Below are 56,415 nucleotides of genomic sequence, written 5' to 3'. Positions count from 1 at the left end.
ATCGTAACGAACGGCGGCAAGGCGTTTGCAGTTCAGGGCGACTTGAACAAGCCCGAAGACGTTGACGCGCTTGTTGCCCAAACGGTCGAAACTTATGGCAGTCTGGACATTCTGGTAAACAATGCCGGGGGTTTAATTGCGCGTAAGAAAATCGCGGAAATGTCGCTTGAGCATTGGCAGGCAGTCATGGATCTCAACCTGACCAGCACTTTTCTTATGGTCAAAGCGGCGCTGCTGCATATGAAATCCGGGGCGATTGTAAACATCGCCAGTCAGGCGGGTCGCGACGGCGGCGGCCCGGGTGCGTCGGCTTACGCAACATCAAAAGGTGCTGTGATGACATTTACCCGCAGTCTCGCAAAGGAACTGGGCCCTGACATTCGTGTCAATGCAATCTGCCCGGGTATGATCGACACGGATTTCCATAACATCCACACGCCCGACGCAGGCCGTCGCGGGTTAGAAGCAGCTGCGCCGCTCAAGCGGCAAGGCCGGTCTCAGGATGTTGCGAACCTCGTGGCGTTTCTAGCAAGCGAGGACGCGGCTTATCTGACCGGAACCAATGTCGATATCAATGGTGGGATGCTGTTCTCGTGACCACGGCAGAACAGGTCACCTAATTGTCGAACGCTACCGTTTGTTAAACCTCGAAGTACTGGAAACCGGAATATGCGTATTCTCGCGATAGGTGAATGCATGGCCGAAATGGCCCCAACTGACGCGCCAAGCACGTATCAAATGGGGTTTGCCGGAGACACGTTCAATACGGCTTGGTATCTGGCCCAACTCACACCCGAAACGCTCTTGTCCTATTATACAGCCGTCGGAGATGACGCCATCTCATCACGGATGCTGAGTGTCATGCGCGAAAGTGGGGTCAACACCCAGCACGTGAGGATCGTGCCAAACCGTTCAGTGGGGTTGTATCTTATCACGTTGGACAACGGGGAACGTAGTTTTACCTATTGGCGCGGCCAGTCGGCTGCACGCCTGTTGGCCCAAGATAAGCAAGCACTTGCCCACGCCATGAAGCAATCAGATCTAATCTATTTCTCCGGCATTACTCTGGCAATCTTGAACCCAGAAGGGCGCACCGCCTTGCTCGACGTTTCTCGGTCAGCGCGGCGCGCCGGAAAACGGATTGCCTTCGACCCCAATCTGCGCCCGCATCTTTGGGACAGCCCGTCTGAGATGACCGAGAATATCATGCAGGCGGCCGCCGTTTGCGATATCGCCCTGCCATCTTTCGAGGACGAGGCACGTTGGTTCAGCGATATGAACCCCGCGGCCACTTTGCAGCGCTATGCAAGGGCGGGTGCGGAAACGATCGTTGTCAAGAATGGCGCAGAAACGGTCCTTTATCGTACCCGCGGCGCAGAGGGCTCTGTCCATGTTCCGCCTCTGGCCTCGGTTGTGGATACGACTGCTGCCGGCGACAGTTTCAACGCTGGCATCCTGGCCGGGTTGGCAACAGATACACCCTTACCTGACAGCATAGCGCTGGCCTGCAAACTGGCAGGGCATGTCGTGCAAGGCAAAGGTGCACTTGTTCCCATCAACCAAAGCCTGCTCGACAGTTGCCCGCAGCCTTAGCAGAAGGATCCAGCCCATGCCGAACCCTCAGCCTGCCGAAACGATCAAACTGTATCCGGATACGCTTGATCGCCTGTCAAAGGTCAGCACGGCAACCGTGGCCACGCTGCTTTACAAACGCGGTTATCAAAACGCCTATGTTCAAGGCGTTGCCCCATTGGGCAAGGGCAAGCCCTCCCTTGTGGGCCCGGCTTTTACACTGCGCTACATTCCTGCTCGGCCTGACACCGACCCGATCGAGGCGTTTCTTGAGCCAGATCACCCGCAGCGCGTGGCCGTGGAAACTTGTCCTGAACGCGCGGTATTGGTCATGGATTGCCGGCAGGACGCCACGGCGGCCTCGGCAGGTTCGATCCTTTTGACGCGACTGGAAATGCGCGGAGCAGCGGGCGTTGTCACGGACGGTGGCATTCGCGACGCCGACGGTGCCGCAGCACTTGAGATGCCAGTCTTTGCTGCCAAACCGTCTGCCCCAACCAACCTGACGAAACATCATGCGGTCGATATAGGTTTGCCAATCGGGTGTGGCGGCGTAGCGGTCTATCCCGGCGACATCGTTCTCGGTGACAGCGATGGTGTCATGATTATCCCACGTCACCTCGCCGATGACATTGCGATCGAGGCAGGCCCAATGGAGTTGTTCGAACGCTTCGTTCTGGAAGAGGTGCGCAAAAACACCTCCGTAATCGGACTCTATCCTGCAACCGACCCAGACGTTCTTGAACGATTTGAGGTCTGGCGCGCACGGCTCTCTGACTGATGTCTGAACCGCTGCCATGTATTGTCCAATACGGGGACGAACTCATTTCCCTTCAGGGCTCACTCATTAAGAGGACCATCGCCTTGGGTTCAAAGAACAGCAGAAAACTGGGGCAGAAACGGATCGACAGAAAAATCAAACCGCCGCGCATGACAGCTTTGGGAGACTTTAGAGTTATGGAATCCGGCTTGCTTGACAACCCGGCGACCGCCTCCAAATTTTTAGCTGTCTCGTCTGGCTTAGAAAACGCGCTGTGCAACTCGGTCTGCTTCACAGTCGGATCGGTTACACGATGCACCCACCAAAAGGATATTCTGTCCAGATGACTATTTCTCCAACGGCAGCGAGTTTACGGGCCCGAGAAATCTGTGCACTCGCTCCAATTGTGCCGGTTTTGGTGGTTGATGATGTCACAACAGCCCGGCCATTGGCCGAGGCGCTTATCGCAGGCGGATTGCCCTCGCTGGAGGTCACGTTGCGCACCCCTGCCGCTCTCGAGGTCATTCGGATCATGAGTGGCGTCCCGGGTGGACATGTGGGGGCTGGCACACTGATAACCCCCGAAGATGTTCGGGCTGCCAAAGCGGCGGGCGCTACCTTCGGTGTCTCTCCGGGTGCAACCGATGAACTTCTTGCGGCTTGTGAAGCCGAAGGATTGCCGCTCCTGCCCGGGGCCGCGACTGCGTCTGAGGCGATGCGTCTTTTGGCGCGCGGCTATGATATGCTCAAGTTCTTTCCAGCCGAGGCCTCGGGCGGGGTATCGGCACTCAAGGCTATTGGCGGACCTTTGCCGCAGGTTTCCTTCTGTCCTACGGGAGGGGTCAGCGCGGCAAATGCAGGCTCATATTTGGCGCAGCAGAACGTGATTTGTGCTGGAGGCAGTTGGGTGGCGCCCAAAGATCTTATCGCCGTGGGCGATTGGGCGGGTATCGAAACTCTGGCTCGGGAAGCGGCCCAGTTGGAGGTGTGTAAATGAAGATTTCCAAGGTTCATGTACATCTTCTTGACTACAAGCTTGATACCGCCTTCGAGAGCGCAGCAACTCGTTTCACGCGGCGCCAACATGTTTTGGTCGAGATTATCTGCGACGACGGAACAACGGGTTGGGGAGAATGCTTGGGGCCAGCTCAGCCAAACGCTGCGATCGTAAAGGCCTATACGCCCTATTTGATTGGCCGCAATCCGCTGGATACGGAAGTTCTCTGGCAAGGCCTGTATAATCTCCTACGAGACCAAGGGCAGCGCGGTCTCGCAATGACCGCACTTTCAGGAATTGATGTCGCTTTGTGGGATATCAAGGGTCACCACTTTGGCGTTCCGGTTTCGGTGCTTCTCGGGGGACGTGTTCGGGACACAGTAAAGGCATATGCGACCGGGTCATTTCGGCGCGACGGCTGCGATCGTATTTCGGACAATGCCGAGGAATGCGCAGCCCATGTCGCTGCAGGGTTCCACGCAGTCAAAATCAAGATTGGCTTTGGGGTGGAAGAAGATCTTGCAGTCATCAAGGCGGTGCGTGAAGCGATCGGAACGCATACTCGTCTGATGATCGACGCAAATCACGGGTACTCGACCCAAGAAGCGATCACTCTGGGCAACCGTGCGGCAGAGTTCGATATCGATTGGTTCGAGGAACCAGTCATTCCGGAACAACTTGACGCGTACCGTCGCGTACGCGCCGGTCAACCTATTCCGGTTGCTGGTGGCGAGACTTGGCATGGCAGGTTCGCATTCCGCGAGCCCCTGGAAACAGGATGTATCGATATCGCCCAGCCAGACTTGTGTGGCACTGGCGGTTTTTCGGAGATGCGCCGGATCGTTGATATGGCGGCTCTTCACGGCGTACGTGTTGTTCCGCATGTTTGGGGAACAGCAGTGCAAATCGCTGCGAGCCTTCAGTTTGTTTCGGCCCTGCTACCAGACCCACCACGGCGCGATCCAATCGAACCGATTTTCGAGTTTGATCGGACGCATAACCCATTCAGGCAGGCGATAATCACCCACCCGATCGAACATGAAAACGGTGTGATCGCAATTCCGAACAAACCGGGTCTGGGTATTGAGATCAATCGTGATGCATTGGCAGAGTTCGCCATGGGAGAACCCGAATGATCGAACGCAGCTTCTCTGGCCGTGCCCCTGAGATCAAGCTGCCTGCAGGCGCCATTGATACACACCTTCACGTCTATCTTTCCGGGTTTCCAGCACTGCCAGGAGGTCCTGGCCTGCCAGAGGGCCAGCCTGGGTTATCAGAGTACCGACAAGTCATGGGCTGGCTTGGCATCGACAGGTTTGTCATCACGCAAGGAAATGCACATCAGACAAACAATGCGAATTTGCTGGCAGCGCTCAAAGAAACCAGGGGGGAGGCACGCGGGGTCGCCGCCATAGACGGTGAAACCTCTGATGCAGAACTGGAAACCCTCAAGGATGGAGGGGTCGTTGGGACGCGTATCGTGAATCTGCCAAGGGGAGCGGTTGGGTTCAGTCAGCTTGAAGAGGTTGACGCCCGTGCATTTGCCGCGGGTTGGATGATTGCTATTCAGTTCGATGGCTCAGACATTTCGGACTATGTTGATAGGCTCTCAAAACTGCGATCCAAATGGGTGCTTGACCACCATGGCAAATTTTTGAGGGGCGCCGCGCCAGATGGCGATGAAGTAGCAATGCTCAAACGCCTTGTCGACGGCGGCAGATGCTGGTTCAAGTTTGCCGGTTGCTATGAGTCATCCTTTGAAGGTGGACCTGATTATTCAGACGTAGCCGAGGTTTCGAAGATCATGGCAACCCATGCCCCCGAGCGCATTGTATGGGGGACAAACTTTCCTCACAATACAGCGACAAGAACCACTGACTACCCTAACGACGCTGCGTTGCTCCATACTGTTTTAAACTGGCTTCCAGACGATCGCGCGCGTCACCTCGCTCTCGTAGAAAACGCCGAAAAACTCTACGGCTTCCAATCTGTAGCGAAGTAAACGATGCCTGCTAAAAAGTGAGATATACAAAGTGCTAAACAAACTTTTGATAACGGGTGCTGATGGAAACCTCGGGTCGGTTTGTCGATCTCGCTTGCAGGGCCTCGCCACAACCATTCGCCTTGGCGCGCGGGAAGATGTGGGCCCTGCCGGTGAAAATGAAGAAATTGTGTATTGTGACTTGGGCGACAAAGATGCGGTTGAGGCCATGGTTGAAGGGTGCGATGGGATTGTTCACATGGGGGGGCAATCGATCGAAGCACCCTGGGAAACTATAAAACAATCCAATATCGACGGTGTATTCAATCTCTATGAAGCGGCCCGAAAATCGTCGGTAACGCCGAGGATATTTTTTGCCAGTTCAAATCACGCGATTGGCTTTCATGAACAGACAACGCGGCTTGATGCCAATGCACAAGTAAGGCCCGATAGTCTTTATGGCGTGTCAAAAGTCTTCGGAGAAGCTCTCGCACGGCTTTACTTCGAGAAATTCAATATAGAGTCAGCAATTGTCCGCATTGGTTCATCGTTTCCGGAACCAAAGAACCATCGCATGCTTGCAACGTGGTTGAGTTACGATGATCTGAAGTCACTTATCGAGAGTGTTTTCACTATTCCGCGTTTGGGATGTCCGATTATCTACGGTGCCTCGAACAACGACGCATCCTGGTGGGACAATCGAGAGGCAGGCTTTCTGGGATGGAAGCCAAAAGACAACTCTGAGGCGTTTCGCGCCCGTATCGATGCCGAATGCATCCAACCTGCAATCGACGACGTATCCGTAGTTTATCAGGGCGGGGATTTTTGTGGTCAGGGCATTCTAGAGGAATAGAACCACTACGATCAGGCCATATGTGTGGATACTCTGAAAAGGTAAACCGATGCGACAAAACAAAATTAGAGAGCATTGGGCCGCTGGGCGGCCTGTAGTCAACGGATGGTTGTCGATCCCAAGCGGTTTCTCAGCCGAAACCATGGCGCATCAAGGATGGGACACACTTACTGTTGATATCCAACATGGCGTAATCGACTACCAGAAGGCGGTCGAGATGTTCACTGCGATTTCGACAACCGATACCGTCCCAGTAACGCGCGTGCCGTGGCTCGAGCCCGGTATATTGATGAAAGTGCTAGATGCCGGGGCTTACGGTGTTATTTGTCCAATGATTAATAGCCGCGAAGATGCTAAGAACCTTGTGGCCTGGACACACTACCCTCCCAATGGAACAAGGAGCTTTGGGCCGATCCGGGGCCTCTTGTACGGTGGTTCAGACTACCCAGAGCATGCCAATGACACGATCGTCGTCTTCGCAATGATCGAGACGCTGCAAGGTCTAGATAACCTTGAAGACATACTGTCGGTTCCGGGTCTTGACGCCGTTTACATTGGACCTTCCGATCTTTCCCTGGCACTGGGTTGTCGACCGGCATTCGATGACGTCGAACCTCCTGTGGCCGAGGCCATTGAAATGATAGCCGCCAAGGCAAAAGAATATGGGAAATTCGCAGGTTGCCATAACGGGACACCGCAATACGCCTTGAAACGCATTGAAATGGGATTCCAGTTTGTCACAATCGCATCGGATGCCCGCTTGATGGCAGCTGCCTCAAAAGACGGATTGGCCCAGGTGCGCGATGGCCTGCCGTAATTTTTTGGTGGTGGATTTTTGGGAGGCGCGTTTTCAATACGTCAAGCCAGACAAGCTTCGGATGGCAAGCTGTTTTAATACGAGAATTCGTTTTTCGCGCTGTTTGGTATGATCACGGGTCGAAAGTTCCAGTCGGCACAAGACCAAGACTTAGGAGGCACGTATGTCACGTATGAAGCCCGAAAACCTCAGATCGCGCCATTGGTTCGCAAATCCGGATGATCCGGAAATGACTGCGCTCTATTTGGAGCGTTATCTCAACTACGGGCTCACGCGCGAAGAACTGCAATCCGGTAAACCTATCGTCGCAATTGCACAGACGGGCAGCGATCTAAGTCCCTGTAACCGCCACCACCTGGAACTTGCCAAAAGGGTGCGCGACGGCATAATCGCAGCGGGTGGTACGGCCATCGAATTGCCGGTTCATCCGATTCAGGAAACCGGGAAACGCCCCACCGCCATGCTCGACCGCAATCTGGCGTATCTCAGTTTGGTTGAATCGCTTTATGGCTACCCGATAGATGGCGTGGTGTTGATGATTGGCTGCGACAAGACCACACCTGCGCTTTTGATGGCAGCTTCTACAGTCAACATACCTGCCATCGCTCTTTCTGTTGGGCCTATGCTGAATGGTTGGCACGAGGGGAAGCGTGCAGGGTCTGGCACTGTTATTTGGAAAGCCCGTGAACGTCTTGCTGCCGGAGAAATCTCCGCTGATGAATTCATGGAAGTTGCCGCAGCCTCTGCTCCTTCGGTGGGTTACTGCAACACCATGGGAACCGCCACCACCATGAACAGCTTGGCCGAAGCACTCGGCATGCAGCTACCAGGCGCGGCGGCCATTCCGGCCCCGTACCGCGAACGCGGTCAGATCAGCTATGAGACCGGACAACGCATCATTGAAATGGTGTGGGAGGATCTGCGCCCGTCTGACATCATGACGCGCGCGGCTTTTGAGAATGCTATTGTGGTTAACTCCGCCATCGGTGGATCCACCAACGCGCCTATTCACCTAAATGCGATTGCGCGCCATCTGGGTGTGCCGCTCAACAATGATGACTGGCAGGCTTTGGGGCACAATGTACCACTTTTGGTCAATCTACAGCCCGCAGGCGAATATCTCGGCGAAGATTACCACCGCGCCGGCGGTGTTCCTGCCGTGATCGCAGAGCTGATTGCAGCTGGTCGCCTACCTCATGAAGAGGCCAAAACTGTCAACGGGCACAGCATAGCCAACAACTGCACGCGCCGGCGCAGCACAAATTCCAACGTCATTAAATCCGTTGATGCCCCTCTGAAAGACAAGGCAGGGTTCATCAACCTAAAGGGCAATCTATTTGACAGCGCGTTGATGAAAACCAGTGTCATCGGGTCAGAATTTGCAAAAGCCTATCTTTCCAATCCCGATGATCCCAACGCGTTTGAGGGTCGCGCTGTTGTCTTTGATGGACCCGAAGATTTTCACAAGCGCATTGATGACCCATCTCAGGATATCGACACCAGTTGTATTCTCGTAATGCGAGGAACCGGCCCCAAAGGGTATCCCGGCGGTGCAGAAGTCGTGAATATGCGTGCGCCATCCTATCTCTTGAAGCAAGGCGTTCAGGAATTACCCTGCATAGGTGATGGTCGCCAATCTGGCACTTCTGGCTCGCCCTCAATCCTGAACGCTGCACCCGAGGCCGCCGACAATGGTGGCCTAGCAGTTCTGCAGACAGGGGATCGGATCCGCGTTGATCTTAACACCTGCACAGTCAACATTCTGATTTCCGACGCGGAACTTGAACGGCGCAAAGACCAGTTAATCCAAAACGGTGGATATCCCGTGCCCGAAAGCCAATCTCCTTGGCAACAGTATTTCCGTGATCTGGTGCAACCTTTTGACAAGGGTATGAACCTACGCAATGCTGACGCCTATCGCGACATCGCGCGCAAATCACTGCCTCGAGACAACCACTGAATTCAACAAATTGTGGACACGCAGCGGGATCGTTTGCGGCGACACTTACACATTCCGGTTTCACATCTTCATCTCGGTGGTGACGATAATCACGACCATTATGATGTCTCTCCTACCTCTCATTTTTCGCGGCTCCTGCTTGGCAGGTTGGTTTGGGCCAGCATTTTCGGGAGGAGGTGAAAATGCTGGCCCTTTGCGTTGGCGCTCCCTGTTGGCTTTTTCGCCGCCGCTTTTGCTGGCTTACTCTGGGAGGAGCGAGGACCAGCAAATTTCGTGCAATCTTTTATCCTGAGGGTCTACTTCTCTATTCGTCAGCCATCAATTTCGCGGCATATTCCGGGATATCGGATCGCGAAATTCCGATCTGAGCGAGCTGATAGTCGTTCATATTCGAAAGTGTGGAGAGCATCCGGGCCATTTGAAGCGCCTTCAAGGCAGCATTTGCCGTGGCTCCGATCCACACCAAGAGGCTGATTGATAGGGCGATGGCGTGACCACGATCTGTACCAGCCGTTTCGGTGTTAGCAGCCATACGCAGCCTCCATAGCAAGTCTTTTGATGCTACTGCGCGGAATACCCAGATCTGTTAAGTCGCGGTCAGATAGCACCGAGAGCTCATAATACGTTGCGCGATAAACCCTGCGCTTGGCCTGTGCCTTTCGCATCTCATCCAGCTTTTGATGAAAGAACGTGCGGCCAGCTTCGAAAACGACATCCAGCCCGCTGTTTGATCGAGTAATTGCCATGATATTACCTCGTCCGTTGCTGCAATGCAGTATTTATGCTGCAATGCAGAGATACGCGTGTTCGGTAGCGCTCGCAATTTGGCAATTTGGCATAGGCCCCATGCCAGATTGGAACAGCAAGGGTCATGACATGGATATTTCTGCGCAAATGTTAATTTTTGCGACAGTGGTCGAGCAAGGAAGCATATCTGCGGCTGCGCGATCAATGGGGCAAACCCCATCGGCTGTGAGCAAGCAGATCGGATTGCTTGAAGATCAGGTTCACTACCGCCTTCTGAATCGTACCAGAACGGGTATCTCCCCAACACTGGAAGGCCAAGCGTTCTACGAAAAGTGCAAAGCGATGGCTGACAAATTCAAAGAGGCCGAGGCGATGATCCATAACTTTGATGGTATCCCCCGCGGAGTGCTCAGAGTCGCATCTACGGTTGCCTTTGGTAAGTCACAGCTGATCCCTGTTCTGCCTAAATTCATGGAAGAGAATCCTGAAGTTAATGTGTCCTTGGACTTAACCGACCGAGAGATTGATCTTCGGAGTGAAGGGTTCGACGCTGCGATCTGCTTTGCTGAACAACGCAAGAACCCAGATACAGTCGTCAGGCGCATTATGCAGAGTCGCAGAGTGCTATGTGCTTCACCTAAATACCTTGAACGATCTGGAACACCTTCTAATTTTACCGAATTGGCCCGACACAATTGCCTCAGGATTACAGGAGGAAGCCGACGGAACGGTTGGGACAACATCGAACCGAAGGCAGGCCATAAATTTGAAGCAACGGGAAGTTTTGAAGGGAACAGCACTGATGTCGTTTTTCGAGCAGCACTGGCTGGCATAGGTATCGCGCGACTACCTAGCTACATGGCAAACCGGAAGTTCAAATCCGGGGAACTCGTCCATGTCATGCCGGAATACGCACCACCCAGTACGGATATTGTCGTAATGTTTGCCGAAAGGCGCAATTTGGCGCCGAAAACTCGAGCCTTCGTAGATTATCTGGTGCGACGGTTTCGCAACGTCGAAGACGACCAAGTGACTCAATAATAGCCGTTGGAAGCAATCGGTAGTTTCCAGAGTAGTTTGCATCAAGCGCCTGAAAAACTTGGAAACACTATTCCGGGCATATCAATCGAAAAAATTGGCACTGGTTTGAAAGCGTAGCGTTAGATAATCATTGCTTTCATTGTTCTTATCGGCATCGTCCGTCGATGGCTACCGTTATTGCTGGGTCAGAATTGAATGACGTGATTGACCGATTTATTGAGGTTTTGGCTGCCGATAGAGTCAAAGATCAGTGATGTTCCACATAACCTGTATAAGGCGACACATAGTTCTGCCACCAGCGACAGAACCTTGCCATTTTCGCCTCACCCCCTTCGTCCAGCACCCAGACCGATTTCATTGATCCTGACTTCCTTATGGAAAAATCAGGGCTGATTTGCAGATCAGACGCCGAGGGTGCCTGTTCCTGCTAATCTGCCACGTGGCGAACGCGGATAGGGGTGAGGCAATACTATTCGACAATGGTGGTGCGGCCCGCACCCCCTGTGAAGCCGGATTTATTCGTGCGTGCCCGAAAGAGACACGAGATGTGGTTCGGGAACTGACGATGGCGGGGGGTAAAACGTCAATCCAAACCGACTGTCTCGACGACTGTTTGAACTAGGAAAAGCAGGCGGTGGAGCTAAGCTGATGCTCCGCCGCTCATCCTCACCAATAGTAGTGGTGGGGTTTACGCCCATCCGGCCAGACTATGTCGTCAGGATCAGCGCCTTTTAGGATGTCGAAGGCAAACTCTCTGGACTTGCGTCTTGTCGTTCGCGTGCGAAAAACGATGTCGTGACAGCGCGGCCAATTGCCGAGCCACCGGACATCATCCGGCTATTTTCCAAGACGACGGCTCAGACCCAGGCGTGAGTATCCGTTTCCAGGCACGATACGGGGACGTTTGCGTTTGTAGTGGGCCATATCTTTGGTCTTTCATGCAGTTTCAGAACTACATGGCACCCTCCATCGGCTGGTTCGTCGATTGTAGGCTGGGTTCGGTTTTGACACCGAAAACGCAGCCGGACCGGACATTGGATTGGGGACTCAAAATCAATGGGACTGGAAAGAGACGGACTTTCAGCAGTCGTTCGCGGTACAACGCATCAATGGCCGCTGCGCGGACAAAATCTGCCGTTAAAACGCAGCATAGCAAAGTCCGCTTTCGAGCCTGGAGTTCGAATACGGGTATGTTGAGTCAAGAAATTGGTTTTAAACTGCCTGCCAATCCGAAATGAAGGTTTACAACTACATTCGCTGCCGTTTCGTATCTTTAGCGACTTGAACCACTCAAGTAAGGGCGCAGGACACAATCACCTGCCTCACACACCTTGAGCTGTGATCAGTTGGAAATGTAGAACCTGTTCATTTCATCAGGTTCTACTTTCCATAAACTGGCTAACGGTTAGGCAAGCTCACGCGCAATGTGACGTGCCTGGGCCTGAGCTGAGGCGACCGAAGCTTTGTGACGCTCATCGGCGAATTCCTGATACTCGGCCGCAGCTTCGAACATGCGTTCTGCGCCCAGGTACTTGCGCAATGTGCTGATATGCGCAGAAAGGTGACCCGAGTCATTGCGAATTCCACCCTCATCAAAGCCGAATTCGCCAGCCGATGTCAGCAGCACCAATGTTTTGCCGGACATGATCGGTTCCAGAGGGAAGTCGCCGCGCGCCAAATCAAACGTAAATGTCTTGTTGATCCGGATGATCTGATCAAACCAAGCCTTCAGGGCTGCGGGCATGCCGTAGTTGTACATGGGCGTCGAAATCAGAAGGATGTCGGAGCGGTCGAGCTCGTCAATCAGCGTATCAGACAAGCTGACCAAAGCACTCTGTTCAGGCGTGCGTTCCTCTTCTGCTGTAAAGACGGACGCGATCCAATCGTTGGAAATGAAATCCGGCGGGGTCATTCCGACGTCACGCACAATAATTTCGACGTCCGGATCAACCGCTTTCCATTCTTCCACGAAACTGTCCGCCAAAGCGCGGGAAATGGAGTTATAGGCCGCAACAGGGCTGTCGGTGCGGCGCACGCTGGCGTCAATTCTCAGGATTGTGGTCATCTTGTCACCTAGTCAGTTTGCAATGAACCATTCAAAGGTGAAGCCAGAGACGCGCAGGTACAAATGAAGAGAATTCTGAATAGAGTGAACTGACCTCACCCATCTCTAATCGCTGAAAAAATCTTCTCCAGATGAGACGCCGTCGCAAGTACATCCGCGTCCCTGTTTGCGCCGCCGCTCAAGGATAGGCTGTTCCCCGGTTTCCGTTCTCCAAATGGAATGGAAATTGTTGGCGCATTGAGGAAAGCGGCTTTCATCGATACCGACAGGATATGGGCGTTTTCCCGTGCAAAGACCCCTTTATCGCGGGTCACGGCCTGAACAGACGGCGGGTACGACGGCAATGTCGGGTAAAGCAGCATCTTCCCTGCCAATTCCCTACCAAAGTCCGGGATTAGGGCCCGCCGGATTTCCAGCAATGCCTGCAGATCTGTGCCAAGGATTGAAGCCGCCTGAGCAAGGCGATCCTGCACATTTGGGTCCAGTCTGGCCTGCTGGTCTCCGACCAGATTTGGTAGAAGACGAAAGGCTTCGGCACTCACCAGCGTTCCATAGGTTTGGAAGATCTCCGTGACACGAGTGAAACTTCGGATATCACCCCTTTCCAATTCGATGCCATGATCGGACAAATGCTGCAGGACCTGTTCGTACATTGTCTTGATTCCCGGGGCAAATCCCACCAGGGCATCTTCCCTCAGGCACAGAAATTGACGGCAGGCGTGCCCGGTTTCTTTGCAATCCGACAAAACGCGATCCACAGCGCAAATTTGACTGACGTATAAAGCGAGTGAGCCTGGCGTATCCAGAGAAGGCGCCAGAGGTAAAATCCCGGCGCTTTCATAGCGGTCCATAGTTGGGCGAAACCCCACCAGGCCCTGACAGGCGGCCGGAATGCGCACGGAGCCGGAGGTATCTGTCCCCAAGGCGATGTCGGCCAAGCCCAAGGCAACGGCTGACGCCGATCCGCTCGAGGACCCTCCAGGCACCATTGTGCTATCCAACGCATTCAGAGGGGTGCCGAAATGCGGATTAACTCCGAGCCCGGAGAAGGCGAACTCCGACATGTTCACATGGCCCAGAATGATCGCGCCCGCAGAACGGAGCCTGGCCACGATCGGGGCGTCATTGTCTGCAGGTGGAGGATTGATGGCCAAAGATCCCGCATGGCTTCGGAGCGCTTGCACGTCGATATTGGCCTTCACCGCAAGAAACTGGCCGTCCAACGGGCCAAGCAGCCTCCCTGCGGCCTGCCGCGCGGCGGCGGATCGGGCATCCTGCAACAGTCTATCTGGCGCAACGCCAAGGAATACCTCGCGCTGCGCGTCGAGCGAAGCCAGGAAGTCGCGCGCCCGTTGAAGGATATTCATGTCGTCAGGACCGGAGCCTTATAATAGGGCAGTTCTTCAACCCGTACGCTTTGCCGGTTTGCCTCATATTGCGTGCGCACGTGCTGCGCGATCTCTCCGAGAGTGGCGAACCAGACGTCACCCCTTTTCAAAATAGTTTCCATCCAGTCCTCCACCTGCCGCCACCGCGCCAAACGCCCGGTCAGGAAGGGATGCCAGATGCCAATCCAGAAGCCACCTTCTTCGTATTGGGCTTCGAATTCCTCCCAGAATGGGGTCAGCCCGGCGCGTGGCCCGGCGACGGGCATCATGTAGCCAATCTCCTCAAAATGGGCGAATTGCGGCCAGTCGTCGGTCCCCCAATGCGATGGAAGTTCGACCAAAGTCCGCCCGCCGGATCGCATGAGATATGGCACATCATCCGCCATCAGCGAACTGTCATAGTCGAATTCATGCTTGTTCAGCAGGTCGATGACGGCTTGCGTCACATTGTAAACCGGTGCGCGATAGCCTTTTGGCACATTGCCCAGAACCCGCTTTTGCGACTCCAGCGCGCGTTCAAACCAATAGGCTTGTTCAGACGCGCTGTGGTTTGTCGGGTCTTCGTGCAAATAGCCATGATGGCCGATTTCATGACCATCTTTCAGGATGGCTTGCATAGCATCTGGATAATGCTCCACGACCCATCCGGGGGCGAAGAAGGACTGTTTCAGCCCGAGACGTTTGTAGGTTTCCAGAATCCGAGGGATGGCAACCGTCGGCCCGTAGCGCCCCATGGAGATCGGATAGAGGCGATCATGCCCGTCGACCGGCTTTGCGATATGGATAAGGCTGTCCGCATCGATATCAAAGGTGATCGCACAGGCGCATCGCGCGCCGTTTGGCCAGGTTATTTTCTTCTGCATGGTCTTGATCCTCTGTCACAATTGCGGGGCGTTGTTCGTCAGCCAATCGTCATACCAGCGCTGCAATGCGGATTTGACGGCGGCATATTCACTGGCGCTCAGCCTTTGATCCGCGGCGCGCTGCATGCCGTCGGTGATGTTTTGAAGAATTTTCTTTTCGTCGCACTTTTTGGCTTCGCCGTGCGAAACGGCCAGTTGTCCGCCGGTGAAGACGCTATGGATATCCGTGGATTTTGCCGAGCTGACCAACAGCTCAACCGGATCAATGCCGGGGTCCAACCAGGGCCCTTCAAGACGGTCCAGGCGCAGGATCACAAAGTCGGCGCGTTTGCCGACGGACAGGCTTCCGATGCTGTGATCCATACCCATCAAACGCGCGCCACCCAAAGTGGCCATGTCGAAAGCATCCTTCGCGGTCAGGCTAGGGTTCGCCCGATCACTTGACCAATAAAGGCTTTGCGCCAAACGCATTTCGGCGAACATATCGTCATCACCGGCCAGGCTGGTCCCGTCCATCCCCAGTGCGAGGTTGATGCCCATCCGCTTCATCAATGGCGCGGGTGCAATGCCGGACCGCAGCCGCAAATTGGAGCTGGGATTGCACACGATATGCGCGCGCGCCTCGGCCACTCGCGCCAGATCTTTTTCATCCGCCCAGACCATATGCGCCAAAGACAAGCCGTCGGTGAGCAGGCCAGATTTGCCCAATTCTGCGATGGCACCCTGAAAACTCCAGGCTGTAGCCGACAGGTGCTGCAGCCGAGACTCCTCGGCATGGGTGTGAATGCGCTGGCCGCTTTCGCGAACCTCCCTGGCGATGTCGCGCAGGGTCTCTCGGCCCGTCCAATGCGGTGCCGTGGGGCCAAACCACACATCAGCGCATTCAGAAGCCGCGAATTCGCCATGCATCCGGGACAGAAGCCGAACTAAGCTTCGCGGTTCAATACGTGCGCGCGCAACGTGCTGGCGTTGCAGTTTGCATCGCAGAACCTCGGGCAAGGTGGTCAGAAACGACTGGCTTTGCCCATATGGATGCACAAGCTGGTTGTGCCATCTCTCGCCCGGCGCGATGGCACAGGACAGGCCAAGCCCATTATATACGGCGATTTTGTTCCTTATCTTCGCTTCGGCATGGGCCGCTGTCTGACCCGCAGTGCAGGCATCCACAACAGCCGTTACCCCATTCTTCAGCAAGCGCATTGCCGCGTATTCGGTGGCGAGGCGCGGCGCAACGTCGGCTGCGCCAGTGGAGGCGAAAATCCAAGGCTCTAACAGGTCATCCCGTATCCCTTGGTTGATCAGGTTCACCCCATAGCAATGGTGATGCGCATTCACAAACCCGGGCAGGATCGCCGTGTTTGTGTCCGAGTGCACCCTTGCGCTGGGATAACGTGACCTTAATACGGCCAGAGGCGCCAAGCCACTTATTCTGCCGTCTAGAACAAAAAGCGCGAAGTCGTTGTAACTGTGAAAGGCATCTTCGATGATCCAGCGGGCAGAAAATATTTTGCCGCCATCATCGGTCATGAACAACAAATTCCAGCGCGCTCGGCTTGCCTTCGTCCCCGTTGACCGGAGTGATATCTTGCGGGCAGGCCGACATCACGGCGTAAACTGGCATCTCAGCTTTGAAGGTCATGCTATCCCCCGGCTTTGACACTGGCGCAGCCCAGGAAAGGCTGCCATCAGGGTGAACTGGGACGTTCATCCACAGATTGAAGGGCGCTGGCACATGCGGTGCTTTTTTCCCGATAGCAAGCAAGGCCTGCCTCAAGTTGTCGGCGCAATTGTCGTGGTAATCAGTGACGCCCAATTGCGTGTACCGGTTGGCATCGCAAGCGGCGATCGTTGTGTCATGAACACCCGGCGATGTGTCTTGGGTCAGCGTCAGAAGAGGATTGCGCAGATTGCTGACCAACCTGTCACCGACCTTTGGGAAAACAGACAGAAGATCCGTATGCACATGCGGCATAGACAAATATTCATGCAGCTCTGCCGCATTGAACGCCCAGAAATCGCAGACTTGCCAGCCGGTCGGATTGGTGATGGTCAAAGTCTGCCCGGCTGTCAAACGCACCGCGACACCGCAACGTGCTGGTACTGTATACCGTTCTGCAATGACCGGGACGCCTTCGGCAGAGACCGTGCTGTCCAGAGTTTGATTGAAACCATCGGGTTGGGAAGGGTCAAAACTTTGCATGCGCAAGAACTCCTGATTAGGGGTTCAGAAACGCATGCTTCTCGGCAATTTAGAAATGACAAAATTTCAAGCGACGGATTAGATCGTTGCGGACGCGCTATTCTTCAAAAAACCTTTGACCGACGGCGCTGTCGCGAAACTCATCTGCTTGGTCCAATAGCCATTCCCGGAACACACGAACGCGTGCACGATTGGCGTAAGTTTCCGGGCAGACGAGAAAATAGCTCTTGTTCTTCAATGCCGTGTCAAAGGGGGCGACCAGCATATTACGTTCCAGAAAACGCGCGGCGGCCAAAAGGCTGACCAGGGCCACACCATGACCATCGCTTGCCGTTAGCAAGCAGATGTGTTCCTCGGAATAGGTGACATAGGGCTCGACATCAGCAGTCTGCAAGCCAGCCGCGTCCATCCAGCGCTCCCAACTCGGATCCGCATCAGAAAACCCGCTCCATTGGTATTCGATCAAACGAGACTTCAGAAGATCTTCGGGGGAGCTCAGTGACTTCGCCTTTTCAACGCTGCAGACAGGGGCCACCCAGTCATTCAAGACCCAAGCCACATTGCTGTCAGGATAATCGCCATAGCCATACCGAATGGCCACATCCACATCGCTTGATTTGAAATCCACCAGTTGATCGCTAGACAAAACCCTTACCGAGATCTCCGGGTATTTCTCGTAAAAGCCTCGCAGCCGCGGGCTAAGCCAATTGGCGGCAAAAGACCCGGTTGTTGAGATTGTCAATGTGCCCGCAAGGTCGTCTTCCTCCAGCGCGAGAGAGGCGGCTTCGATGTTCTTGAAGGCCTCAATGATGTGGGGCGCGTAGTTGGCCCCATCCTCCGTCAGTTTCAAGGCGCGGGTCAGCCGGTGAAACAGGGGCACCCCAAGTTGATCCTCCAGCGATTTGATCTGATGGGAAATGGCAGTCGGAGTGACGCACAATTCATCGGCGGCATCCTTGAAACTCAGATGCCGGCAGGCCGCTTCGAAGGCCTGAATGCTTTTCAACGACGGTATCTTCGCCATGACGCGCGGCTTTGCTCTCCTGATGTGATGCTATTTCGCCGCTCTACTCTAACCCGATTGCCAGTTCACATGTGGGCGAAATTCTCAGCTGTGAGGTGAAAACATCTAATTTGAGAAGATAGGGCATTCTCTCTTGAATTTGCGTGAAAGTTGGGAGGTTGTCTTGGATCCATTTTTGAAAGTCACCGGCATCGACAAGTCGTTTGGCGCCGTTCGTGCATTGCACAACGTCAATCTGCTGGCCTCGAAGGGCGAGTGCATTGCGATTTTGGGCGAGAACGGAGCGGGGAAAACCACGTTCGCGAGTGTTCTGATCGGTCTGTATCAGCCCGATAGCGGTGAAATCAAATTGGGCGGAACACCTGTTTCGGTGACCAGCCCAGCAAAAGCTATTGAGCATGGGATCGGCATGATCCACCAGCATTTCAGCCTGGTCGGCGCAATGACCGCCGAAGAGAACATTCTGATCGGCTTGCCCAGCACAAAGCGGGGTGCCGAAGCGCGGGCGCGCATTCGGCAGCTTTGCAGCGACTTTGACTTTAACGTCGATTTCGACATCCGCGTTACGGAAATGCCTGTGGGCATGAAGCAAAGGGTGGAAATCCTTAAGGCGCTGTTTCGCGATGTATCGATCCTGATCCTGGATGAACCCACCAGCGTTCTTGCCCCGACCGAAGTCGCGCCGTTTCTCAAAGGGGTGCGCAAGCTGGTCGCCAACGGCTGCCTCGTCTTTTTCATCAGCCACAAGCTCGATGAAATCCGCGAAATTGCCGATCGCGTCATGATAATGCGCCATGGGCGTGTCGAGGGAGTTCTTCCGGTTGCGACCACGCCCATGGCCCAGATGTCAGCGCTTATGATGGGAGACAAGCCGACCGGCGAAACGGTCGAGACGCTCAAGGCCAAAAAGGCGCGCAATGACACCAGCTCAGCACCGAACGCTCTGGTTGTCTCTGATGTCTGCCTGATCGATCCAGGCGGGGCGGAAATCCTGCAGGATCTGACCCTCTCCGTGAAGGCTGGCGAAATCCTTGGAATCGCCGGGATCGACGGCAATGGCCAGACGGAGTTGAGCGAGGTGATCACCGGCCTCAAAAGGCAAACCAGCGGCGCCATCCACCTTAATGGCACGGAGATATCAAGCGCCTCCATCGCTTCGCGCATTGCAGATGGCATAGGCTTCGTGCCCGAGGACCGCCATGCCGAAGGCTTGGTCCTGTCGCTCAGTGTCGAAGAAAATATGGCCTTTCGATCCATTGGCGAAGACAGGTTCATGTCTGGCGGTCTGATTTCTCGGCGCGCGATGCACGAGATCGCAAGCAACGTGGTCGCGGCCTTTGACATTAGGCCCCCTGACCCAAAATTGAACGCTTCGGCTCTATCCGGTGGCAATCAACAAAAAATCGTTTTGGCCCGTGAAGTGGCCCGGGCGCGCAATCTTTTGGTCGTCGTACAGCCGACTAAAGGGCTTGATGTCGGCGCAACGGAATTTGTTCAGAACCAGATCCGCGCCGTCGCCCAAAGCGGCGTGGGGGTTCTCTATATCTCCACTGAACTTGAACATGTGCTCGACATCTCTGACCGCGTCGCCGTGATGGCCTTTGGTCGGATCACGGGTGTTGTCGATCCGGAAAACACAACTCTTCAAGACATCGGGCTCTTGATGACCGCAGCGCCGGAGGAGGTACAATGAACAGATTTACCATGCAACGCCGGATTGCGATTGCTTTGCTCTTAGCTCTGAGCTTTGGCGGCGTGCTGATCCTGCTCGACGGGCACAACCCGTTTGAGGCCTATAAGGTTCTGTTTCTGGAATCTTTCCTGAATTACTGGGGTTTCTCCAATACTTTGGTCAAAGCCTCGCCGATGCTTCTGGCGGGGCTGGCCGTGATCATTCCGATGCGCGCCGGTGTGTTCAACATCGGTGGCGAGGGGCAGATCTATATTGGTGGGTTGTTCGGCGCCGTCTTTGCTTTGGCGATCCCCGATCTGCCCGGTCTATTGGGTGTGCCGCTGATATTTATCGCCGCCGCCGGCGGCGGGGCGTTCTGGGCGGCAATTCCTGCGTATCTCAAAGCCTATCGGGGCACGAATGAGGTCATTGTCACGCTGCTGATGAACTTCATTGCGATCCACATCGTCAGCTACGCCGTGGCCGGGCCGCTATTGGCCGAAGGCGCACCATATCCTTATTCCGAGGAAGTCTCAGAAGCCTATCGCCTGCCTATTCTGATGCCGCGATCTGATACCCATGTGGGCTTTGTATTCGGGCTGGCCATGACGGCAATCTTGTATTTCTGGCTGCGCTTCACGCCATCGGGCTTCCAACTGGACCTTGTGGGGTGCAATGCCCGCGCTGCGGCCTATGCCGGTGTGGACCAGAAAAAAACCGTCATCCGCGCCATGTTGATTGGTGGCAGCCTTGCAGGCATGGCCGGCGCAATCGAGGTGATCGGGTTGAAGTACCGCCTGTTTCACCTGTTTAGCGATGGCTACGGCTATGACGGAATTGTCGTCGCCTTCCTTGCGGCTCTTAACCCAATTGTCGCGCCTTTGACCGCGCTGTTCCTTGCCGGGCTTTCTGCCGGCGCGGGAACGATGCAACGTGCCGTCGGGGTCGACAGTTCCGTCATCGAAGTGGTCGAGGGGCTCGTTGTGGTTCTGGTCGCCGCCGCCCTCGTGACACCGCGAACCAGGTCAAAATCCATTCTGAAACTCCTGGCAAAAAACCTGCGGCTGCGCCGCCAAACACAACGCCAAAAGAAAGAGGCATAGGCTATGATTGATCTTGTTTTGCTGGGCGACGTCCTTGCCGGCACCGCCCGATTGGGTACGCCAATTGCTTTTGCTGCCCTTGGCGGGGTGATCGCGGAACGTGGCGGGCTGTACAACATCGGCCTCGAAGGTCAGATCCTCGCCGGAGCGCTTGGCGCTGCTGCTGGTTCTTTCGTAACAGGCTCCGCCATGATCGGGCTCGGATGCGGGGTCATTTGCGGCCTGATCTCAGGCCTGCTGCTTGGGTATATGTCGATCCGGTTGCGCATCAACCAGTTGGTTGGCGGTATCGCGCTCAACCTGCTGCTGGCCGGGCTCACAGCTTTTCTGTCCCGTCAGATATTCGGGGCTCAGGCCGGAGGGGCGCGGGTAAACGGGTTCTCGCAGATCGATATTCCCTTCTTGTCAGATCTTCCCGTCGTTGGCCCATCCCTGTTTTCCCAGGATCCGCTGTTCTACCTTTTGAACGGATTGGCAATAGCCGCATGGTTCTGGCTGATGAAATCCCACAAAGGTCTGGACCTTCGCGCTGTTGGCGAAAACCCGAAGGCCGCGGACTTGGCAGGGGTTTCTGTCTTTCGCATGCAATATCTCGCAATTGCAGTCAGCGGTGCCCTCGCGGCGCTGGCTGGGGTGCATCTGGTCTTGTCGCAAGTCTATGTGTTTGCGGAAGGCATGAGCGCGGGCAAAGGCTTTATTGCGCTTGCGGCAATCATTTTGGGACGTTGGTCGCCCATCGGTGCGATCTGCGCGGCGCTTTTCTTCGGCTTCTGTGATGCGGTGCAATTCAAACTGCAATTCACCTCGCCAGAGATTCCCTATCAGCTCTTCCTGATCATGCCTTACCTCGCATCGCTCATCGCACTCGTGGTCCTCGGAACCAAGGCCAGCGCACCTGCAAGCGTCGGACTGCCCTACGACCGAGAGCATCGATAAATCTCAGCCGTGGCGTGAGAAACCATCGTTTTTCACCTCGCGATCCTCCCGTCACCCTGACAACACATATCCAATATGGGAGAATAACAATGCAATTGAAGTCCAAACTATTGGCGGGGCTTGCAGCACTGATGTTGGCCGGGCCTGCGGCCGCTGACGGGATCGAACGCGCCGCGATCGTTATGCCCGGATCGATTTCCGATAATGGTTGGAACCAAGCCGGATTCGAAGGTCTCACCAAGGCAGGTGAAGCGCTCGGCTTTGAAGCCGCCTTTTCCGAAAGCGTGCATCAGCCGGAACAAATCGAAGTCCTGAGCGATTACGCACGCCGGGGGTATGACCTTGTGATCGGTCACGGCGGAGAATTCCAGGACGCAGTGGAACGTGTCGCAGCACGCTTCCCGGAAACCATGTTCATGGTGAACAACGGACTGGGCACAAAAGACAACATTGCCAACGCGGATTTCTATTTCAGCCAAATCGCTTATCTGATGGGCTACGTCGCGGGCTCCATGTCAGACACAGGCACCATCGGCATCATCGCGGCGCAACAGTTCAAATTCACGACCGACACGGTTGCTGGCTATGAAGCGGGGGCCAAAGCGGCCAATCCGGACGTCAGAGTTCTGGTCACCTGGACCGGCGACTGGGATGACATCGCCAAGGGCAAAGAAGCTGCCTTGAACCAAATTTCCCAAGGCGCCGATGTCGTCTGGCCGACAATGGACAGTGCGACGCTGGGCTCCATGCAGGCCGTTCAGGAAAAAGGCGTCTATGGCATCGGCATCTATCGTGATGCGATCAACGAATGGCCGGAAATCCTGCAGTCCGCTATTCTGGATGTTCGAGGCAACATGCGGTCCTACCTGGAACTGGCAGCTGCTGGAAAACTGGAAGGTGCACTCTACCGGGCGGATATGGGCAATGAACTGGCCATGCGGATCGGGTCGTTCCACCCAGATATCCCGGTGGACGTTGTGGATGAAGTCAACAAACTGATCGATGCCATGAAGTCAGGCACTTTGGTTGTAAATCCACAATAATGCATCCCTAATAATCGCCCCTCTTCTAACTCTCGCCCCCAAGTCTGGGGGCTTTCTCTTAGTTAGAGAAATCAATGATTGAAGCCTTTCGCTTGTACCGCGTGGGACTGCGTTACCCCCGGTTTCGCCGGAGTCGCTATGCTTTCTATTGCTGGTTTTCAGTTCGGCAACACCCGCCAATGAACAAATCCAGGACTGCCTAAGATCCAACCATGCAAACCCTCAATCAATACTATCATTGCAAAAATTGTGACCAGACACCCATGCACATTTCAGCATCGGTCAACCTGGGCTCGAGACGACCGTTCTCTGCAATTGGGATCAATGTCTGCAGCCAGAAAGATGTAAGTGATGGTGCGCGAGCTTTGCAGTGGAACTGACCACTCAACCACAGATCGCTTCACATAAAATCGCTTCAGCGACGTTCATGGTTTGTTATGATATGGCAATCAGCCAATGGTTGTGAAGCCTGCCGCTCCAGACGTCGGGCGACGACAACAGCAATGCGAACAACGCTGACCTTCTTAACGCTTACCTCAAGGCTAGGATTCGGAAACTGATTGCCCAACGCAACAACAATGTCTGGGCCTGGTGCTTTACCAATCCGGAAAACGTGTGGTGAAGTAATTGGGGAGCCGGACTGAAAACAGGCGCTTCAGCGCAGACCTAAAGGCAATGCTTGCGGTAACTTTTACCGGGCTCCCATCTTGCGGAGAATAGCCGATCACTTGCTGTGTTTCGGTGATATCCCAACGCATACCCGGGTTATCCGACATTAGATTCAGTGCTGCAAAGGAAACGTTTTTAGCATCAATTGCGGCGCGCATGCCACTTAGAAAGTCCCGATCGCTCAGCCACATTTCCTGGCCCCATCGGCCCATCGCCATATGCGTGCCGGGTTGGTTGTCATGAGTCCATTGCGTCCAGCCAATGCGCAGGCAAATGACAGACAGTCGGTGATGCTCGGCGAAGTAAGCCCCTGTCCGCTCACAGAACAGTTTTGACATTCCATAGGCGTTCATCGGACCAGGTGGTGTCTTGCTGTTGAGCGCCTCATGCGTGAATCTCTTGTCGCCGTGAACCCAGTTGGAGCTGGCAAGAACTACTCGGCTGACGCCGATGGCTGCCGCATGGTGATAGAGCGTAAGCGTTGCATCCATGTTGTGCTTGATCGCTGAGCGCCAGGTTGCGGCGGGCTCTCTGTCACCAGCAAGATGCACGATAACATCCACACCCTTGAGCAAGCCGACCCAACTGCTGTCTCCGGAAAGATCCGCAGTATGAATATCGGGATGATCTACGGGTCGGATGTCGATGCCAGAAACAGTGTAACCGGGGTCGCTTTCTAGCGTGTCGAAAAGTTTGCGGCCGAGATGCCCACCAGCGCCTGTGATCAGGACATGCATGACATGAATTCCTTGTTGCTTGTGAGACTCGCTGGCATTTGCCGTGCATCGTCTGTCAATAAGCGGAACATCTGCCGAAAACTCATTGTTTCATTTGGTTCGAGGTTGTGCACGGGTGAGTGCCATTCTGCTTCGCAGTAGGCGTAATCGCCCGAATTGAAGACCTCGAACGGACAGTGATGCGCAAATCGATCACCCGGTTGCGATTCCGGTACCGAGCACATCAACAAGGGTCCATCCGTTCCGCACTTTACCAGTGTCCGGCTGTTGGGGTTCGGTAGCCCGATCTTGAATTCCTGCAGTCCTCTACAATCTGCGACAGTGCCACCGCCGCGCGTTTCAACCATCCCTTCTGAAGAGCCGAAAACAGGGTAAAACGCAGGATGATCCATTTCGACTCCGATCTTGGCTGGAGTGTTAAGCATCATGACTGACCAAATGCCGGTCAGGCGAGAGGAAGTGCCGCGATTGGCAACGATATGTTCAGTGTCCCAGCTTTTTTCAGAAGTCAGTGTGACGCGACGCGAAACAGATAAGTGAGATATGGGACAGACGGCGCTGGTCATGTCGATGCGAGTGCTGGTTCTAGAAGTGATCTGATAGGAGCCGCTGTCCAACACGGGAAACGGAGCGCCGTTTTCCCAGGACGCGTCCGGGGCGATCCATGTCTTCTCGCCACCCCAAAGTGGAAAGCCAAGCTGTGGAGAGCGTGTAGGCAAATCGGCGAGCCAGGCGTCGTCGACCTCCAATCCGTAAATATCTGGATTTTGAAAGAGGAGTGAGCGCCCTTGGAAACTAACATCCCAGAGGCGTCCCCCGATTCCAGGCAGAACCGTCAGTCGCAGATCGCCCTGCTGAAGCTGAAGAACGTTCCATCTGTCTGGCATGATTGCTCCCTGACGGTGTTCCGGCGCGACAGGGACGCGCCGGGATGACAATTCAGACGTGCTTAAACTGTGCGACATTCTGGGACGTGATCGGCATCACTCCAGTTTCGACGCGCTCCGGCAGTGGGTTTATCCCGGCGACCTTCCAATCCGGCAAGACCTTCAACGCGTCTGTATTCTGCCAATGCATCATGTGGAAGGCGAGGAATATCTCCAAATAGGACTTCTGAGCCACAGCGCCGTGTATTGTACCGTCTTCGATGTAGGGCAGCATGTCATCATTACGGTCCATCGCGACGATTTTGATGTCCTTGCGACCCGCCTCGTTGACCGCAATCGCAGCGCCTTTGCCGCTGTCGCCATCTGTGCCGCCAATACCAACAATATCCGGGTTCGCCTGAATGGCCTGAAGATAGGCTGTCGGCGCATAGGACGGATCGGCCTTGTCGTTCACAACATCGACCACTTCGATATCCGGGTATTTCTCTGCGAAGACTTGCTTGTATCCCTCGACCCGCTCCAGCGTGGATGGAGCAGGGAACGTGCCGAGGATAACCTTCCCCTTGCCGCCAATCGCTTGTGCCAGCATCTCGCCGCCGACACGTCCCGCCTGAACACCGTTGATGCCAAGGAAAGTTGACCGGGGGCTGTCGGGGATGTCACCGATACAGCACGTGACTGGAATCCCGGCCTCGACCGCGCGTTCCACGCCGGGGGCCAAAGTAGCCGGATCACCGGGGAAAATGAGGATACCTGCGGGGCGTCTGGCGATAAGTTCGTCCAATTGGCGCGCCTGTGCTGCAGTGTCGAAATCCAGAGGACCAGTGAAGGTCGCCTTGATGCCCATCAACTCTTCAAGATCTTCCATCGCGTTGCGGTAATCTACCCAGAACGGCACTTGCGTGACGATGGACAGGAAGACGTATTCCTTGCCAGCGGCTTCCGCCATGGCTGCCTTTGACAGCATGGGCAGTCCGAAAGCGGCGGCCAGTCCCGCAGTCGTGCCCGCTGTCAGCAGCTTGCGTCGGTTTACTTTCAATTCGGTCATCGTAGTCTCCCTGTTTTGGATCTTTGGTTGTTGTTGAGTTTTGGAGAGCTTCGGGCCTAGCCCCGTTTGCTTCGGATCAGCATGTCCAAGGCGACCGCTGTAACGAGTACACCGCCGATGACTATCATCTGCCAGTAGATCGATACGGCCAGCATCGTCATAGTGTTGTTGATCAACGCGACGAAAACGACGCCGAGGAATGCTCCAAGAATAGTACCTTCGCCGCCGCGTAGGGATGCGCCACCGATGACAGCTGCCGCCAAAACCTGAAGTTCGATACCGTTGCCTGCCGTGGGCGTACCGCTCATCAGGCGGGAGGCCAGCAAGACACCCGCCAGAGCAGCCAGAACACCGGTCAGTGCGTACAGAATGATGCGCACGCGTGTGACGTGGATGCCCGAGAGCATCGCGGCTTTTTCATTGGCACCAATGAAATAGACCTGACGGAAGAAACGCGTGTGGCGGACGGCCAGATCAAACAGGATCACCAGCAGAATGGTGAACAAGACAATCACTGGAAAGCCGCCGATGTCAGCCTTGCCGATCCAAGCGAAGGACGCCGGCAGGCTGGATACTGAAAACCCCTCGGTCAAAACGAGGGCAATACCGCGTGCGATCGACATCGTGCCGAGCGTTGCAATCAACGGATTTATCCCGAGGCCGGTCACCAGCACACCGTTCACCACGCCCACGGTGCCGCCAAGAATTAGCCCGCATGCGACGGCTAGCGGGATTGCCATACCGGTCAAAAGCAGCATGGCGACGACGGTGGAAGACAGGGCCATTACCGAACCAACCGACAGATCGAAACCACCGGATGCAAGCAGGATCGCCATACCTATAACGATGATCGCGGTCGGTGCCATGCCCACGGCCACCGCACGAAAGTTCGAGAAGCTGAGGAAGTAGGGGTTGACGTTGGACATCACGATGATGATGGCGGCGATCAGGACGATCAGCGTCAGTTCACGAATATCAACAAAGGCTTGTAGGACACTGCGCAACAGTGGTGGTTTCATGGGCAAGTTGGCTTGAGCTGTCATGGTCACGTCGCGACTCCTGATTGATTGCGTTGGGTTGCTTCCACCGATGGAACGGAGTTTCCGGCGGCCAATTGAAGGAGTGTGGTCTCGGTTGCCTCAGCCGCCGGGACATCGCCCATCAGGCGACCGTCGTGGACCACAAGGATGCGCGTAGAGAGCGAGACGAGTTCAGGGAAATCGGATGACACCACGAGGATGGCCATACCTGCGGCGGCACGACGCAAAAGCTCTGTGTGAATCTGGAATTTGGCCCCGACATCGACACCTTTTGTGGGCTCCTCGATGATCAGAAGAGTTGGAGCACGTTTGAGCCATTTTGCCAGCATGATCTTTTGCTGGTTGCCCCCTGACAGGTCGCCAACAAGTTCGGTAATCCCGCTGGTTTTGACGCTAAACGCGTCAATGGCGGCCTGGCTGGCCGCTTTGATTGTGCTAGCACGCATGAAACCGACAGACGTGTGTTCGGAAAGACTGGCTGCAATCAGGTTATCGCTGAGCGATTGTTCCAGAAAGAGACCTTCGGTCTTGCGTTCCTCGGGGACAAACCCGACACCAGCGCGCATCGCTTGCCGCAAGGACGCAAAGCTGACTGGCTTGCCATGCAATCTGATTTCGCCTGTCGCGCCATGCATCAATCCGGCGATGGATCGGACAATCTCGCTGCGGCGGGCGCCCATCAGACCGGCCATACCAACGATCTCTCCGGCTTTTATGGAAAACGAAATGTCTTCAAACTCGCCGGGACGCGTCAGGTTCTTTACATTCAAAACCTCGTTGCCGCCGCCATGATCCGAACGGGTGACATCACCGGGATGCGCGCCGCCGATCATCTCGGCAACGACCTTTTCCAGTGAGGTTTCTGACACGGGCAATGTGCTGATGCGGCGCCCGTCGCGCAGAACAGTGATGCGGTCTGAAATCTGGAAGATCTCGGCCATGTGGTGGCTGACGTATACTATGCCAATCCCCTTCTTTGTAAGGGACTTCAAAACGTCGAATAGTGCGCCCACTTCATCGGGTGCCAATGCCGAAGTCGGCTCATCCAAAAGCAGGACGCGGGAGTTCAGTGACAACGCCTTAGCAATTTCTACGATTTGGCGGGAACTAATCGGCAGGCTGTCAACTGGTAATGAAACATCAATTTCCAGACCGAACTCTGCCAGCAGCGCTTCCGCCCGACGACGTAATTCTGGCCAATCGACGACACCCAACCGGGTGGGCGCGCGGCCGGCGTAGATGTTTTCCGCTACGGAGAGGGCGCCGGCGAGGCTGAGTTCCTGAAAGACGCAGCCAATACCGAGTGATTGCGCATGTGACGGGCTTTCAATCCGCTGCTCGTCGCCATCGCACAGGATTCGCCCGGCTGTAGGCTGGTGAAGTCCATAAAGAAGACCGAGGCAGGTGGATTTCCCAGCACCGTTTTCACCACAAAGCGCGTGAACTTCACCGGGTCTCAACTCGAAGTCGACACCGTCCAAAACAATGTTCGTTCCGAAGCTTTTGCCAACCGCTTCCAGTTGAATCAGTGGCTGTGCCCTCAGTGCGTCATGATCCATTGCTGGTGTCATACAAAGCTCCTCCCGCTTTTTGATTGACATCTGATATCTCAGATGTCAATCAAAAAGAGATAGCGGTGAAGCGGATCAAGAAAGGGGCGGTGCCGATATGGCCCGCCCCCTTCAATAACTCAGCTGTTCTGTGCGTCAGGGCGCAGCGGCTCCTTCGAGAACAATTGCAGCGCTTTTGTATGCCTGCCGCGTGCGATCAATATGTGCCGTTAGAAGAGACTTGATTTTGACCATGTCCCCTTCACGCACTGCAATCGCAATCTTCGCATGTTCATCAAAAGAGAGTTCGGTGTGTTTCGGTAGCTTCGCCAGGTGGGTTCGCAATGCTGCAATCTTACCGATGTATCGGGTATAGCTAGCCGTCAAATAGTCGTTCCCGGCATGTTCGAAGATCAACTGATGAAACGTGGTATCTAGTGAAAGGTAGCCTTTCTCGTTGCCGCGCCTGCGTTGTCGCTCCATTTCCGTCACGACGCGTTGCATTTCACTCGCCAGTCCTTCAGGGTCACGCGACAATGCCAGTTCGAAGGCGGCTGTTTCAATCGCTTGTCTGAAGTCGCAGATTTGGGTGACTTCCGGTTCGGACAAGGAAAATACGCGTGCGCCTTTTTGCGGTTCGATACTAACCAACCCTTCGTCACGCAATTGAGCGAGCGCCTCGCGGACCGGTGACTTCGACACGCCCAGCTCTTCGGAGATTTTTCGCTCCGACAAAACCTGACCCATCTTCAGGGAGCCATCGATAATGCTGTTTCGCAAATGCTCCAGAGCGAGTTCACGCAATGATTTGGGTCTCTCAAGGGCCATCTGGCGATATCTCCAAAAAAGGTGTTGCCAGATGCAAGATATCTGATACACCAGATTAGGCAAGCTGGTATATCAGATATCAGGATGTAGTGGTGGAGGTCAAAAAATTGCGCGCAGAACTGGTGGTTGACTGTCAGAATCAGCACGGGGAGGGGGTTTTCTGGAACCCCACCGATGGGCTTGTCTGGTGGACCGACATCGAAGGTTGCGCGCTTTGGTCATTTGATCCGGTAGCTTTGAAAAGCAAGTCTCATAAGATGCCGGAACGCGTGTGTTGCTTTGCTCCGCGAGCCTCCGGAGGCTTGATAGTTGCCTGTGCAGATCGTGTCGTTTTGCTCGATCCGACCATGTGCGAAGAAACCCTTGTGACTCGATTCGAGCCGAACAATCCGGAAACGCGGTTGAATGACGGACGAACTGATCGTCAGGGGCGGTTGATTGTCGGGGGGATGAACGAAGTCTCGGGTAACGCCGATTCCTCGGTCATTTGCGTCGACAAAGACCTAAGCGTGCGCACGATAATCGAAGGTGTGTCCTGCGCCAATTCGACGTGCTTCGCGGCAGATGGAGCCACAATGTTCTTTGCCGATACCCCTGATCGGGAAATCGTAGCCTTCGACTATGACACCGACAGTGGATCTGTTTCGAACCGTCGGCGGCACGCTTCTTTCGAAGATGAACCGGGCCTGCCCGATGGGTCCTGCGCCGATGCCGAAGGCGGTGTTTGGAACGCTGAATGGGAAGGCCATCGCGTTGTTCGCGTCTCACCCGACGGCACGATAGATCGCGTGATTGAGGTACCGGTCTGGAAGCCCACATGTTGCGCTTTTGGGGGGCCGGACCTCGACACGCTTTTCATCACGACATCGCGGCTGATGAGTGACGAAGCCGCTTTATCAAAAGAACCGGAATCCGGCGGCCTCTTCGCTGTGAAACCCGGCATTCGCGGCGTGATCGACACGCCGTTCAACGGATAACCAACGAATTTCTGGAGGATAAAAAAATGTTGAAAACGCTTGTGAACACAACGATTGCCGCGGGCCTCGCCACGTTGGCAACCGTCGCAATGGCCGAGAACTATCCGGCGCCGGTGCCACTCCAGGACGGGGCACAGGCTGCGATTGATGCGATTGAACCCAAGAATGACACGTTCCGGGTCGCGTATATGCCACCAGCGACCGAGTTCAACTACTACATCGCTATCGGTGAGGGCATCAAAGCGGTGGCTGCTGAGGCAGGGGTAGAAGTCTTCATGCTCGCACCCCAATCGGGCGCGGATATCAACGGTCAGATGGGTATGATCCAAGATGTGCTAACTCAGGATGTGGATGCGATCATCTTTGGAACGCATGATGAATTTGCCGCTGCGCCGCTACTTAAGCAAGCCGTCGACAAGGGTATGGCCGTTTTGATGATCAATTCAGACATCCCGAACTTCCCAACTCCGATCCATGGTGTGGTCGGGTATTCCCAGCGCAATGGTACCCATGCCATCGCTGATTGGGCGATTGAGACCTATGGTGATCAACCGTTGAAGGTCGGCATCATCGAAGGGCAGCCAGGCTATCACTCGACCGAGCGTGTAGGCGGCTTCCTCGACGGTATCGAAGGCAACGAAAACTTCGAAGTTGTGGTGTCCATCGATGGCAAATGGAACGTTGAAGGCGGCAATACTGCCGGGATGGATATCCTGCAGTCTAATCCCGATCTCGACATGATCTTTGCGGCGAATGACTACATGATCATTGGGGCTTCTTTTGCTGCAAAAGCACTTGGCCGTAGTGACATCGTTCTTTTGGGTAACGATGGCGATACCTCTGGTCTCGAAGAAATTGCGGCGGGTAACATAACGGCAACGGTCAATACCTCACCTTTCCTGATGGGTAAGGCGGCCATGCACGCGACCATTGACGCGCTCAACGGGTCCTATCCCGGCGGCTGGATCGAAACGCCCACATCAATTGAAGACAAAGACGGTGCGATCAGCGTGCTGCAAGAGCCAGAAAAGCTCTTCCCGCAGCCGTCCAAAGAGTATTGAGCTGTCTCCCCGCTTCCCGGTGGCGCATGGGCGTGCTGCCGGGTTGCAAACCAACCGAGTTTCACTTGTGACGAGGCAATCGCGATGACACCCAGAACGCCCCTTTGGGAGTTTGTCGATATCACCAAGGCCTATCCTGGTGTCTTGGCGAACGACAAGGTCTGTATTCGGCTCATGCCCGGTTCGATCCACGGTCTGCTGGGTGAAAACGGCTGTGGCAAGTCCACAATGATCAAGACACTGTCCGGCGTACAGCAACCCGACAGCGGTCAAATCCTGTACAACGGCAAGCCGGTCACGATCAGCGACCCACAGGCGGCGCGTGATCTAGGTATTGCGACGGTGTTTCAGGAATTCTCGATCGTGCCCACCTTATCGGTTGGCGAAAATATCTTTCTTGGCAATATGCCTCGGTCCCGCTTTAGTGTGATCGACTGGGCCAAAGTTCATGACGAAGCTGCCAGCGTGTTGGCGGAAATGGATGTCGATGTTTCACCCGACACCATCACAGGTACGCTTTCGGTAGGTGAACAACAGTTGGTTGAGATCGCCAAGGCCATCGTGATGGACGCTAGTATGATCATCCTTGATGAGCCAACGGCTGCTTTGGGCGAGGATGAAATTGAGCGCTTGCATCAGCTTTTGCGTAACATGCGCGAACGCGGCACCGCCATCCTCTATGTTTCTCACAGGCTTGATGAGGTTGAACGGATCGTCGATGAAGTGACGATCTTGCGTAACGGCTGTGTTGTGCGTGCAAGTGGCGAGACCGAGATCAACGTCTCTGAGATTGTCAGCGCCATGGTTGGTGAGGACATTGGTGAGCATTATCCCAAAGAGCAGAACGCGAACAAGAGTATTGTGCTGGAGGCGGCGGGTCTGTCTACCAATTCGGGTGTGAAAGACGTGTCGTTCTCGTTGCACCGGGGCGAGGTTCTGGGCTTGGGCGGCGTTCTGGGTAGTGGCCGTACAGAGATTGCGCGGGCCCTGTTCGGGACAGACGAGTTGACCGACGGGCAGATAACACTGAACGGCAAACCGGTTCGTTTCCGCCGAGAAATCGATGCGATCCGTGCTGGGTTGGCCCTCGTTCCGGAAAACCGCAAGTTTGACGGGTTGTTCTTCAATTTTCGCGCAAGCGGGAACGTCACTGCAGCGTCTTTAGGCGAGCTAAGCCGGTTCGGAGTCTTGAACCTTAGGGTGGAAGAGCAAGCTACCCATGATCTGATCCGCGATCTGGAAATCTCGACCCAGGCCGAGGAAAAAACGGTCAATTTCCTGTCTGGTGGCAATCAGCAGAAGATCGTGATCGCACGCTGGCTGTTCTCTGCCTCGGACATCCTGATCCTCGATGAGCCGACACAGGGGATCGATATTGGCGCCAAGATCGCCGTCTACAAGCTGATCAACAGGCTCACCCGTGCGGGAAAATCGATCATTCTGATCAGTTCAGACCATGATGAGTTGCTTGCGATGAGCGATCGGATTGCCGTCGTTCAGCACGGAACGATAGTGCGCACGGTCGATGCATCCGACCTTACTCATGACGACCTTGTGCGCGCGTCCGCCGACACTCCTCAATCCAAGCCTAAGGAGGCTTTCGCATGAAGCGGATCTTTGACACCCAGTTGATCGGACCATTTGCAGCAATGGTGATCGTCGCATTGATCGTGGCACTTACGACCGAACGCTTCCTGAACCCGGGTAACCTTTCAAACCTGTCCCTACAGGTAAGCATCGTGGCCTTGATCGCAATCGGGTCTACTATCGTGATCTTCGCTGCGGGCATCGATCTGAGTTCCGGGTCTATGGTGGCTTTGCTGACCATGATCCTTGCGCAAATGTTGAAATTTGTCGGCATTCCACTGGTTCTGGCGTTGCCATTCATTCTCCTCATGGGCGGATTGCTTGGTCTATTCATTGGGCTGATAACAGCCTATGGGCGTATCCCGTCTTTCATCACAACATTGGCGGCGTTGATTGCCTTCAGGGGCCTTGCCCTGACCTTCAACAATGGGTCGCCGATCTTTTCGCTGGATCCAGCGTTGGAGCCGATCTTTTACGGTAAGCTGTTCGGCGTTCCGTTGCCGTTTTTCTACCTCGTGTTCTTCTATGGCCTAGCCGCTTTCACGATGAACTTCACAAAACTCGGCCGCGAGATCTATGCTGTGGGTGGCAACCCAGCCGCTGCCGTACTGACGGGCATCAACGTCCGTAAGGTTCAGACCACGACATTTGTAATCGCGGGTTTCATGACGGCTGTCGGGGCCATCCTGATGTCAGCACGCCTCAACTCGGGTTCGCCCAACTATGGCCAGACGCTGGAATTGCAGGCCATTGCTGCTGCTGTAGTTGGGGGCGCCAGTCTTGCAGGCGGGCGTGGCAACATTCTCGCCACACTGATGGGAGCGATGACGATCGTTATTGTCCAGAATGGCCTTAACCTGAACGCGGCGCCGTCGTCCGTTCAGAACATCGTGCTGGGCCTGATCATCCTGTTGGCCGTTGGCATAGACATGTGGCGCGCGGAAATCTCGGCCCTCATGGGGCGCATATTTGGCCGCTCGTCGTCACAGCAATCATCAAGCGTTAAGAAGGAAGCCTGAGATGGATCTGGGACTAAAGGATAAGCTGGTTCTGGTGACCGGTTCAGGTTCGGGCATCGGCAAAGCCACTGCCAGGGTCTATCTGGAAGAAGGCGCGCGGGTCATCGTGCATGGTCTGACCGAGGCGGAAGTGTCTGCCTGTGTCGACGACCTGTCATCCCTGGGTGAGGTTGAAGGCATTGCGGCCGACCTGACAAAAACCACTGATGCGGAATATCTGGCGGAGTTCGCGCAAGCGCGCGGTGTAGTTGATGTTTTGGTCAACAATGTCGGCATCTTTTCGGTCAAACCGTTCGAGGATCTGACCGATGACGACTGGATGCATTACTTCAACATCAACGTTCTGTCTGCCGTTCGCATGAGCCGGATTTTCCTACCCGAAATGCTTGGCCGGGGCCAGGGATCCGTCATCAACATGGCCAGCGAGGCGGCGGTCAAACCGCTGCCCCAGATGGTGCACTATTCTGTCACCAAAACTGCCATGTTAGGTCTCACACGTGGCATGGCAGAGTTGACAAAAGGGACGAAAGTCCGGGTCAACTCCATCCTGCCTGGTCCAACCTGGACCGAAGGTGTCGAGACCTATTTCGACGGCCTCGCCGATCAAAAAGGTGAGCCGCTCGACACGATCGTGGACAATTACTTCAAATCCGATGAGCCAACTTCGCTCATCCAGCGCTTCGTTCAACCAGACGAGGTCGCCCGCATGATTGTCACGATTTCGGCCAGTACAGCCTCCAATGGTTCTGCACACCGGATCGAAGGCGGCATCGTTCGCAACATTCTTTAACAGCTAACAGAAGGAGCCTCCCATGGCTGCTCTTACTTTCTCACATATCGGCATCACGGTTCCGGACCTGGAAAAAGCCGTAGAGTTCTATTCCAAGGCATTCGGTCTTTACGTGCTGATGGAACCGACTGAGATCCTGCATGACGAAAGCGCCATTGGTCAGATGTGCGACGATGTGTTTGGGGAAGGTTGGGGAAGTTTCCGCATCGCGCATTTGTCGATGGGCGACGGTGTCGGCATCGAATTGTTCGAATTCCCGAAAACTGTCGAAGAGGAACGCCCGTTTGAATATTGGCGGCGTGGGTTGTTCCATTTCTGCGTGCAAGACGAGGATCTGGAAGGCCGAATCAAGGTCATCGAAGACCTAGGTGGGCGCCAGCGCATGCAGCAGGTGCGCAAGTACTACCCCGGCGAAAAGCCTTATCGCATGGTCTATATGGAGGACCCGTTTGGCAACATCTTCGAGCTCTACAGCCACTCGTACGAATTGACCTATTCGGCGGGTGCCTATGACTGATCGCGGCAGCTTTCCCCCCAGAACGGACAGGCCCAAGGTCGTGATAACCGACTACGACTTTGGTGATGTCGCCGTCGAAACGGAAATCCTAGAAGCCGCTGGTGCCGACGTGATCGCGCTTCAGGCCAAGCATCAGGAAGACCTGTTCGATGTTGCGCCGCATTGCGCTGCGATGATGAATCAATATGCCCGGATCGGGAAGGAAACGATCACGCGCATGCAAAAGTGCGAGGTCATCGCGCGTTATGGCGTAGGCGTGGATATCGTTGATGTTGGCACGGCGACGGAAAAAGGCATCCTCGTCACCAACGTGCAAAACTATTGCACCGAGGAGGTAGCCGATCACGCGATTGCCCTTTGGCTCACCCTGGCACGCAAGTTGCCTGATTATGATCGGGCTACTCACGCAGGGGTCTGGAAGTGGCAAAGCGGGCAGCCGGTCTACCGGTTACGCGGGCGGACGATGGGTGTCGTCTCGCTGGGTAAAATCGGGCAAGCCATCGTTGCGCGGGCGCAATCTTTCGGAGTTACGGTCATCGCCTACGATCCGTATTTGCCAAGAGAAGTCGCCGCGAAGATTGGGGTCGAGCTGGTGAGCAAGCCTGAATTGCTGGCAAGGTCCGACTATATCCTGATGCAGGCGCCGATGACGCCGAACACGCATCACTTTCTGTCGGATGCCGAATTCTCGGTCATGAAACCCGGTGCGATACTCGTGAACACGGGACGCGGACCAACGGTCGACAACAAGGCCCTGTTCCGGGCGCTGACCGAAGGCCATCTGGCTGCTGCAGGGCTCGACGACCCCGAAGAAGAGCCGGCCAAGCGCGCCAACTGGACGCCTGATGACAATCCGTTGTTCACACTGCCCAACGTCCTCGTAACGCCGCACGCGGCCTACTATTCCGAGGAATCCATACACGCAGCGCGGGTCACCGCGGCCACTCAGGTGGCCAAGGTCCTGACAGGACAAAAACCCGACTACACAGTCAATGCCGACGCGTTGGCCGTATCTACCGCATAACAGGAGACAAGAATGCCAGACGTCAGCACGGACCTGAGGGTTTTCAATGAATTTGAAAGAAATCCGGAACTTCTCAAAAAATTCGACAAGGTGTTGGAGGCGTACTCTGCTGCTGCCATTTTTGCGGATGTGCAGTACCGAACAGGCGTGATGGACAGCGCCATCAAGCCCGCTTTCCGCGCCAAGGTGACAGGCCAGGCCGTGACAGTTCAGCTTTCAAAAGGCGATCTGGTCGATCCTTTGAGAGCGCTTGAAATGGGCCAACCAGGGGACGTTATCGTCGTGGACGCGGGTGGTGATCGTCAAACGTCAGTTTGCGGCGGTTTGATGGGTGGCCTGGCCAAAAACCGTGGCATTCGCGGTATGATCGTAGATGGCACCGGGCGCGATACAGATGAGTTGGAAGACATCAACTGGCCAATCTGGACGCGCGCTATCACACCACGTGGAACGCACACGATGTTCTCGGAACGTAAGGAAGAACTTTCGATCAATGTGCCAATCGCCTGTGGGGGCGTCGTCGTAAACCCCGGAGATTTCATTGTAGCTGATCTCATGGGCGTCGTTGTGGTTCCACAGGAAATTGCGGAAGAAACCGTGCGCCTTGCTCAAGAGCAAGCTGACCGTGAGGAGGAAACCCGTAAATGGGTGGCCCAAGGCAAAACCGTTGAGGATCTGTTGAATGAATTCGGTCGCATCTGAGCCAGCGCTGATTGGCGTAGATTGGGGCACTTCATCGTTCCGTGCATTTCTCATTGGTGCAGAAGGCGAAGTGATCGATGGGGTCTCGTCGCCTGAAGGTATCATGCAGGTTGCAGGACAAACGTTTGAGTCGGTTCTTGATCGTCTCATCGGCCCTTGGGTCACTAAAGAAAACCTGCCGATCCTGGCATCCGGCATGATCACCAGTCGCAATGGCTGGGTAGAAACGCAGTATGCCGAAATGCCGCTGGGTGCCGGCGGTCTTGCCCGGGCGTTGGTTCTCCACGAAGTGGCCAACGGAGCGCGTATTCATTTTGTGACAGGCGCTTCGACAGAACATGCTGGAGGACCGGACGTAATGCGCGGCGAGGAGACCCAGATCATCGGGGCATCTTCACTAGGCTTGAGCGAAGGTATGTTCGTGATGCCGGGAACGCACAGCAAATGGGTTCAGGTTGACGACGGGAAGATCGTGGATTTCTCGACCTACATGACAGGAGAGATCTTTTTGGCGCTGAAAGAACACACGATCCTTGGCACTTTGATGAAGGAGGACGCCTTCAGCGAAGACGCATTCTTGATGGGCGTCAAGGCGGGCCTCAGTGGTGAGTCGAACCTGCTGCACAGCCTGTTTCATGTTCGGACGCTTCCTCTTATGGGCAAAATCCCAAAGGTTGCTACGGCAGACTACTTGTCGGGCTTGTTGATTGGGACCGAGGTCGCCGCCGCGACCGGCGATTTGAAAGACGTCGGCACGATCACTGTTGTTGGACGGAGCGATTTGTCCGACCGCTACGAAATAGCACTTCGAACTGCCGGTTTTGACAGCCGTCGCGCGCCAGATGATATCGTTGCGAAAGGGCATTTTTTGATTGCTCGCGCTGCCGGGTTGGTCGGATGATTGACCTCACTGCAGCTCTTGCTGAGAACCGGCTGATTGCGATTTTGCGGGGGCTGGCACCAGAAAATGCACACCCGGTGTCTGACCTACTGTTCGATGCCGGGTTTCGGATGATCGAAGTGCCGCTCAACTCGCCGGACCCGCTGGACTCGATTTCCCAGATCGTTGCGAAACATGGCGCACAGGCCATAGTCGGTGCAGGCACAGTACTGACGGTGGATCAGGTCGCGGCGGTCGCAGATGCAGGCGGGCGGATTATCGTGTCGCCTAATATGAACTCGGACGTCGGGCGTGCGGCTGTCGCACGGGGTCTGTATTGGTGTCCGGGCGTCATGACCCCCTCCGAGGCCTTTACGGCACTGGATATCGGAGCTTCGGTGCTCAAATTCTTTCCGGCGGAAATGGTGCCCCCCGCTGCCATAGCGGCTATGCGCGCCGTATTGCCTGCAGACGCAATCGTCGCTGCGGTTGGGGGCATCACGCCGGATACGATGGCCCCGTACCATGCCGCGGGTACGGATGGATATGGGCTGGGCTCCGCACTGTTCAAACCGAACTATACATTGGATGATATCGACAGGCGCGCGCGCGCCTTCACCAGTGTATTGGAGGAACTTGGATGAAACGGGCCCTTGTTACGGGCGGTACGCGAGGGATCGGTGCGGGTGTCGCGCGATCGCTGGCCAAGGCAGGCTGGTCCGTCATCGCCGCATCCGCCTCCCAATCCGAATTGGAAGCGTTCGAGCCCCAAGAAGGGATCAAGGTGCAGGTTCTTGATGTCACCGATCAGGCGTCCATAAATGCAGTGTTTGGCGCCCTGACGCGTCTTGATGCTCTGGTGAACTGCGCAGGTATTCTTCTGCGTGGCGAGGAATACGACATCGACGTATTTGCAAAGGTGCTTGATGTGAACCTGACCGGTACGATGCGCTGCTGCCTCGCCGCACATCCTTTGCTGGCGGAAACAGGTGGGGCCATCGTTAATACCGCCTCAATGCTCAGCACGTTTGGTGGGCCTTTGGTTCCAGCCTATTCCGCTTCCAAGGGCGGCGTCGCACAATTAACCAAGGCGCTTGCAGGTCGCTGGGCCGAAGACGGCATCCGGGTCAATGCCATCGCGCCGGGGTGGATCGAAACAGAGATGACCCAAGGCCTTCGAGAAGACCCGGCGCGAACGGCTGGGATTATGGCGCGCACGCCGATGAAACGCTGGGGAAAACCCGAAGAGGTCGGCGCGCTTGTACAATGGCTTTTGAGTGAAAACGCCAGCTATGTGACCGGATCGATCTATCCGGTCGATGGCGGCTATCTCGCTATGTGAGGACAATCAATGAATGACGATGACACCGCCCGAATGCCTTATCAATTGCCGTTCCCCAAGGATGCGCAAGAAGAGATCGTGATCCCGAATGCCATGAGTGAGGACGACAGGCTATGGGTTCCGCAGGCAGAGAACGTCTGGTTCCGACCGCTCTGCCTGAACCGCTCGCAAGGTTATTGGATGAACCTTCTCAAAGTACGCAGAGCTGGTGTTCTTTCGCGGCACCGCCACCCCCAACCCGTCCACGGCTTCGTTCTGAAAGGGCGCTGGCACTATCTGGAGCATGATTGGGTTGCGGAAGAAGGAGGATATGTCTTTGAGCCGCCGGGTGAGACTCATACTTTGGTCGTCCCCGACGATGTCGAAGAGATGGTCACCTATTTCCAGGTCAATGGCGTGATGTGCTATGTTGATCCGTGGGGCAAGGTCACTGGCTACGAAGATGTCTTTACCAAGATTGATCTGTGCCGAAAACACTTTGCGGAAGTAGGGCTTGGAGAAGATTACGTTGAACAATTCATCCGGTGACGCGCCGCGTTTCGCGCTCGTGGCTCATGATGCGCGAAAGGACGAAATCGTTGAATGGGTGGGTCTACAACAGTCTCGCCTGTCCGGCGTGCAAATCTTTTCGACAGGGACGACTGGTAGCCGAATAAAAGAGGCCTTTCCAGAACTGAATGTGACCTGCCTAAAAAGTGGACCACTCGGAGGCGACCAACAGATCGGCGCCATGATCTGTGAAGAGAAAATGGATGCGCTGATTTTCTTTGTCGACCCTCTGTCGCCCATGCCACACGACGTCGACGTTAAAGCTCTGACCCGTCTTGCCACGGTTTATGATCTGCCAATGGCATGTTCGCGCTCAACTGCGGATCTGATCGTGAAGGGGCTGATTGACGGGGATAACAACACGCCTGTCTGATACGCGGCACGCCGTAATTGCCGATCAGCTGGTTCTCAGAAGATGCTCTGCCAGACTGCCTAGGTTTTCGCTGCCAAGCTGGCTCATGTTGGCCTCAATGTCAGCTTTCAGGATGTGAACGAGATGGTCGATCCCTCGCGCTCCAAACGCTGCAACGGCATATTGAAACGCGCGTCCGACCATGACGAAATCTGCACCTTTCGCCAGGGCACGCATGATGTCCAATCCCCAGGCAACGCCAGAGTCGTAGATCAATGGCATGTCTGTACCGACCGCTTCGCGAATATCCGGCAATTGATCAATCACGGCGGGCCCGGCTTCGAATTGTCGCCCGGAGTGGTTGGATACCCAAATGCAGTCCACGCCCTCGGTTACCAATTTTTGAGCATCTTCAGGCCGCAGGACACCCTTGACGATCAAGTTGCCTTCCCACTCCTGCCGTAACTCGCGCAGGTACTCCCAATCCGGAATCCCACGGATCAAGGCGCCCGCGTGGGTAAAGCTTTCGCGCCCGCGTGTGGGGACATAATCGTCAAAGAACCGCATGCGTGGCATGATACCTTCGCGCAGATGCGCGAGGCACCAGGCGGGACGTGACGCCATTTCTAAAAGAGTGCGCAGGTCAGCTTTTGGAGGCACGGTCAGGTTGGCACGGCGCTGTCGTTCGCGCCGGCTTTCTTCTGGTACGTCCACTGTGATGATCAGCGTGTGAAACCCTGCTGCCTTGATCCTCGGCAGCATTGCGCGGCGCAACTCGCCAGAGTTCACCGGGTAATGCTGAAACCATCCGTTGTTGCCAATATAGGGCGCCACATCTTCCGGCGATGCTACTGCCACGCTGGACAACGAAAACGGAATGTTGTGAGCGACCGCGGCCCTTGCAAGCATCCGCTCTGCACCCGCCCACATCAGGCCGGACATGCCCACAGGTGCTATCCCGAAAGGCAGATCATATTTTTGGCCCATCAGTGTAGTCTGCAGGTCGGCCATTGTTCGGCCGCATAGAACACGCGGCATGAATCCGATGGCATCGAGTGCGTCACGGTTTACCTTCAACCCCAGTTCCCGGCCGGTTGCGCTGTCGAGGTATTCGAAGGCAAACTTCGGAATGCGCTTTTGTGCGCTTTTCCGAAGGTCTTCTATCGACGGGTGGGATAGGTCCAGATCCATCCGGGTCCTCTGGTGTTGTTGTCTTACGTTAGAAGGGCTTCAGCCGGTCACCAAAGAGACGGCAGGGCCAGGGAAATTGCGGGCACATAAGTGATGAACATCAACAAGATCAGCATGCCAGCAAAGAATGGCAGGATTGCCCGGCTGAGGCTTTCGATGGAAACCTTCGAAATGCTGCTGGCCACGAACAGGTTTACGCCCAAAGGTGGCGTGCAGAATCCGATGGCCAGATTGACCGTCAGAATGACACCAAAGACGATCGGATCGACACCTAGTGCGGTTGCAACAGGCAGCAGGATGGGCGTCATGATGATGATCGAAGAAATCGTCTCCATGAACATGCCGATCACCAACAGCAGCAAATTGATCAACAACAAAATGATGATCGGATTGTCGGACAGGCTGGTGATTGTTGTGGCGAGTTCAGTCGGGATTCTTGCAAGCGTGATCAGCCTGCCAAAGGCGGTCGCCATGATCACCAATATCAGAATGGTCCCACTGGTCTTTGCACTGCCCGCCAGCACTTCAGGCAGCTCCTTGAGGGTGATGTCTCCATAGACGAATATGCCGATGAAGGCGGCATAAACCACGGCCACCGCGCCGGCTTCGGTCGGGGTGAAGATACCGCTGTAGATGCCGCCGAGGATGATTACAGGCACCAAAAGCGCCCAGATCGAAGATCGGAAACTCTGCCAGACGCCCGGGCCTGAGAACGTAGTCGTCGATTGCTGAACAACCGCGTCCTTTCGCAACAGAACGCGGGCGACCAACATGAACATGAGGGCAAAAAGGATGCCAGGAACAACACCTGCAAGGAACAGCTTGCCGATCGAAACCTCGGCAGTAACACCATATATGATGAAGGGAATACTTGGCGGTATCATAACGCCGATCATTCCCGAGGATGCCGTCAATGCGCCGCTGAATTTGCGCGTATAGCCGACCTTTTCCATCTCGGGGATCATGTTCGATCCGATGGCGGCTACGGTCGCGGGAGACGAGCCGGATATGGCGGCAAAGAACACGCAGGCGAGCACGTTCACATAAGCCAGCCCACCCCGGATATGACCGATCAGTGCATTGGCGAACCCAACCAGTCGGCGAGACATTCCGCCGTGCTGCATTAGGTCTCCTGCGAGGATGAACAAGGGAACAGCGATTAGCGGAAACGAATCCGCGCCTGTGACCACCGAGCGCGCCAGAAGAACCATCGGCGGCGTGCCATCCACGAAGACCATCACGATCATGGTCGCAAGACCCAGGCAGATGCCAATGGGCACGCTGAAAAGCAGAAGGGCGAAAAGCGTCAGGAAAAGCGTTGTCGCAAGCATGCCGGGTTCCTCACGCTTTGGTTCCTGCGATCAGACGCAGGGTTCGGATCAGGTGTTGAGTGACGCGGATCGCAGACAGACCCGCACCAACCGGCGCTGAGGCATAAAGGATCGGGATTGGCAGCCCCAGAACAACTGAGGTCTGGCTGGCCACAAAGGGCTGCCGGATCAGTTTGATGCATTCAATTGTCAGAACGATCAGAAACCCAAGGACCAGAAGCGCGATCACAACATCTGCATAAAGCCTCGCCCGCTCGCTCAGGACATCACGCAGGACCGTGATGCGCACGTGATCGCCGGTATGGAAGGCATAACTGACGCCAAGCCAGACGAACCAGACGAACAGCCAAAGCGTTAGCTCTTCACCCCATGAAAGGGAGGCATTCATGATGTAGCGCATGAACACATTGCCAAAGATCAACACGACAATCGCGGCCAGGAGCGCGCTGGCTAAGACCTTTTCGGCATTCACATCGATCCATTTGATAACCGACATCGTTCACCTCCGCTTGAACGAAATGGGCGCCCGAACCTGCATGGCACGGGTGCCCGGATTGGCTGAATTTACCGAGGGTCAGCTTCCGCTTGCTGCGGATACCGCCGCGACCCAAGCGTCGTAGGCTTCGGCACCAACTTCATCGCGATATTGCAGGCGAACACTTTCGGTTTTGTCGGCGAAGGCCTGTCTCTGCTCTGCAGTCAGTTCGAGAACCTCGACACCAGCGGCACGGATCTGTTCCAACTGCTCTGCATTTTCGCTGGCGACCAGTTCGGCCTGATAATCACGTGCGGCGGCCATCGAGTCCCGGATTAGTTGCTGATGCTCGGCAGGCAGCGAGTCAAAGAACGGCTTGGAGATGACTGGCATGTAGACCGCAAAGACATGGCCCGTGGTCGAAAGGTATTTCTGCACCTCATAGAAACGCTGTGAGGTAATGATCGCCAGCGGGTTTTCCTGCCCGTCGATCACGCCTTGCTGGAGGGCAGAGTAGACCTCGCCAAAGTTCATCGGCGTTGGGTTGGCCCCGAGTGTTTCGAATGTCGCCACATGTGCTGGCACTTTCATAGTGCGCAGTTTTACGCCTTCGAGGTCTTCGGGTGTTTCGACTGGGCGAACATTGTTGGTCACGTTACGCACACCCAATTCAAGCCAACCAAGACCGACCAGTCCCTGGTTCTCGACCCGTCCAAGCATTCCGTCACCGGCCTCACCATCAAGAACATCAAAGGCGATGTCTTTGGAAGCATACATGTAGGGAAGTTCGATCACCGCAAAAGCCGGATCCCAGCCTGCGAAGAAAGAAGACGGGGGAATGGCCATTTCAAGAACGCCGGTTTGGACACCTTCGATCATCTCACGATCAGGGCCCATCTGCGAGGATGGAAAGATCTGGACATCGATCTCGCCGTTCGAGCCGGCCTCAACCAGTTCTTCAAACTTCTGAAGCGCGCGATGCATGTGAAACGCTTCCGCAGCGCCATGCCCGACCTTAATGACTGTTTCAGCGGATGCTGCAAAGGCAAGCCCTGCAGACATGACGACGCCTAGTGCGAGTGTTGATTTATTGAACAAGGTATCCTCCCAAGGATTCGATTTTCTTTCTATCTACCATCTGAGATATCAGATATAATATAGAAATCAAGCATACATGTGTTATTGTGTTGGGAAGGCGAATAAGAGCGGAGAGAAAATGAGCGAGATATTGCAGATTAAGCGACCGGATTCGTTGAGTAAAACTGCCGAAGACCACATCCGGAAATGTATTATCAACGGCACGTTCCGGCTGGGTGAAGCGCTGCCGGAAGTGAAGTTGTCAAATGCCATGGGCATCAGTAAAACTCCGATTCGCGAGGCTTTAGCGGCTTTGAACCTTCAGGGGCTTGTTCAGATTTTTCCACACCGCGGGGCCTTCGTGTTTTCTCTTTCTCAAGAGGATGTGGTGCAGCTTTGCCAATACAGACTCATCCTCGAATCTGCTGCTATGGAGCAGGCAATCAAAAAAAATAATAACGCTCTGCTTGATGAACTTGCAGATACTGTATCGAAGATGTCTGAAGCGCGGGAAGCAGATGAATTCGAGCAGTACTTGGAACTAGATGCAGAATTTCACCACGCCTTTTTCAAGTACTGCGAAAACAGCTATTTGAGAGGAGGTTACCAAAAAGTCGGCGACATCGTCCAAACCATGCGGTCTCATCTGTCCAAGCGTTCTGATCGAACGAAGAAATCGTTCCAGGAGCATCAAACGATCACGGCGCTTCTGAACGAGGGTAAAGAAAAAGCTGCAAAGAACACCCTCAAACGGCAAATCACTCGCGGCGAGCGTTCCTATTCCGATTTGGTCGGAGTCGATCAAAGATAGGTTCCTCGCCTAACGAAGTCGCACTGAAGACTGGTGGAGGCATTCTGACTACTCTGATTTGATGGCAAAACTTGTGCGTTTCAGAAAATCCAGTTGATTCAAAATCAATGGCTAAGCTGTCGTTGAATGGCAAAACTATGTGTCGCCCGACATTCCTGTCGAACGTCACACGAACTTGACCCAACCGTCATAGTTGGACCAGAAACGAGGTGAACGTTCGACATCGGATGGCGCCCCCAACGTTGGACATCAGTTGAATTTGACCTTTGGGTCTTAAACTGATCCAAATTCTCCATCTAATTACCCCCGCAAAGATTTCGTTTGATCTGACTTCCCTTCCGGAAATCAGGGCTGATTTGCAGACCAGACAGCGAAGCTGCCTGTTCCTGCTGATCTGCCACGTGGAGAACACGGGAGGGGGCGAGGCAATGCTATTCGACAGAGGTGGCGCGGCCCGCAGGCACAGCCGAGGACACGGCCCTGTCTAATAGAGTTGCCTGAGGCGGAGGGCCGCGCCCTCACCCTGACGGCCATAGGTCGGCAAAACTTCCCCCAAAACGGCCTTTGCCGGTTCCCAGAGATCGGTCCAGATCATAGCCTTGCCGCAATGATGAAACGCTTCTTCGACGTGGACGATCATGGCAAAGTCAGGATTGTTTTCCATCGTAATATCTTCGCGCAGATCGGCGTCTAGCAGCACTTGTGCCCGACCGGTACGGCCAAGACATCTTCTGTGTCTGGCGATTTAAGCGCCACAAAAAAATAGCGTTGTTATTTTTGCCTCCGGCACGGCCTCATCATCGCGGTCTGCGATGGGCTCGAAATAGGCAAGCCGTTCAAGCCGTCGCGTCTTCACTAACCACGTCAGCGAAGGACTTGAAGAACTTCACAGCAAGCTTTTTTGCGGTGCCTTGGATCAAGCGGCTGCCCAATTGCGCAAGTTTTCCGCCGATCTCGGCCTTTGCCTCGTAGCGCAGGATCGTCTGATCGCCATCTGCGGTCAGAGTCACCTCCGCGCCGCCTTTCGCATGTCCCGCAGGTCCGCCGTTACCTTGTCCCGTCAGCGAAAACGCGTCAGGCGCGCCGGTCTTGTCCAAAACAACGTTGCCGCTGAAGCGTGCCTTGACCGGTCCGACTTTCAGGACGACCTTCGCTTCCAACTCTGTGTCAGAATGCTTGGTCAGTTCCTCGCATCCGGGAATGCATTGCTTTAGCACTTCAGGGTCGTTCAACGCAGCGTATACACGATCTCTCGGGGCGTTGATGATGATCTCGTCGTTCAGTTCCATCGTCTTTCCTTTTTAGCAACAGGGGAACTTGATGTTGTCAGCTTGCTGAGGCGTAAGAGCCAGTTTCTTAAGGAGCCGGCGCAGGCGATTGAGCGTTTTTTTCATCGAGGCAACGCCTGCCGGGATTGCATCTGCGCAGTACCATGCGTTTCACCCACGCTTTGACGCCTGACGCAAACCAGTTGTGCAAGGATGGAAAGCGCGATCTCTTCGGGTGTGACGGCCCCGAGATCAAGACCCGCTGGCGCATGCACCGACTCGATAGCGTCGGGGGAAATCCCGCTCGATTTCAGCATTTCTTCCAGTGTGGCGAATTTCCTCGCGCTGCCGACAAACGCCACATAGTCAGGCGATGCCGCGAGGACGGATTTCAACGCGTCCAGATCACCCTGGCCCTGGGTTGCGATGACGACAAATCTCTGACGCGGGTCAGAGATTTGAGGCGCAAAGGCTGTCGACACTGACCAGTGGAATTGCGGCGCGATCGAACTGAGCGCCTGTGCCACCGGGGATGTGCCCAGCACGACAAGCTCGGGCATGGGAAGGCAGGGCTCGATGAAGATATCGACCGTTCCCTTGGACGGGCAGCCATTGCGGGCAAAGCGCGTTCCGTCGACCTCGTCGCCCGGGGCTATGCCGTTTTCTTCCAGCAATTCCTCGGGGGCGACCGAGATCAATTGGGGCTGACCCATTTTCAAGGCATCCAGAGCCGCCCGTTTGACAGCGCTGCGCGTACAGCCGCCGCCAAGCCAGCCATGCAGAATTGTCCCATCCGCGCTGAGCAAAGCCTTGGCACCGGGCTTGGCAGCCGTTGCGCCAGCGGTGCGAATAATCGTGGCAAATGCAAACGGCTCCTGACGGCCACGCAGATCTTGTGCCACTTCGGCAAGTTCGGTGTCGAGTATCTCGGCCGGGCTCATAGCGTCACCAGTTCTGGTTCAAGGGCGGCAAGATCCGCGAGGGTGTTTGCCGGTTGAAACAGATCAAGATAGGGCAGCGCGGCCGCCATGCCGCCAGCGACCGGTGCATAATCCTTCCACCCTTTCAACGGGTTGAGCCAGATGATCTTACAACCGCGTTTCCGGATCTTCGCAAGCGCGGCCGCGAGTCTTTCGGGTGGTTCGGTGTCATAGCCATCCGACAGGATGATCACGACTGAACGACTGTTCACAAAGCGTCGCGCATAGGTATCGGCAAAGCGTTGCAGCGATGGCCCGATTTTTGACCCTCCGCCAAAGCCGTCAGCCATCAAGGACATCCGCCCGATCGCGCGCATGGTGTCCTTGTCGCGCAGGGCTTCGGTGATGCGGACGAGGCGGGTGTGGAACAAATAGGCATCGGCGTCTTTGTCGGCACGCATCAGCCCCGTAAGGAATGCGAGAAAGACTTGCGCATATACGCTCATCGAACCGGAGACATCGCAGAGCGCCACGACTCTAAGGCTGCGATCCGGGCGTGTCTTGCGCAGCAGACGCAGCGGCTCGCCACCAGTAGCAAGGCTCTGACGGATGGTTTTGCGGAAATGTAGCCGGTCGCCTTTGCGCCCGGCGATTCTGCGGCGCGACCGCCGGTGGCGCAGGGCCGCGCCGATGCGGCGGGCAATGGTCTCTGCCTCGGCGATCTCATCGGGTGTCACAAGGTCGCGCAGATCGCGGCGGCTGAGATTACGCTGGACCGTCGCGATCAGCTTGCCGGTGCCATCACTTTCGGCCTCACCGATGCCATCGTCCGGGGCGGTGGCACTACCGGACGCGGCTGCGTCCTGTCCTGTTGCATGCCGGGACGAGTGCACGTCATCGCTCAGCGCAGATTGCGCCTTTGGCACATTCTTCTGCTTCACACGTCCTGCATCCATCCAGAAACTGTCGAATAGTACGTCGAACCGCTCGGCCTCGTCCTTGCAGCCCGTGCAAACGGCACGGAGCGCGCGGCGGCTTTCATCAGGAATGATGGCATTGACCTCGCTCATGGCGTGCAACGCAAGCTCGACCTCGGCGACACCGAGGCGCAGACCGTTTTGACGCAGGTGGGCAACGAAGCCACTCACTCGGGCTGCGGGGCCCGGGTCTCGCGCTGCGAACCTGGTAACGCGGCTCATGCCGCTTTCCCCGCTATGCGCGCGGCCACTTCGGTGGTGATCTGCGCCTGATCGCTTTGCGTTTTCAGCAGGGTGGTCAGTGTGGATTGCAGCACCGCCGGATCGTCGGTCAGATCGGCAATCCCAAGGCCCGCCAGAGCTGCCGCAAAGTCGAGCATCTCGGCAATGCCGGGTGTCTTTTCCAGTTCTTCCTGACGCAGTTTCTGCACAAACCCAACGATCTGCGCCCCGAGCCGCGCCTCGATACCAGGACAGCGGGCCCTGAGAATGGCCAGTTCGGTCTGAATGTCTGGATAATCGACGTAGGTATAAAGACAGCGGCGGCGCAAAGCGTCAGACAAATCACGGGTGCCGTTCGATGTCAGCACGACAATGGGTTTGTTGGTGGCCGTGATGGTGCCGAGTTCGGGCACAGAGACCTGATAGTCGGACAGCACCTCCAGCAGATAGGCCTCGAATTCCTCGTCGGCGCGGTCGATCTCATCGATCAGCAATACAGGTTGCGTGTCCTGAGTGATCGCCGCAAGCAACGGGCGCTCCAACAGGAACTCACGGGAGAAAATCCGGTCCTCGACGGTTTTTCCCGTCTCTCCGTTTTCAGCCGCCGCGCGGATTGTCAGCAATTGCCGCTGGTAGTTCCATTCATAGATCGCCTGCGCGGCATCCAGACCCTCATAGCATTGCAGACGGATCAGTTTGGCGCCGCGCACCGCGCTGAGGGTGCGTGCAACCTCGGTCTTTCCCACACCTGCGGCGCCCTCAAGCAAAATCGGGCGTTCCAGGGCGAGCGCCAGATGCAGCGCCACGGCCAGATCGTCCGAGGCAACATAGCCTTCTCGTCCGAGAGCGTATTGTAATTCGGTCCAGGTCATGGATGTCTCCGGCAGGGCGGGGCGAACGCCGCCCTGCCTTTTGCCTCTAGTCGTGCAGACCAAGTTCGTTGGCGGTTTTCCAGATCCGCCAATGGTCATGCGGCATGTTCGTATGCCGCAGTCCGAAGGCCCGGAATGCATCGTGCACCGCGTTCGAGAAACAGGGCACGCCGCCCACATGCGGGCTTTCGCCCACGCCCTTGGCTCCGATCGGGTGATGCGGCGACGGCGTGACGGTATAGTCGGTCTCGTAGTTCGGCACTTCCCATGCCGTTGGCAGGAAGAAATCCATCAGGGTCCCGGTCTTGACGTTGCCCATATCGTCATAGGCGATCTCTTGCCCCAGCGCGACGGCCAGCGCCTCGGTCAAACCTCCGTGCACCTGGCCTTCGATGATCATCGGGTTGATCCGTGTGCCGCAATCATCCAGCGCATAGAAGCGCCGGATCTCGGATACGCCTGTATCGACGTCGATGTCCATCACACAGACATAGGCCCCAAACGGATAGGTCATGTTGGGCGGATCGTAGTAGCTGACCGCTTCCAGACCGGGTTCGATCCCCGGAATCGCCTGATTGTAGGCGGCAAAGGCGATCTCTTTCATCGTCTTGAACTTCTCGGGGGCGCCTTTGACGACGAACCGGTCCACGTCGAACTCCACATCGTCATCATGCACTTCCAGCAGGTAGGCCGCGATCATCTGTGCCTTGGCGCGGATCTTGCGACCCGCCATCGCCGTCGCAGCACCGGCCACTGGCGTCGAGCGCGAGCCGTAGGTGCCAAGACCGTAAGGCGCAGTGTCGGTATCGCCTTCCTCGATGGTGATGCTGTCCGCCGGCAGGCCGATCTCGGAGGCAAGGATTTGCGCAAACGTAGTCGCGTGCCCCTGACCCTGCGAGATGGTCCCGAGACGTGCAATCGCCGACCCGGTCGGATGGATGCGGATTTCGCAGCTGTCGAACATACCAAGGCCAAGGATATCGCAATTCTTGACCGGGCCCGCGCCGACGATCTCGGTAAAGAATGACAGACCGATCCCCATCAGCGAACGTGTCTTGCCCGCCTTGAAGTCCTCGACCCGTTGCGCTTGCTCGGTCCGCAAACCGTTATAGTCCACGGTGGTCAAGGCCTTGTCCCAGGCGGCGTGATAATCACCGCTGTCATATTCCCAGCCCAAGGCCGCTGTGTAGGGGAACTGCTCTTTCCTGATGAAGTTGATCCGGCGCAGCTCTGCCGCATCCATGTTCAGCTCGATGGCCAGAATCTCGATCATGCGTTCGATGAAATACACGGCCTCGGTCACGCGGAAGGAACAACGATAGCTGACCCCGCCCGGTGCCTTGTTGGTATAGACACCATCAACCTGCAAAAAGGCGGTCGGGATGTCATAGGACCCGGTGCAGATATTCATGAAGCCCGCCGGGAACTTGGTCGGATCGGCACAGGCGTCAAAACCGCCGTGATCCGCCGTCACGTGGCAATGGAGCCCGGTGATCTTGCCGTCTTTGGTGGCACTGATCCGGCCCGTCATATGATAGTCGCGGGCGAAGGCGGTGGTCATAAGGTTGTCCATCCGGTCTTCGATCCACTTGACGGGCTTGCCGGTGACGATCGAGGCCACGACCGAACACACGTAGCCGGGATAGGCGCCCACCTTGTTACCAAAGCCGCCGCCGATATCGGGCGAGATCACCCGGATATTGTGTTCCTCGATCCCGGAAATCAGGCTGACAACCGTGCGGATCGCATGCGGCGCCTGGAACGTGCCCCAAAGCGTCAGCTTGCCATTGACCTTGTCCATCGAGGCCACGCAGCCGCAGGTCTCCAGCGGACATGGGTGCGTGCGGTGATAATACATCGTTTCGGTCGCGACGACGTCGGCGTTGGCGATAACCTCTTCGGTCGGCTCTTTGTCACCGGCCTCCCAGGTGAAGATGTGGTTGTGGTGCTTGCGTGGACCGTGGGCACCGTCGGTTGGCTTGCCGCTGTCATCCACGGTATCCTCGCGCAGAACCACATCGGATTTCAGCGCCTCAAACGGGTCGACCAGTACCGGCAGTTCTTCGTATTCCACCTCGACCGCTTCGATGCCGTCAGCGGCGGCATAGCGATCCTCGGCCACGACAAAGGCGACCTCCTGACCCTGGAACAGCACCTTACCATCGGCCAGCACCATCTGCTTGTCGCCGGCCAGAGTGGGCATCCAGTGCAGGCCCAGCGGCTCAAGGTCTTTGGCGGTCAGCACGGCCAGCACGCCGGGAACCTCCAGCGCTGCCGCCGTATCGATGTTGGTGATCCGCGCATGGGCATAGGGCGAGCGGACAAAATCGCCGAAGATCATTCCGTCGAGCTTGATGTCATCGACATAGTTGCCCTGGCCTTGGGTGAAACGCGCATCCTCGACCCGCTTGCGCGAGCAACCCATGCCCTTGAGGTTCTCGACCCGTTCCTCGCGGCTTGTGACGTCGTCTTTCATTCTGCCGCCTCCTTGGCTGCATTCATCTCCGCCGCGGCGGCCTGAATGGATTTCACGATGTTCTGGTAGCCCGTGCAGCGGCAGATATTGCCGGACATGCCAAAGCGGATGTCCTCTTCCGTCGGGTTGGGGTTTTCTTCCAGCAGCTTGGTGGCGCGGGTGATCATTCCAGGTGTGCAATAGCCGCACTGAAGCCCGTGATGTTCCTTGAAGGCCGCCTGCAACGGGTGCAGGTCATCGGGACCGCCGATCCCCTCGATCGTTGTGATGTCCTTGCCGTCAGCCTGCGCGACAAACATGGTGCAGGACTTCACCGACTTGCCATCGATGGTGACGGTGCAGGCGCCGCAGTGTGAGGTCTCGCAACCGATATGCGGGCCGGTGATGTTGAGCCGTTCGCGGAGCGTGTAGATAAGCAACTCGCGTGGCTCGGCGAGAAATTCCTCTTCCTTGCCATTCACCGAGATTGTGTAGTGCTGTTTCTTTGACATGGAATTTCCTCTCAGGCACGGGACCAGGCGCGCTCGATCGCGCGGCGCAGGATCACGCCCGCGACATGTTTCTTGAAGGCGACGGGGCCGCGATTGTCCTCGGTCGGATCGATATCGTTCAGCATCGCGGCCACGGCCGCTTTCAAGGCGGCATCATCGACGGAGGTCCCGGCCAACGCCGCGCCGGCGGCTTCGGAAAAGACCGGTGTATCACTGAGATTGGTCATCGCGATGGCGGCCGATGCACAGCTATCGCCGTGTTTCACGATCTGAACGGCAGCCGCCGCAGTCGCATAATCGCCGATCTTGCGCTTTTGTTTTTCATAGGCGTATCCGCCTTTGGGCAGGGGGAGGGAGAGGGCCGTCAGCACCTCTTCGTCTTCGCGTGCGGTCATGTAGGCCGCCTCGTAAAACGCGCGCGCGGGAAGATCGCGCACGCCATCGGATCCTACCACAGTGAAGGTCGCATCTAGGCACTGCATGAGGCCGGGCATGTCATTGCCAGGATCACCATTGGCAACGTTGCCGCCGACCGTGCCCATGTAGCGGACCTGCGGGTCGGCGATCTGCAGCGCCGCTTCGCGCAAGATCGGCGCCGCCTGCGCAAGCCCGTCATGGTCGATGATCTCATGCTGCGTGACCATGGCACCGATGCGGATGCGGTCAGCATCAATCTTGATCCCGGACATACCGCCGACATCCTGCAGATCGATCAGATGCTGCACATCCGCCATCCGCAACTTCATCATCGGGATCAGACTGTGACCACCGGCCATGACGCGGGCATCGTCGCCATGTTTCTCAAGAAGGGACAGCACAGCAGCCAAATCCTTGGGTCTGTAATATTCAAATGCGGCTGGAATCACCGGCTCTCCTCCCTCAAAGCGAATGTTCTTGCTGCACAGATCACTGCATAGGGTCAGATGCGGAGGCTTCAGATATTCAATGAAAACCCGGTATTTTGCACGAAATGCGCCCTAGGTCGCACGAATTGCGCTGACTTGCGACGCCAGCGCGTCCTGTATTACCTTGAGCTTGGACCGGCTCACCGGAGCGGGCGGGACATCGCCGTCACCAAACAGACACCGTCCCTTGTCCTTGGTGCGTTCAAACCGCGTGACGCGCAGCGGGTTCACCAGATAACTGCGATGGGTTTGCAGAAAGCCGGATGGGACCAAGCGTTTCGCCGCCTCAGTGACCGGCCAGACGCAGAACAGCCGATCTGTCGCGGTATAGACCTGCGTATAATGCCCATCGGCGCGAACGAACAAAACATCGTCGGCGGAAATGAAGATCTTGCCTCCATCCCGCTCGCAAGGAATTTGTAGCATGGGATGGGCCTCGGTTGTCGCCGGTTCCGGCTCCGGCCCGGTCTTTGCAAGGCTCGGCAGATAGGTCACGCTGACCCACAGACAGGCCCCGAATATGATGAAGCTGAACGTGATCACGCCAAGCGCCAATGTCTCATTGCTCATCAGTGGTCCGAATTCTGCCCCGCTGGGGACAGTGACAAATTTCGTTGCAGCCATAGCCAGGAAATGGACAGAGCAAACCGCCGCTGCGAAACAAAGCGTGCCCAGAAGGATATGCCTGTTTGTCCTGTGCCCATATGCGATGCTGAAGGCGAGCATGCACAGCGCAATCGCGGCGATCGAGGACAAGATAACGCCCGAAGGCGAATAAACCGCCCGACACAGTTCCAAACCGGCCATCCCGATATAGTGCATGACCAGAATGCCAATTCCAACCACGCCGCCCGCGAGCAAGATTGTCAAACGGGTCCGCTCTGCAAAATGCAGCAACATAAGAGCCGCGCCGACAATCAGTATCGCCGCGAGGGCAGATGTAAGCGTAATCGCTGCGTCATAGTAGAACAGAATGGGCATTTGCAGCCCCAACATGGCCACGAAATGCATCGCCCAGATGCCGCCGCCAAGTGCCACCGCCGCAAGCGCAATCGAGACCTTCTTTTCGAAGACCGGCTTCGCGGCAAGATCCCGCGTCATCGATAGCCCTGTGAAACCTGCCACCAAAGCAACAAGGCAAGACATCGTGACGAGGAAACCGCTGTGGCTGACGTCGAGAAATTCCATGTTGATAAACTGTCCAAAAAACCGGCATTTGGCAAATAGATCGGCGCCATGAGACACCCGATGCGCCTTGCGCCGACAAAAATATCGGTACCGCTCTGTGCTTTCTTATACGTGCGAGAGTTGGGTCTGGTTTATCCGAAACCGACATTAGAAGAAGCTGCAGCATATGCCGTTTTGGGCTCTGCTGGAACCTTCGCCGCGACTCGGGCTAACAGCCGGTCTCCGAGCGATCGGCGTTCGTTGCGCGCCATAAGAACCGACAAAACGCGGGACAATGCCGCCGCTGGATGCCGAACAATCAATGACCGCTCTCAGCCCAAAGTGGACATGTGATCCGTACATGGGGCGGGAAAAGCTGTCTGCTGTGCCTCACGCTACAACAACCCCCAATTTTGAAAGCGATCTTCCGTGACCAGTATCTAAATGATTGTTGCTTCCGCTTACCTTCCGGAAAATCAGGGCTGATTTGCAGATCAGACGGCGAAGCCGCCTGTTCCTGCTGATCTGCTACGTGGCGAACGCGGGAGTGGTTCGTAGTGTAGCCGCCATTCCTCCAACGATTGTAGTGGTCGTGCGTCAGGTGGATTTGACAATGCCAAGTCGAGCTGCGGCTTCGCCCCCCACCTGACAAACTCTCTGAAAAATCATAAGTGAAACATGGAACTGTCGAATTCAACAAGCCTAACTATTCATTCGGCCTAGCTTTCTTGACGGTACTCCCGGGGATGAGCCGAAATCCGACATCTTTGTCTGACGTCAGCGCCAATGGGACAGTTTAGGTCGATTTGATAAGAGAGGGTTTCTGGCTCATCGTAACCGCCAAGGAGTGGAGATGAGAAAGAAACCCGGAACCAAGCAGAGCCACGGTGAGAAGATCGTAAAAGACATTCGCCGTGCGACCCGCAAACAGTACTCCGCAGAAGAGAAGATCAGGATCGTGCTGGACGGCCTGAAGGGCGAGGATAGCATTGCGGAGCTGTGCCGCCGTGAAGGCATCGCGCAGAGCTTGTATTACAACTGGTCCAAGGAGTTCCTCGAAGCTGGGAAGAAACGCCTTGCTGGCGATACGGCTCGTGCGGCGACCTCTACGGAGGTCAAGGATCTGCGTCGAGAAGCCCGCGATCTGAAGGAAGTTGTGGCGGAACAGGCCCTGGAACTGCGGCTGCTCAAAAAAAGCATGATCGGGGATGGGGACGACGACGCATGAGATATCCCGCATCCGAGAAGCTTGAAATCATCCGTCTGGTCGAAGGCTCGCAGTTGCCGACCAAGCGCACTTTGGAAAAGCTGGGCATCCCGAAGACCACCTTCTATCGCTGGTATGACCGGTATCTGTCGGGTGGCCCTGAGGCGCTTGAAGATCGTAGTCCCAAGCCCTCACGGGTCTGGAACCGCATTCCACAGCCGATGCGTGAGAAGATCAAGGACTTGGCTCTGAAGGAGAGCGAACTGTCGCCGCGTGAGTTGGCCGTGCAGTTCACCGACACAGAAAAGTACTTTGTCTCAGAGGCTTCCGTCTATCGCATCCTCAAATCCTACGACCTGATCACCAGCCCGGCCTATGTGGTTCTATCGGCGGCCGACGAGTTCCACGACAAAACCACTCGGCCGAACCAACTCTGGCAGACCG

Annotated in this window: 56 protein-coding genes and 1 pseudogene (1 of these 57 only partly in view); 29 read left to right on the top strand and 28 right to left on the bottom strand. The window is 55.8% G+C overall.

The window, feature by feature from the left end; all coding sequences use genetic code 11:
- The 3 genes from AC2FEE_RS19295 to AC2FEE_RS19285 form a co-directional block, all read left to right on the top strand.
- On the top strand, positions 1-597 hold the 3' portion of the coding sequence (locus AC2FEE_RS19295) for an SDR family NAD(P)-dependent oxidoreductase (protein ID WP_496866958.1). Its footprint begins 147 nt before the window's first position; 597 of the gene's 744 nt are visible here — the last part of the coding sequence; the start codon falls outside the window, past its left edge; its stop codon occupies positions 595-597.
- 72 nt (positions 598-669) lie between these two features.
- Positions 670-1,593, top strand: coding sequence for a sugar kinase (locus tag AC2FEE_RS19290; RefSeq protein ID WP_496866957.1), 924 nt, complete (start codon positions 670-672; stop codon positions 1,591-1,593).
- A gap of 16 nt (positions 1,594-1,609) precedes the next feature.
- Entirely contained in the window at positions 1,610-2,353 is a 744-nt protein-coding gene (locus AC2FEE_RS19285) for a ribonuclease activity regulator RraA (RefSeq protein WP_496866956.1), read from the top strand.
- A 52-nt stretch (positions 2,354-2,405) separates the two neighbouring features.
- On the opposite strand, the gene AC2FEE_RS19280 is transcribed toward AC2FEE_RS19285, so the two are convergent.
- Positions 2,406-2,651 carry a hypothetical protein gene (locus tag AC2FEE_RS19280; RefSeq protein ID WP_496866955.1) on the bottom strand — a complete coding sequence of 82 codons (246 nt, stop codon included), beginning with the start codon at positions 2,649-2,651 and terminating at the stop codon, positions 2,406-2,408.
- A 24-nt stretch (positions 2,652-2,675) separates the two neighbouring features.
- Here AC2FEE_RS19280 and eda point away from each other — a divergent pair, with 24 nt between their 5' ends.
- From eda to AC2FEE_RS19250, 6 genes are all read left to right on the top strand, one after another.
- Entirely contained in the window at positions 2,676-3,329 is a 654-nt protein-coding gene (eda, locus tag AC2FEE_RS19275) for a bifunctional 4-hydroxy-2-oxoglutarate aldolase/2-dehydro-3-deoxy-phosphogluconate aldolase (RefSeq protein ID WP_496866954.1), read from the top strand.
- Positions 3,326-4,465: a mandelate racemase/muconate lactonizing enzyme family protein gene (locus tag AC2FEE_RS19270; protein ID WP_496866953.1), complete on the top strand. Its 1,140-nt coding sequence runs from the start codon at positions 3,326-3,328 to the stop codon at positions 4,463-4,465. The genes eda and AC2FEE_RS19270 overlap by 4 nt, the downstream gene beginning before the upstream one ends.
- Positions 4,462-5,331: an amidohydrolase family protein gene (locus tag AC2FEE_RS19265; RefSeq protein ID WP_496866952.1), complete on the top strand. Its 870-nt coding sequence runs from the start codon at positions 4,462-4,464 to the stop codon at positions 5,329-5,331. The genes AC2FEE_RS19270 and AC2FEE_RS19265 overlap by 4 nt, the downstream gene beginning before the upstream one ends.
- Positions 5,332-5,362: 31 nt before the next feature.
- A complete protein-coding gene (locus AC2FEE_RS19260; protein WP_496866951.1) occupies positions 5,363-6,163 on the top strand; it encodes an NAD-dependent epimerase/dehydratase family protein in 801 nt (266 codons plus the stop codon).
- A 49-nt stretch (positions 6,164-6,212) separates the two neighbouring features.
- A complete protein-coding gene (locus AC2FEE_RS19255; protein ID WP_496866950.1) occupies positions 6,213-6,980 on the top strand; it encodes an HpcH/HpaI aldolase family protein in 768 nt (255 codons plus the stop codon).
- Between the two features lie 163 nt (positions 6,981-7,143).
- Positions 7,144-8,940, top strand: a complete 1,797-nt coding sequence (locus tag AC2FEE_RS19250) for an IlvD/Edd family dehydratase (protein WP_496866949.1) — start codon at positions 7,144-7,146, stop codon at positions 8,938-8,940.
- Between the two features lie 304 nt (positions 8,941-9,244).
- On the opposite strand, the gene AC2FEE_RS19245 is transcribed toward AC2FEE_RS19250, so the two are convergent.
- Together AC2FEE_RS19245 and AC2FEE_RS19240 are read right to left on the bottom strand one after the other, a co-directional pair.
- Positions 9,245-9,472: a DUF1127 domain-containing protein gene (locus AC2FEE_RS19245; RefSeq protein WP_496866948.1), complete on the bottom strand. Its 228-nt coding sequence runs from the start codon at positions 9,470-9,472 to the stop codon at positions 9,245-9,247.
- Positions 9,462-9,686, bottom strand: a complete 225-nt coding sequence (locus tag AC2FEE_RS19240) for a DUF1127 domain-containing protein (RefSeq protein ID WP_496866947.1) — start codon at positions 9,684-9,686, stop codon at positions 9,462-9,464. The genes AC2FEE_RS19245 and AC2FEE_RS19240 overlap by 11 nt, the downstream gene beginning before the upstream one ends.
- 130 nt (positions 9,687-9,816) lie before the next feature.
- Here AC2FEE_RS19240 and AC2FEE_RS19235 point away from each other — a divergent pair, with 130 nt between their 5' ends.
- Positions 9,817-10,728 carry a LysR family transcriptional regulator gene (locus AC2FEE_RS19235; RefSeq protein WP_496866946.1) on the top strand — a complete coding sequence of 304 codons (912 nt, stop codon included), beginning with the start codon at positions 9,817-9,819 and terminating at the stop codon, positions 10,726-10,728.
- Between the two features lie 1,405 nt (positions 10,729-12,133).
- Here the strand turns inward: AC2FEE_RS19235 and AC2FEE_RS19230 are convergent.
- The 6 genes from AC2FEE_RS19230 to gcvA all read right to left on the bottom strand — a co-directional run bounded on the left by AC2FEE_RS19230 (position 12,134) and on the right by gcvA (position 18,268).
- The gene (locus AC2FEE_RS19230) at positions 12,134-12,793 is read right to left on the bottom strand and encodes an FMN-dependent NADH-azoreductase (protein ID WP_496866945.1); all 660 of its coding nucleotides are present in this window, start codon (positions 12,791-12,793) and stop codon (positions 12,134-12,136) included.
- A 95-nt stretch (positions 12,794-12,888) separates the two neighbouring features.
- The gene (locus AC2FEE_RS19225; protein ID WP_496866944.1) at positions 12,889-14,160 is read right to left on the bottom strand and encodes an amidase family protein; all 1,272 of its coding nucleotides are present in this window, start codon (positions 14,158-14,160) and stop codon (positions 12,889-12,891) included.
- Positions 14,157-15,044, bottom strand: coding sequence for a polysaccharide deacetylase family protein (locus tag AC2FEE_RS19220; RefSeq protein WP_496866943.1), 888 nt, complete (start codon positions 15,042-15,044; stop codon positions 14,157-14,159). The genes AC2FEE_RS19225 and AC2FEE_RS19220 overlap by 4 nt, the downstream gene beginning before the upstream one ends.
- A 15-nt stretch (positions 15,045-15,059) precedes the next feature.
- Positions 15,060-16,571: an amidohydrolase family protein gene (locus AC2FEE_RS19215; RefSeq protein ID WP_496866942.1), complete on the bottom strand. Its 1,512-nt coding sequence runs from the start codon at positions 16,569-16,571 to the stop codon at positions 15,060-15,062.
- Positions 16,561-17,244 (bottom strand): DUF1989 domain-containing protein, encoded by a 684-nt coding sequence (locus tag AC2FEE_RS19210; RefSeq protein WP_496866941.1) that lies wholly within the window; start codon positions 17,242-17,244, stop codon positions 16,561-16,563. The genes AC2FEE_RS19215 and AC2FEE_RS19210 overlap by 11 nt, the downstream gene beginning before the upstream one ends.
- A 97-nt stretch (positions 17,245-17,341) precedes the next feature.
- Positions 17,342-18,268, bottom strand: coding sequence for a transcriptional regulator GcvA (gene gcvA / locus AC2FEE_RS19205; RefSeq protein ID WP_496866940.1), 927 nt, complete (start codon positions 18,266-18,268; stop codon positions 17,342-17,344).
- Positions 18,269-18,431: 163 nt separating this feature from the next.
- Here gcvA and AC2FEE_RS19200 point away from each other — a divergent pair, with 163 nt between their 5' ends.
- From AC2FEE_RS19200 to AC2FEE_RS19185, 4 genes are all read left to right on the top strand, one after another.
- On the top strand, positions 18,432-19,961 hold the full coding sequence (locus AC2FEE_RS19200; RefSeq protein WP_496866939.1) for an ABC transporter ATP-binding protein: 1,530 nt from the start codon (positions 18,432-18,434) through the stop codon (positions 19,959-19,961).
- Positions 19,958-21,043, top strand: coding sequence for an ABC transporter permease (locus AC2FEE_RS19195; protein WP_496866938.1), 1,086 nt, complete (start codon positions 19,958-19,960; stop codon positions 21,041-21,043). Before AC2FEE_RS19200 ends, AC2FEE_RS19195 begins: the two co-directional genes overlap by 4 nt.
- Positions 21,044-21,046: 3 nt before the next feature.
- Entirely contained in the window at positions 21,047-21,979 is a 933-nt protein-coding gene (locus AC2FEE_RS19190) for an ABC transporter permease (RefSeq protein ID WP_496866937.1), read from the top strand.
- Between the two features lie 89 nt (positions 21,980-22,068).
- Complete coding sequence (locus tag AC2FEE_RS19185; protein ID WP_496866936.1) at positions 22,069-23,022, top strand: BMP family protein; 954 nt, start codon at positions 22,069-22,071, stop codon at positions 23,020-23,022.
- 596 nt (positions 23,023-23,618) lie between these two features.
- On the opposite strand, the gene AC2FEE_RS19180 is transcribed toward AC2FEE_RS19185, so the two are convergent.
- From AC2FEE_RS19180 to AC2FEE_RS19155, 6 genes are all read right to left on the bottom strand, one after another.
- A complete protein-coding gene (locus AC2FEE_RS19180; protein WP_496866935.1) occupies positions 23,619-24,428 on the bottom strand; it encodes an NAD-dependent epimerase/dehydratase family protein in 810 nt (269 codons plus the stop codon).
- The gene (locus AC2FEE_RS19175; RefSeq protein ID WP_496866934.1) at positions 24,416-25,315 is read right to left on the bottom strand and encodes a hypothetical protein; all 900 of its coding nucleotides are present in this window, start codon (positions 25,313-25,315) and stop codon (positions 24,416-24,418) included. Before AC2FEE_RS19175 ends, AC2FEE_RS19180 begins: the two co-directional genes overlap by 13 nt.
- Positions 25,316-25,367: 52 nt before the next feature.
- The gene (locus AC2FEE_RS19170) at positions 25,368-26,363 is read right to left on the bottom strand and encodes a substrate-binding domain-containing protein (protein ID WP_496866933.1); all 996 of its coding nucleotides are present in this window, start codon (positions 26,361-26,363) and stop codon (positions 25,368-25,370) included.
- Between the two features lie 56 nt (positions 26,364-26,419).
- Entirely contained in the window at positions 26,420-27,406 is a 987-nt protein-coding gene (locus AC2FEE_RS19165; protein ID WP_496866976.1) for an ABC transporter permease, read from the bottom strand.
- A 2-nt stretch (positions 27,407-27,408) separates the two neighbouring features.
- Positions 27,409-28,974, bottom strand: a complete 1,566-nt coding sequence (locus AC2FEE_RS19160) for a sugar ABC transporter ATP-binding protein (protein WP_496866932.1) — start codon at positions 28,972-28,974, stop codon at positions 27,409-27,411.
- Positions 28,975-29,109: 135 nt separating this feature from the next.
- Positions 29,110-29,781, bottom strand: coding sequence for a GntR family transcriptional regulator (locus tag AC2FEE_RS19155; RefSeq protein ID WP_496866931.1), 672 nt, complete (start codon positions 29,779-29,781; stop codon positions 29,110-29,112).
- 89 nt (positions 29,782-29,870) lie between these two features.
- Here AC2FEE_RS19155 and AC2FEE_RS19150 point away from each other — a divergent pair, with 89 nt between their 5' ends.
- The 13 genes from AC2FEE_RS19150 to AC2FEE_RS19090 all read left to right on the top strand — a co-directional run bounded on the left by AC2FEE_RS19150 (position 29,871) and on the right by AC2FEE_RS19090 (position 40,602).
- Entirely contained in the window at positions 29,871-30,758 is an 888-nt protein-coding gene (locus tag AC2FEE_RS19150) for an SMP-30/gluconolactonase/LRE family protein (RefSeq protein WP_496866930.1), read from the top strand.
- A 26-nt stretch (positions 30,759-30,784) separates the two neighbouring features.
- A complete protein-coding gene (locus tag AC2FEE_RS19145; protein WP_496866929.1) occupies positions 30,785-31,819 on the top strand; it encodes a sugar ABC transporter substrate-binding protein in 1,035 nt (344 codons plus the stop codon).
- An 84-nt stretch (positions 31,820-31,903) separates the two neighbouring features.
- Entirely contained in the window at positions 31,904-33,427 is a 1,524-nt protein-coding gene (locus AC2FEE_RS19140) for a sugar ABC transporter ATP-binding protein (protein WP_496866928.1), read from the top strand.
- The gene (locus AC2FEE_RS19135) at positions 33,424-34,425 is read left to right on the top strand and encodes an ABC transporter permease (RefSeq protein WP_496866927.1); all 1,002 of its coding nucleotides are present in this window, start codon (positions 33,424-33,426) and stop codon (positions 34,423-34,425) included. Before AC2FEE_RS19140 ends, AC2FEE_RS19135 begins: the two co-directional genes overlap by 4 nt.
- Before the next feature lies 1 nt (position 34,426).
- Positions 34,427-35,215 (top strand): SDR family NAD(P)-dependent oxidoreductase, encoded by a 789-nt coding sequence (locus tag AC2FEE_RS19130; protein WP_496866926.1) that lies wholly within the window; start codon positions 34,427-34,429, stop codon positions 35,213-35,215.
- 22 nt (positions 35,216-35,237) lie between these two features.
- A complete protein-coding gene (locus AC2FEE_RS19125; RefSeq protein WP_171180809.1) occupies positions 35,238-35,732 on the top strand; it encodes a lactoylglutathione lyase family protein in 495 nt (164 codons plus the stop codon).
- Entirely contained in the window at positions 35,725-36,756 is a 1,032-nt protein-coding gene (locus tag AC2FEE_RS19120) for a C-terminal binding protein (protein WP_496866925.1), read from the top strand. Before AC2FEE_RS19125 ends, AC2FEE_RS19120 begins: the two co-directional genes overlap by 8 nt.
- Before the next feature lie 12 nt (positions 36,757-36,768).
- Positions 36,769-37,458, top strand: coding sequence for an RraA family protein (locus AC2FEE_RS19115; RefSeq protein ID WP_480690273.1), 690 nt, complete (start codon positions 36,769-36,771; stop codon positions 37,456-37,458).
- On the top strand, positions 37,439-38,359 hold the full coding sequence (locus AC2FEE_RS19110; RefSeq protein ID WP_496866924.1) for a 2-dehydro-3-deoxygalactonokinase: 921 nt from the start codon (positions 37,439-37,441) through the stop codon (positions 38,357-38,359). The genes AC2FEE_RS19115 and AC2FEE_RS19110 overlap by 20 nt, the downstream gene beginning before the upstream one ends.
- Positions 38,356-38,982, top strand: coding sequence for a 2-dehydro-3-deoxy-6-phosphogalactonate aldolase (locus AC2FEE_RS19105; RefSeq protein WP_496866923.1), 627 nt, complete (start codon positions 38,356-38,358; stop codon positions 38,980-38,982). Before AC2FEE_RS19110 ends, AC2FEE_RS19105 begins: the two co-directional genes overlap by 4 nt.
- On the top strand, positions 38,979-39,680 hold the full coding sequence (locus AC2FEE_RS19100) for an SDR family NAD(P)-dependent oxidoreductase (RefSeq protein WP_496866922.1): 702 nt from the start codon (positions 38,979-38,981) through the stop codon (positions 39,678-39,680). Before AC2FEE_RS19105 ends, AC2FEE_RS19100 begins: the two co-directional genes overlap by 4 nt.
- Before the next feature lie 9 nt (positions 39,681-39,689).
- Positions 39,690-40,208 carry a 2,4'-dihydroxyacetophenone dioxygenase family protein gene (locus AC2FEE_RS19095; RefSeq protein ID WP_496866921.1) on the top strand — a complete coding sequence of 173 codons (519 nt, stop codon included), beginning with the start codon at positions 39,690-39,692 and terminating at the stop codon, positions 40,206-40,208.
- Positions 40,189-40,602: a methylglyoxal synthase gene (locus AC2FEE_RS19090; RefSeq protein WP_496866920.1), complete on the top strand. Its 414-nt coding sequence runs from the start codon at positions 40,189-40,191 to the stop codon at positions 40,600-40,602. Before AC2FEE_RS19095 ends, AC2FEE_RS19090 begins: the two co-directional genes overlap by 20 nt.
- Before the next feature lie 24 nt (positions 40,603-40,626).
- On the opposite strand, the gene AC2FEE_RS19085 is transcribed toward AC2FEE_RS19090, so the two are convergent.
- From AC2FEE_RS19085 to AC2FEE_RS19070, 4 genes are all read right to left on the bottom strand, one after another.
- The gene (locus AC2FEE_RS19085) at positions 40,627-41,772 is read right to left on the bottom strand and encodes an alpha-hydroxy acid oxidase (RefSeq protein WP_496866919.1); all 1,146 of its coding nucleotides are present in this window, start codon (positions 41,770-41,772) and stop codon (positions 40,627-40,629) included.
- A 47-nt stretch (positions 41,773-41,819) separates the two neighbouring features.
- Positions 41,820-43,103, bottom strand: a complete 1,284-nt coding sequence (locus AC2FEE_RS19080) for a TRAP transporter large permease (RefSeq protein ID WP_496866918.1) — start codon at positions 43,101-43,103, stop codon at positions 41,820-41,822.
- Between the two features lie 10 nt (positions 43,104-43,113).
- Complete coding sequence (locus tag AC2FEE_RS19075; protein WP_496866917.1) at positions 43,114-43,599, bottom strand: TRAP transporter small permease; 486 nt, start codon at positions 43,597-43,599, stop codon at positions 43,114-43,116.
- A 78-nt stretch (positions 43,600-43,677) separates the two neighbouring features.
- Complete coding sequence (locus AC2FEE_RS19070; RefSeq protein ID WP_496866916.1) at positions 43,678-44,676, bottom strand: TRAP transporter substrate-binding protein; 999 nt, start codon at positions 44,674-44,676, stop codon at positions 43,678-43,680.
- Between the two features lie 118 nt (positions 44,677-44,794).
- On the opposite strand from AC2FEE_RS19070, the gene AC2FEE_RS19065 reads away from it, so the two are divergent.
- A complete protein-coding gene (locus AC2FEE_RS19065; protein ID WP_496866915.1) occupies positions 44,795-45,466 on the top strand; it encodes a GntR family transcriptional regulator in 672 nt (223 codons plus the stop codon).
- A gap of 484 nt (positions 45,467-45,950) precedes the next feature.
- Here AC2FEE_RS19065 and AC2FEE_RS19060 read toward each other — a convergent pair whose 3' ends face one another.
- From AC2FEE_RS19060 to AC2FEE_RS19020, 9 genes are all read right to left on the bottom strand, one after another.
- Positions 45,951-46,166, bottom strand: a complete 216-nt coding sequence (locus AC2FEE_RS19060) for a hypothetical protein (protein ID WP_496866914.1) — start codon at positions 46,164-46,166, stop codon at positions 45,951-45,953.
- A gap of 136 nt (positions 46,167-46,302) precedes the next feature.
- Positions 46,303-46,755: an SRPBCC family protein gene (locus AC2FEE_RS19055; protein WP_496866913.1), complete on the bottom strand. Its 453-nt coding sequence runs from the start codon at positions 46,753-46,755 to the stop codon at positions 46,303-46,305.
- Between the two features lie 101 nt (positions 46,756-46,856).
- Positions 46,857-47,675, bottom strand: coding sequence for an XdhC family protein (locus tag AC2FEE_RS19050; RefSeq protein WP_496866912.1), 819 nt, complete (start codon positions 47,673-47,675; stop codon positions 46,857-46,859).
- A complete protein-coding gene (locus AC2FEE_RS19045; protein ID WP_496866911.1) occupies positions 47,672-48,853 on the bottom strand; it encodes a vWA domain-containing protein in 1,182 nt (393 codons plus the stop codon). The genes AC2FEE_RS19050 and AC2FEE_RS19045 overlap by 4 nt, the downstream gene beginning before the upstream one ends.
- On the bottom strand, positions 48,850-49,725 hold the full coding sequence (locus tag AC2FEE_RS19040) for an AAA family ATPase (protein WP_496866910.1): 876 nt from the start codon (positions 49,723-49,725) through the stop codon (positions 48,850-48,852). Before AC2FEE_RS19040 ends, AC2FEE_RS19045 begins: the two co-directional genes overlap by 4 nt.
- Positions 49,726-49,771: 46 nt before the next feature.
- Positions 49,772-52,201, bottom strand: a complete 2,430-nt coding sequence (locus tag AC2FEE_RS19035; RefSeq protein WP_496866909.1) for an aerobic carbon-monoxide dehydrogenase large subunit — start codon at positions 52,199-52,201, stop codon at positions 49,772-49,774.
- Positions 52,198-52,692 carry a (2Fe-2S)-binding protein gene (locus AC2FEE_RS19030; RefSeq protein WP_496866908.1) on the bottom strand — a complete coding sequence of 165 codons (495 nt, stop codon included), beginning with the start codon at positions 52,690-52,692 and terminating at the stop codon, positions 52,198-52,200. The genes AC2FEE_RS19035 and AC2FEE_RS19030 overlap by 4 nt, the downstream gene beginning before the upstream one ends.
- 11 nt (positions 52,693-52,703) lie before the next feature.
- The gene (locus AC2FEE_RS19025) at positions 52,704-53,558 is read right to left on the bottom strand and encodes an FAD binding domain-containing protein (protein WP_496866907.1); all 855 of its coding nucleotides are present in this window, start codon (positions 53,556-53,558) and stop codon (positions 52,704-52,706) included.
- Positions 53,559-53,669: 111 nt separating this feature from the next.
- Positions 53,670-54,785 (bottom strand): MHYT domain-containing protein, encoded by a 1,116-nt coding sequence (locus AC2FEE_RS19020; RefSeq protein WP_496866906.1) that lies wholly within the window; start codon positions 54,783-54,785, stop codon positions 53,670-53,672.
- 832 nt (positions 54,786-55,617) lie between these two features.
- Here AC2FEE_RS19020 and AC2FEE_RS19015 point away from each other — a divergent pair.
- Positions 55,618-56,415 (top strand): annotated as a pseudogene (locus AC2FEE_RS19015) (transposase); the annotation flags it as partial.

The organism is Ruegeria sp. YTSC199 (assembly GCF_059609725.1).
The sequence above is the reverse complement of the archived record's forward strand: the minus strand, read 5'-3'. Positions and strand labels throughout refer to the sequence as shown.

Coding starts and splice junctions, on each gene's coding strand:
- AC2FEE_RS19130 (WP_496866926.1), top strand. CDS start 34,427: ATGGATCTGGGACTAAAGGATAAGCTGGTTCTGGTGACCGGTTCAGGT.
- AC2FEE_RS19120 (WP_496866925.1), top strand. CDS start 35,725: ATGACTGATCGCGGCAGCTTTCCCCCCAGAACGGACAGGCCCAAGGTC.
- AC2FEE_RS19065 (WP_496866915.1), top strand. CDS start 44,795: ATGAGCGAGATATTGCAGATTAAGCGACCGGATTCGTTGAGTAAAACT.
- AC2FEE_RS19250 (WP_496866949.1), top strand. CDS start 7,144: ATGTCACGTATGAAGCCCGAAAACCTCAGATCGCGCCATTGGTTCGCA.
- AC2FEE_RS19165 (WP_496866976.1), bottom strand. CDS start 27,406: ATGACAGCTCAAGCCAACTTGCCCATGAAACCACCACTGTTGCGCAGT.
- AC2FEE_RS19225 (WP_496866944.1), bottom strand. CDS start 14,160: ATGAATATCCTTCAACGGGCGCGCGACTTCCTGGCTTCGCTCGACGCG.
- AC2FEE_RS19270 (WP_496866953.1), top strand. CDS start 3,326: ATGAAGATTTCCAAGGTTCATGTACATCTTCTTGACTACAAGCTTGAT.
- AC2FEE_RS19080 (WP_496866918.1), bottom strand. CDS start 43,103: ATGCTTGCGACAACGCTTTTCCTGACGCTTTTCGCCCTTCTGCTTTTC.
- AC2FEE_RS19030 (WP_496866908.1), bottom strand. CDS start 52,692: ATGTCAAAGAAACAGCACTACACAATCTCGGTGAATGGCAAGGAAGAG.
- AC2FEE_RS19145 (WP_496866929.1), top strand. CDS start 30,785: ATGTTGAAAACGCTTGTGAACACAACGATTGCCGCGGGCCTCGCCACG.
- eda (WP_496866954.1), top strand. CDS start 2,676: ATGACTATTTCTCCAACGGCAGCGAGTTTACGGGCCCGAGAAATCTGT.
- gcvA (WP_496866940.1), bottom strand. CDS start 18,268: ATGGCGAAGATACCGTCGTTGAAAAGCATTCAGGCCTTCGAAGCGGCC.
- AC2FEE_RS19235 (WP_496866946.1), top strand. CDS start 9,817: ATGGATATTTCTGCGCAAATGTTAATTTTTGCGACAGTGGTCGAGCAA.
- AC2FEE_RS19075 (WP_496866917.1), bottom strand. CDS start 43,599: ATGTCGGTTATCAAATGGATCGATGTGAATGCCGAAAAGGTCTTAGCC.
- AC2FEE_RS19020 (WP_496866906.1), bottom strand. CDS start 54,785: ATGGAATTTCTCGACGTCAGCCACAGCGGTTTCCTCGTCACGATGTCT.
- AC2FEE_RS19100 (WP_496866922.1), top strand. CDS start 38,979: ATGAAACGGGCCCTTGTTACGGGCGGTACGCGAGGGATCGGTGCGGGT.
- AC2FEE_RS19290 (WP_496866957.1), top strand. CDS start 670: ATGCGTATTCTCGCGATAGGTGAATGCATGGCCGAAATGGCCCCAACT.
- AC2FEE_RS19215 (WP_496866942.1), bottom strand. CDS start 16,571: ATGACCGATGATGGCGGCAAAATATTTTCTGCCCGCTGGATCATCGAA.
- AC2FEE_RS19220 (WP_496866943.1), bottom strand. CDS start 15,044: ATGCAGAAGAAAATAACCTGGCCAAACGGCGCGCGATGCGCCTGTGCG.
- AC2FEE_RS19035 (WP_496866909.1), bottom strand. CDS start 52,201: ATGAAAGACGACGTCACAAGCCGCGAGGAACGGGTCGAGAACCTCAAG.
- AC2FEE_RS19110 (WP_496866924.1), top strand. CDS start 37,439: ATGAATTCGGTCGCATCTGAGCCAGCGCTGATTGGCGTAGATTGGGGC.
- AC2FEE_RS19050 (WP_496866912.1), bottom strand. CDS start 47,675: ATGAGCCCGGCCGAGATACTCGACACCGAACTTGCCGAAGTGGCACAA.
- AC2FEE_RS19040 (WP_496866910.1), bottom strand. CDS start 49,725: ATGACCTGGACCGAATTACAATACGCTCTCGGACGAGAAGGCTATGTT.
- AC2FEE_RS19085 (WP_496866919.1), bottom strand. CDS start 41,772: ATGGATCTGGACCTATCCCACCCGTCGATAGAAGACCTTCGGAAAAGC.
- AC2FEE_RS19160 (WP_496866932.1), bottom strand. CDS start 28,974: ATGACACCAGCAATGGATCATGACGCACTGAGGGCACAGCCACTGATT.
- AC2FEE_RS19240 (WP_496866947.1), bottom strand. CDS start 9,686: ATGGCAATTACTCGATCAAACAGCGGGCTGGATGTCGTTTTCGAAGCT.
- AC2FEE_RS19245 (WP_496866948.1), bottom strand. CDS start 9,472: ATGGCTGCTAACACCGAAACGGCTGGTACAGATCGTGGTCACGCCATC.
- AC2FEE_RS19095 (WP_496866921.1), top strand. CDS start 39,690: ATGAATGACGATGACACCGCCCGAATGCCTTATCAATTGCCGTTCCCC.
- AC2FEE_RS19115 (WP_480690273.1), top strand. CDS start 36,769: ATGCCAGACGTCAGCACGGACCTGAGGGTTTTCAATGAATTTGAAAGA.
- AC2FEE_RS19140 (WP_496866928.1), top strand. CDS start 31,904: ATGACACCCAGAACGCCCCTTTGGGAGTTTGTCGATATCACCAAGGCC.
- AC2FEE_RS19210 (WP_496866941.1), bottom strand. CDS start 17,244: ATGCAAAGTTTTGACCCTTCCCAACCCGATGGTTTCAATCAAACTCTG.
- AC2FEE_RS19180 (WP_496866935.1), bottom strand. CDS start 24,428: ATGCATGTCCTGATCACAGGCGCTGGTGGGCATCTCGGCCGCAAACTT.
- AC2FEE_RS19255 (WP_496866950.1), top strand. CDS start 6,213: ATGCGACAAAACAAAATTAGAGAGCATTGGGCCGCTGGGCGGCCTGTA.
- AC2FEE_RS19175 (WP_496866934.1), bottom strand. CDS start 25,315: ATGCCAGACAGATGGAACGTTCTTCAGCTTCAGCAGGGCGATCTGCGA.
- AC2FEE_RS19185 (WP_496866936.1), top strand. CDS start 22,069: ATGCAATTGAAGTCCAAACTATTGGCGGGGCTTGCAGCACTGATGTTG.
- AC2FEE_RS19230 (WP_496866945.1), bottom strand. CDS start 12,793: ATGACCACAATCCTGAGAATTGACGCCAGCGTGCGCCGCACCGACAGC.
- AC2FEE_RS19285 (WP_496866956.1), top strand. CDS start 1,610: ATGCCGAACCCTCAGCCTGCCGAAACGATCAAACTGTATCCGGATACG.
- AC2FEE_RS19045 (WP_496866911.1), bottom strand. CDS start 48,853: ATGAGCCGCGTTACCAGGTTCGCAGCGCGAGACCCGGGCCCCGCAGCC.
- AC2FEE_RS19055 (WP_496866913.1), bottom strand. CDS start 46,755: ATGGAACTGAACGACGAGATCATCATCAACGCCCCGAGAGATCGTGTA.
- AC2FEE_RS19195 (WP_496866938.1), top strand. CDS start 19,958: ATGAACAGATTTACCATGCAACGCCGGATTGCGATTGCTTTGCTCTTA.
- AC2FEE_RS19125 (WP_171180809.1), top strand. CDS start 35,238: ATGGCTGCTCTTACTTTCTCACATATCGGCATCACGGTTCCGGACCTG.
- AC2FEE_RS19265 (WP_496866952.1), top strand. CDS start 4,462: ATGATCGAACGCAGCTTCTCTGGCCGTGCCCCTGAGATCAAGCTGCCT.
- AC2FEE_RS19190 (WP_496866937.1), top strand. CDS start 21,047: ATGATTGATCTTGTTTTGCTGGGCGACGTCCTTGCCGGCACCGCCCGA.
- AC2FEE_RS19155 (WP_496866931.1), bottom strand. CDS start 29,781: ATGGCCCTTGAGAGACCCAAATCATTGCGTGAACTCGCTCTGGAGCAT.
- AC2FEE_RS19105 (WP_496866923.1), top strand. CDS start 38,356: ATGATTGACCTCACTGCAGCTCTTGCTGAGAACCGGCTGATTGCGATT.
- AC2FEE_RS19135 (WP_496866927.1), top strand. CDS start 33,424: ATGAAGCGGATCTTTGACACCCAGTTGATCGGACCATTTGCAGCAATG.
- AC2FEE_RS19170 (WP_496866933.1), bottom strand. CDS start 26,363: ATGACCGAATTGAAAGTAAACCGACGCAAGCTGCTGACAGCGGGCACG.